The 45437-nt window shown below is 62.9% G+C and carries 18 protein-coding genes; 7 read left to right on the top strand and 11 right to left on the bottom strand.

Features of this window, described 5'->3' with window-relative positions:
* Both VHD36_10305 and VHD36_10300 read right to left on the bottom strand, forming a co-directional pair.
* Nucleotides 1-482, bottom strand: a 482-nt coding sequence (locus VHD36_10305) for a hypothetical protein (protein HVU87703.1), incomplete at its 3' end; no start/stop codon positions are given.
* Nucleotides 483-540: 58 nt separating this feature from the next.
* Nucleotides 541-1815 (bottom strand): aminotransferase class III-fold pyridoxal phosphate-dependent enzyme, encoded by a 1275-nt coding sequence (locus VHD36_10300; protein HVU87702.1) that lies wholly within the window; start codon nt 1813-1815, stop codon nt 541-543.
* Nucleotides 1816-2107: 292 nt separating this feature from the next.
* On the opposite strand from VHD36_10300, the gene VHD36_10295 reads away from it, so the two are divergent.
* Complete coding sequence (locus tag VHD36_10295) at nt 2108-3478, top strand: aspartate aminotransferase family protein (protein ID HVU87701.1); 1371 nt, start codon at nt 2108-2110, stop codon at nt 3476-3478.
* 79 nt (nt 3479-3557) lie between these two features.
* Here the strand turns inward: VHD36_10295 and VHD36_10290 are convergent, their stop codons facing one another.
* Nucleotides 3558-4235 (bottom strand): hypothetical protein, encoded by a 678-nt coding sequence (locus VHD36_10290; GenBank protein HVU87700.1) that lies wholly within the window; start codon nt 4233-4235, stop codon nt 3558-3560.
* A 39-nt stretch (nt 4236-4274) separates the two neighbouring features.
* On the bottom strand, nt 4275-5396 hold the full coding sequence (locus VHD36_10285; GenBank protein ID HVU87699.1) for a TPM domain-containing protein: 1122 nt from the start codon (nt 5394-5396) through the stop codon (nt 4275-4277).
* A 150-nt stretch (nt 5397-5546) separates the two neighbouring features.
* Between VHD36_10285 and VHD36_10280 the strand changes: the two genes are divergently transcribed.
* Nucleotides 5547-6188, top strand: coding sequence for a DUF4886 domain-containing protein (locus VHD36_10280; protein HVU87698.1), 642 nt, complete (start codon nt 5547-5549; stop codon nt 6186-6188).
* A gap of 72 nt (nt 6189-6260) precedes the next feature.
* Here VHD36_10280 and VHD36_10275 read toward each other — a convergent pair whose 3' ends face one another.
* Both VHD36_10275 and VHD36_10270 read right to left on the bottom strand, forming a co-directional pair.
* The gene (locus VHD36_10275; GenBank protein HVU87697.1) at nt 6261-6398 is read right to left on the bottom strand and encodes a hypothetical protein; all 138 of its coding nucleotides are present in this window, start codon (nt 6396-6398) and stop codon (nt 6261-6263) included.
* Between the two features lie 86 nt (nt 6399-6484).
* A complete protein-coding gene (locus tag VHD36_10270; GenBank protein ID HVU87696.1) occupies nt 6485-7816 on the bottom strand; it encodes a PQQ-binding-like beta-propeller repeat protein in 1332 nt (443 codons plus the stop codon).
* Nucleotides 7817-7921: 105 nt separating this feature from the next.
* On the opposite strand from VHD36_10270, the gene VHD36_10265 reads away from it, so the two are divergent.
* Nucleotides 7922-8509: a mismatch-specific DNA-glycosylase gene (locus tag VHD36_10265; GenBank protein ID HVU87695.1), complete on the top strand. Its 588-nt coding sequence runs from the start codon at nt 7922-7924 to the stop codon at nt 8507-8509.
* A gap of 51 nt (nt 8510-8560) precedes the next feature.
* Here VHD36_10265 and VHD36_10260 read toward each other — a convergent pair whose 3' ends face one another.
* The 5 genes from VHD36_10260 to VHD36_10240 all read right to left on the bottom strand — a co-directional run bounded on the left by VHD36_10260 (nt 8561) and on the right by VHD36_10240 (nt 15060).
* Nucleotides 8561-10357: a PQQ-binding-like beta-propeller repeat protein gene (locus VHD36_10260; protein ID HVU87694.1), complete on the bottom strand. Its 1797-nt coding sequence runs from the start codon at nt 10355-10357 to the stop codon at nt 8561-8563.
* A gap of 203 nt (nt 10358-10560) precedes the next feature.
* Nucleotides 10561-12192, bottom strand: coding sequence for an FAD-dependent oxidoreductase (locus VHD36_10255; protein ID HVU87693.1), 1632 nt, complete (start codon nt 12190-12192; stop codon nt 10561-10563).
* Between the two features lie 144 nt (nt 12193-12336).
* The gene (locus tag VHD36_10250) at nt 12337-12951 is read right to left on the bottom strand and encodes a carboxymuconolactone decarboxylase family protein (GenBank protein ID HVU87692.1); all 615 of its coding nucleotides are present in this window, start codon (nt 12949-12951) and stop codon (nt 12337-12339) included.
* A 273-nt stretch (nt 12952-13224) separates the two neighbouring features.
* A complete protein-coding gene (locus VHD36_10245; protein HVU87691.1) occupies nt 13225-13947 on the bottom strand; it encodes a YebC/PmpR family DNA-binding transcriptional regulator in 723 nt (240 codons plus the stop codon).
* 114 nt (nt 13948-14061) lie between these two features.
* Complete coding sequence (locus VHD36_10240) at nt 14062-15060, bottom strand: 6-bladed beta-propeller (protein ID HVU87690.1); 999 nt, start codon at nt 15058-15060, stop codon at nt 14062-14064.
* 391 nt (nt 15061-15451) lie between these two features.
* On the opposite strand from VHD36_10240, the gene VHD36_10235 reads away from it, so the two are divergent.
* The 4 genes from VHD36_10235 to VHD36_10220 all read left to right on the top strand — a co-directional run.
* Nucleotides 15452-16027 carry an ECF-type sigma factor gene (locus VHD36_10235; protein ID HVU87689.1) on the top strand — a complete coding sequence of 192 codons (576 nt, stop codon included), beginning with the start codon at nt 15452-15454 and terminating at the stop codon, nt 16025-16027.
* A 95-nt stretch (nt 16028-16122) separates the two neighbouring features.
* Complete coding sequence (locus VHD36_10230) at nt 16123-19326, top strand: protein kinase (protein HVU87688.1); 3204 nt, start codon at nt 16123-16125, stop codon at nt 19324-19326.
* 198 nt (nt 19327-19524) lie between these two features.
* Nucleotides 19525-20235, top strand: a complete 711-nt coding sequence (locus tag VHD36_10225) for a PEP-CTERM sorting domain-containing protein (protein HVU87687.1) — start codon at nt 19525-19527, stop codon at nt 20233-20235.
* Between the two features lie 187 nt (nt 20236-20422).
* Nucleotides 20423-45437, top strand: a 25015-nt coding sequence (locus tag VHD36_10220; protein HVU87686.1) for an FG-GAP-like repeat-containing protein, incomplete at its 3' end; no start/stop codon positions are given.

Raw genomic sequence — 45437 nt, 5'->3', positions numbered from 1 at the left:
ATTCCGGCACCGATGAACGCCGCGCCAAACGCCAGGCCGGCAAGCATCAGCAGGAAAGGTTGTCCGCCGAGCAGGAATCCGGCGACGCCGACGACCGTCGAAATTACCCACAGCACCGGCACGTAGCGCGGCAGCTTCGCGGCGCGCCACGTCCCAATGGCCAGGAACACCAGGCCCACCGAGATCATTAGCGCGCCTGCGACATATTCGGAAACGCCGCCCAAAGTGCCGTCGGGCCCGGTGATCATTGCAGTGCCGACAAGCGCAAGAACGAAGCCGATAAAACCGACACGTCCCGCCTCGGCACTCTGGTACGCGTAAATACCCAGCAGTCCAAACAGAATCGATAGATCGATGACGAGGTACAGCAGTTCCTGGGCGTCTGTCGGTTCGCCAAACGGCAAGAACGACGACCCGCCGCGCAGCAGGCCCGCGACGATGGCCGACAACCCGCCAAGTCGTATCAACCGCGACGTAGCCATCTCGTCGGACTCCCGAACATCGATTCGCTGGCCTGATGACCACAAGCCCACGTGATAGTCATCTCGTAGCAACCAGCGCCGCATCGAATCGTTCGCAGAAAAGGTCGCAAATCCGCTCGTCGTGCGCCAGCGACAGGTACAATTTGGTGCCCATCGGGTTAAGAAAGATTCCTTGGCGAAAAAGCTCGAGCATCACGGCCCGCCCGCGCGCCTTGTCCCCCTGTTGCGAAGTGCGGTAATCGACGACGGGCTCGCTCGAGAACACGACTTGTGCCAACGGCCCGTCGCCAATTATTTGAGCCTCGATGCCGTTCGATCGGAGGACCGCTTGCATCTGCTCGCGAAGGTATCGACCCAGCGCGTGCAGTCGCGGATAAACTCCCTCTTGCCGCAGCACGGATAGCGCCGCGCGCGCGGCGGCGGTGGAAATCGGATTTCCGCCCAGCGTCGATGCCATCCACACGTAGCCGTCGCGCCCCAGGCGATCCTCGCGCACGAGATCCATGATCTCCCGTCGCCCGCCGAACGCGCCGATCGGGTAACCGCCTCCAAGCGCCTTGCCGTACGCCACCAGGTCGGGCACGACGCCGTAATACTCCTGCGCACCGCCATAGGCCAGGCGAAAACCGGTAACGACTTCGTCGAAGATCAGCAGCATCCCATGCCGGTCGCACAGTTGCCGTAACCCTGCGAGAAATCCGGGCAAGGGCGGAACGCAGCGCTGCAGCGGCTCGACGATGATGGCCGCCAGACGATCCGCCGATTCAGTGACGATCTCCGCGGTTCGTTCCAGATCGTTAAAGGGCGCCACCAGCACGCTGTCGGCCACCAAGGGCGCAATGCCGGCGCTGCTCGGATCGGGATGCGGAAACTTGGGTGCTGCGCTCGGAAACAGGCTGGTCACGCCGACTTCGTTGGCGCCGTGGTACGCCCCTTCGAATTTGAGTATCGCCGCGCGGTTCGTAAAGGCCCGTGCCAGCCGCTGGCAATACATCGTCGCCTCGGTTCCCGAAGCGCAGAAGCGCACGGCGTCGCAAGCTGGACTCAGCCGCACCAGCTCTTCGGCCAAGAGCAACGATTCTTCGGTCACGTAGGCAAAGTTCGCGCCCAGCGGGGCGCGCTGCTTTACGGCTTCGACCACTTCGGGCCGGGCATGTCCCACCAGCGCCGACCCCCAACCCATGGAGAAATCATGGAAGTGGCGCTCCTGATCATCCCACAGCTCGCAGCCGGTTCCGCGGCGAATGACAATCGCAAGCTCCGCCGGCAAATTGAACTCGCCGTTCGAGCCGGCGGGAAAAACCGCTGCCGCGCGTGACGCCCCTCGAGACATAGCCGCGATACTCCGATTCCGGTCCGACCAACGATCCGGACCGTGGTTGAGCAAACAAAAGATTCTTGCCTTTTTACTCGTGCGCATATGACGCTCGCAACCAACCCGCCAAATTGCTGACTGCTGATAGCTGGTGTCAAAGCGTCATGCCTTTGCGCGAATCATCTTTATATTGTCGACCTTCTGGAACGGGCGTAAGATGCGCCGGGTTCCAGACGCGTTTTTTGCGCGCTTTGGTTGACAGGTCAAGGTTCAGGCTTGGTTCAGGCTCGGTTGGCAGAAAGGCCAAGTCATGGATCTGAAATCGTTGCTCGCGGCCGAGCGCGACGAACTGGTAAGCCTGGCGGAAGAACGAGTCAATCCGGCCCTCAGCAAGATATTGGGACTACTCGGTTATACGAAGCGCTATGCGCGTGGCACAGGCGCTTATCTCTTCGACGATGCCGGTAACCGGTATCTCGACTGCATATCGGGCTTTGGCACGTTTGCCTGCGGTCGCAACCATCCCACGATCCACGATTGTCTCCGGCAAGCGATGGACCTCGATCTGCCCAACCTCGTCGTCATGGGCGTCGCGGCCTTGTCGGGATTGCTGGCACGCGAATTGATCCGCGTCGCGCCTGGCGAGTTGGAGATGGTCTTCTTCACCAACAGCGGCACCGAGGGGGTCGAGACAGCCATCAAGTACGCCCGCGCCGCGACGGGCAGGCCGCGCATCGTGCATTGCGAAAGATCGTTTCACGGCCTGACGCTCGGCTCTCTATCCGTGAATGGCCATGAGGAATTCAAGCAGGGATTCGGTCCCTTTTTGGAGCCCGTGTCAAGCGTGCCCTTCGACGATCTCGAGTCGCTGGAACGCGAGCTGTCGCGCGAGGATGTCGCGGGCTTCCTCGTCGAGCCGATCCAGGGCGAAGGGGTCTACACGCCCAGCGATACCTATCTGGCCGACGCCGCGGCGCTCTGTCGCAAGCATCGCGCCTTGTTCATCGCCGATGAAGTCCAGACCGGTTTGGGCCGCACAGGCAAAATGTTCGCCTGCGAGCATTGGAATGTTTCGCCAGACATTCTGATCACGGCCAAAGCGCTCTCGGGAGGATACGTTCCCGTCGGCGCGGTCCTCTCCAAACGCTGGATCCACGAGAAAGTCTTCTCCAGCCTGGATCGCTGCTTCGTCCACTCCTCGACGTTCATGGAGAACGATCTGGCCATGGCGGCAGGACTGGCCACGCTCGAGGTTCTGCGCGAGGAGAAGCTCGTGGAGAATGCGGCGACCATGGGCGATTTATTGGCGCGCGGCCTTCGAGAGATCGGACAGCAGTACGAAATGTTCGAGGAGGTTCGCGGCCGGGGACTGATGATCGGCATCCAGTTTCGCCCTCCGGCCAGCCTCGTGCTGAAGATGGGATGGAACCTGTTGCACAAACTCGACGAAAGCCTCTTCTGCCAGGCGATGCTGATCCCGCTGTTCAGGGATCACCGTATTCTGGCCCAGGTGGCCGGCCATCACATGGACGTCATCAAGCTGCTGCCGACCCTGGTGATCAATCGCGAGGACGTCGAGCATCTGGTTCAGTCGTTGGGTCAGGTGATGGGCGCTTGCCACCGATTTCCCGGTCCGGTGTGGGAAGTCGGCAAACGGCTCGCCGGCGCGCCCTTGAGTTGACCGCAAATCCGAGGACAGTGAAGCTGCAAAATTCCTCTCGCGGGCGAACGCAAATTCCTCGACCACCCGCGGCTTCAGCTCAATCGAGCAAGACCAGCGCGTCGCTCAGCTCGTTCGTGCGGGGCGCGGTGGGCGGAAAAAGCGCAGCCAGGGTAGCGCCTGCCGCGGCTATGGTCGCCGAAAGCGCGGCGACGGGTTGATCTTGTTTGATCCGCTCGACGAGCTGTCGGCAAAGCTCGTCAAGTGCCGGCTGACCGACCCGCTGCAAAATGGCTTCGTCGGCAACGATCGCCGCGGTGCGCTCGAAGAGCGATACATAAATCAGTAATCCTGACCGTGTCGCGGTGCGGCCGATACGTCGATCGTGAAAAACCTGTACGGCCCGGGCCCAGGTCTCCTCGCGACGCTCAACGCGCGAGACAAACAAGCGCCGCAATCGGTCGACGCGCGTCGCCACGGCCGCGCCGGCGAAAAAACCAATCACCACCGCCGCGGCCAGGGCCAGCGTTTGCACGAAGCGCGACGGCTCGTCCCAGCCGTCGGGATCCGGGAACTCGACGTTCCATACCGTCGCCAGGCAAACAAGCGCGATGACCGCCGTCCACAAGCCTACGAGATCCTCGGCTCGATCGTACCGGCCACTGGCGGCGGCGATCACCGGCACGATCTCGGCTGATGTTTGCAACTCGGCGGCCGCTACGGCCTCGGCCACCTGGCGACGATCATTCGCACTGAATCGCTGACTGGGGCGCTGCATCGGCGGACTTTTCATTCAGAATTGCGAGCAGGTGCTGATCTACCAAGAACCGGTGGCGCCGCCGCCCCCCGACGATCCACCGCCGAAGCTGCTCGACGACGAGGAGGACGTGTCCATGGGCGGGCTCGACGAGAAGCCGCCGCCGTGCGACATCGCGCTATCCGAAAAATGCGACGTGGAATGGTGCGTGATGCTGTTATTTTGCTGCCAGTTCTGGCGCGACATCTCGTAAAGCGCCCAATTCTGCCAGCCGAACGGGCCACCCCACCAGGAATCGTTAGTGACGTGCCGCGCGCCGAAGCCCCGGCGGCGCGCGCCGGTCATCCCAGACGCGGCCGACACGGCTTTGCCAATCACCAGGAACACGACGACCCCAATGATGACCAGGACAGCGAGTGCGAATCCGTTCGAGGCGCGCGGCGGCTGCACCGCCGGGTGGGGCCACGCGCGCGGGAACTGCTGCGGGAGCTGTGGCATCGGTCGGTTGACGTGCGCCGCGGCACCCTGAGGAGCGGGCTGCTGGGGCGTGTTTGATGGCGGCACGAGCGCCGGAGGCGTGCCTCCGGGCAGCCCGCCGGGAGCGGCGGCGGCTCGCGGCTTTGTCTGGTCGCGCGCTAAAGCGTCGAGCGCCTTGACTCCGGCCAGGATCCCGCCCGAGTAGTCGTTCCGTTTGAAATGCGGAACGATCTTGTCCTGCATAATGCGTTGGCACTCGCGATCCTGATCGCGCCGCCAGCCGCCGCCGAGTTCGATGCGCGCCTTGCGATCCCCCTTGGAGACCAAAAGCAGGATGCCGCGATTCCACTCCTGCCCGTCGATTTCGGCGGCGCCGATCTGCCATTGATCGAACAACAGATTCGCAAACGTCTCGATCCGCAGATTGAAAGGGCTGTGGGCCTTCATCGATTCGATCGTCACGACCACGATCGGTATAGCCTTGTCGGCGACCAGGCGAGCAGTGATCTCTTGGATTTCTCGCTCGTCGGTCGCTTTGAGCAAGTGGGCCAGGTCTACGACGAGATCATGCTCGTCAGGCCGCGGGATATTAATCGCCGTGTCATCAGCCGACGGCGGCTCGTCGGCAATTACCGGACCGCTCGACAGAAGAGCGATGACCGCGAGCAGCGCCAGCGAGGTCCCCAAACGAAGTCGCAGAGCCATGCCCAGTGCTCCTTGAAACATATTGCAATGCTCGCGACCTGACGTTAGTTGTGATCACAAGAACGTCAGGAATCGCGACCGGCATTGTACCACGTTGCGCGGTGGATTGACGTATGGCGAAACGTGATTGCCAAGAGGTCGAAGCAACTCATGGCCAGGCCCAAGCAGCCATCGTCGATCGAAATGCTGTTCATTGGCAATAGCTTTACGCAGCGCAATAACTTGCCTGGGCTTCTCGCGGAAATGGCCGCAGCGCGAGGTTTGCACGTTGGATACGATCTGATCAGCGCAGGCGGAGCGTCCCTGAGGACGCATTGGAATGCCGGCCGAGCCGCGAAGGCGATCGAGACCGGTGGCTTTGATTACGTCGTCTTGCAGGAGCAAAGTACGCTGCCGGTCAAAAATGCCAAGAGAATGGCCGAGAACGTGCGTCTGTTCGACGATTGTGTCAAGCGGGCCAGCTCGAAGACGGTGCTTTACATGACCTGGGCGCGGCAAAACATGCCCGATGCCCAGCAAGCAATCACCGACGCTTACAACTCGGTCGGAAAGGAGCTGGGGGCCATCGTGGTGCCTGTCGGAGTTGCCTGGCAGCAGTATCGAGCCAGGCACGAAACGCCAAATCTTTATGACCGCGACCAGAGCCACCCAACACTCGCCGGCACCTACCTGGCCGCGTGCGTGTTTCTGGCTTCGCTGCTCAAGAAGAATCCGGTCGGGCTAAAGGCACCATCGATCGATTGTCCGCCGGCTGAGATCGCGAAGTTACAAGAGGTGGCTTCGAGCATGTGAAGTGCCCAAATAGTCCACGGCTCCAAACAAGGTGGCCAGGCCAGGTCCCCGAATGGTATTGTGATCGCGACTTCATTTTGCATTCGGCGTCAGCTCAAAGTCGAGCGTCGCTTCCCCCTCCTCGAGCTTCACCACCTGACGATCCGCCGCCGAAGCTGATACGGCCTTGCCAATCACCAGGAATACGACCACGGCAATGATGACCAGCACAGTGAGTGCGAATCCGTTCCATGTCGCGCGGCGGCTGCACCACTTCCTTCTCGTCGAGGGAAACCGCCACGCCCACGAACCCGCGCTCATTCGCCAATGCAATACAGGTGCGTCTTGCTGCGCAGAATGATCTCTTTACCAACCAGGGCCGCCGAGGCGTCGATCGGTGCGTCGAGCTTATTCGTGGCCAGGACTTTCATTTCCGGTCCGGCGGCCAGCACCAGGGTGGTGCCGTCACGGTCTGTGAAATAGATCCGGTCCCGCGCGGCCACGGGCGACGCGTACACGGCGCGGAGATCCGGCATGCGTTTCTTTTCGATCAGCGGCTTGCCTGTCTTCGCTTCAAGACACGTCAGGACGGTGCCATTCGACTTGTTGAAATAAAGATTCCCGTCAACCAGAACCGGTGATGGGCAATACGGTGTGTCGCTAGTTCGAGACCAGGCAATCTTGTCCGTGCCCGTGATGTCCCCTTTCGCATCCAGCGGCACGGCGAAGAGCGCGCTTTCCGGATAGCCGCTCATCAGGAACACTTTGCCGTCGTACGCGACAGGACAGGGGATGATCGCCCGCGTCTGCCCGCCGCACTCCCAGAGAACGTCGCCAGTTGCGAAATCGTAACCGCGCGCCTTCTTGTTCGAGTTAACGACGATCTGCTTGCGGCCGTCATAGTCGACCACCAGCGGCGTCGACCACGATGTACCCAGCTCGCGCGGCGCTTGCCAACGAGTCTTGCCGGTGTGGGCGTCGAGAGCATAGAGAAACGAATCGCCTTCATGGTCCCAGTTCACCAGCAGCGTGTCGCCCGAGAGCACCGGCGAAGTGGCTTCGCCAAAAAAACGGTACACTCTCAGGTCGCCGAGATCGCGCTCCCACTGCAGATTGCCGTCCATGTCAAAGCAGTAGAGGCCGCGCGAGCCGAACGAGGCGTAAACGAACTGGCCGTCGGTTGTCGGAGAAGGCGACGCGTAGCCGTGGTCCAGATGATGTCCTTCGTGAGGCACGGCCTCGACGACGATTTTTTGCCACAGCAGATTGCCGGCCCCACGGTCATAGCATTGCACCACGAACTGGTAATAGTGCGTGGGCCGCTCAATGCGAAAGGGATTGCCGCCGGGTGCTTCGGCCGTTTCGGCGGGCGGCTTCTCTTCTTCGCGATCGGTTTTAATCGCGGTGGTGAGAAAGATGCGGTTCTGCCACACGATGGGCGTCGATTCACCCTGGCCGGCAACGGCCGTCTTCCAGCGGACGTTCGAGTCGGGACCCCAGGTCGTGGGCGGGTCGGCGTCTGGCGCAAAACCATTCGCCAGGGGACCGCGCCACTGGTGCCAATTCTGAAGCTTCTCCTGCTCGAAGTCGGCGGCGATCGCGGCTCCCGAGAGACAACAAACAAGGGCGAGCAATAGTGTGGTGCGCATAATCTTATTTCACTCGGCGTTGAGGTGGATCGCTCAGCCCTTTCGGTGTGCGATTATTGTAATCATTTGCGAGAGCGTGCGCGCTGCGATAAGGTTGGCCGCCCGATGAATCGTCCATTGCCCACCCCTTGGAAACCTACCAAAAGCCAGATCCTCGCGGCCCGCGACAAGTTCGTCCCGGACCTCGTCGCGAAAGACCTCGTTGTCCTCTTCGTAGGCATCAACCCCGGCCTGTACACGGCAGCGATTGGTCACCATTTCGGCCGTCCCGGCAACCGTTTTTGGCCGGCCCTGTACGGCGGCGGCTTCACGCCGCGCCTCTTCTCCCCCTTCGAAGAGTCCTTGCTTCTGGAGCTCAAATATGGCATCACCAACGTCGTCGAACGCGCCACCGCCCGCGCCGATGAGCTTGCCGACGACGAACTACGTGCCGGCGGCAAGCGGCTCCAGGCCAAAGTCAAACGCTGGCGCCCCACCGTCGTCGCCTTCGTCGGCCTTGGTCCTTACCGCATCCTGTCGGGCAACAAGGAAGCCGGGGTGGGACTGCAAAAGGCTCCCTTCGGCGGCAGCCACGCCTGGGTCCTGCCCAACCCCAGCGGCCTCAACGCCCACTACCAGCCCGCGGCCCTCGCACGACTGTTCGGAGAGCTCCGTCGCTGGGCCGTGGCGCAGCACAGCCGCCAGCGAAAATAGGGCGCCGGCATTCCCAGATCGACGCGCAACAATCGCATCGATCATTCGCGCCTATGGGCTATCGATCGCTGTCGTGCTCGTCGCGGTCGCGAGCAGCGGCAGTTGCAGGCAAACCGCTTCTTCGCCGTTGCGGACGTACAGCCGATCGCCCACCAGCACGGGATGGTTCCAGGTTTTGTTGTCCAGCACCTTGGTCCGGGCGAGCTCTTGCGAGTTCTTGGAATCTGCGCTGAGCACGGCGACGTCGCCGCTTTCGCTGAGCACCAGCAGTTGATCGGCGTCCGGCAGCAGCAGAACTTGCCCGTTGCCGTAGCCGCGCTTTTTCCAGGTGCGTTTGCCCGTCTCCAGGTCAACGCACGAAAAGAAATTATGATCGAAGCCGTACAAGAAACCCTTATGGGCGACGTAGTCGTTGAAGTCGGGCTTCATTTCCAGCGATGTCCAGCGATCGCTGATCTCTGGGGTTCCAGAGGCCAGGCTTACGTCCACGCGCCGCGTGCCGGTGCCCATGCCCGTGCCGAGCAGGATGCCCGAGCCATCGACCACGAGTGGTTGCAAGGTTCGATAGCCTTCGTACTTCCACTCGTAGTCCCACGCTTTCTTACCGTCGACGGGATCGATGGCCGTGAGCCCGGTGTTGGTCAGCATCAGCACGACATCGCGCCCCGCGATGTTCGCGCGGTGGGGCGAACTGTAACTATGGTCGCCGGCCGGAACGCTCCATCGCGGCTCGCCCGAGGCGATGTCGTAGGCGAACACGCCCTTGTCGTCGGCTCCGCCTGCGTACACGACCACCACATCCCCAACGACCAGCGGCGAAGACGAGAATCCCCACGTCAACGGCTCGCGCGCTGCATCCTTCGTGAGATCGCGCTCCCAGATCACGGCGCCATTCGCGGGATTGAGACAATGAACTAATCCTGTCGCCCCGACGGCGAACAGTTTGCCATCCTTCAGCGTGGGCGTGGCCCGTGGCCCGGCCCCGGCGACAGATTCCCAGAAGCGGGCTGGCGACGTGTGAATCCACCGCTCGTTGCCCGTGTCGGCGTCATAGCAAACGACGGCTTCGGCATCGCCGCGCTGCTCCTGCGTAAAAATCGAGTGACCGGCCACGGCAAAGCTCGACCAGGACGGACCGACCTTGCGGCGCCAAAGCTCCTTGGGAGGATGGTTCTTCCAATCCGTGTCGATTGCCGCACCGTGTACGACGCTATCGCGCTGGGGGCCGCGGAACTCGGACCAGGTCGGAGTTGCCGCATCCTCACTCGAGACGGCTCCCTCCGCTGTTGGAGCTGCTGACGCGCCCTCCTTATCCAAGCTCGCCAAGAATAGCTCTTCGGCCGTCGGCTTCCAGCGCCATGCAAGCGTCGTTTTGAAATCACCCCAGATGCCTTCGCTGCGTACCAGGTCCCAGCCCATGAATCCGACGAGCGCCGCCGCCAGCGCACCCCACAGGCGAACATCCGACCGCAGCCGGCCGAGGCAGATCAGCGTCAGACTGAGTGCCGCCATTCCGGTCGGCACGATATAGAAGAAGAATCCCATCCCCTTGAGCGATGGATCCAGGAGGAAATAGCACAGAGCGCCGATCGCCACCACGGCCAGCGGACCGAACCAGCGTTCGCGCCCTGTCGCGCGGCTGCCGAACATCCACCACAAGAGAATTCCCAAACCGGCGACCAACGGAGTATTCACGGCGAACATAAACAGGCCGAACGACATCTCTTGGGCCAGATAGGGCGAGACTCTCGCCACCACCAGTAATACCAGCAGTAGCACCGCCGGCCATACACGCAGAGGGTTCGGGCGAGCGGCCGGATCAGCAGAAGCGATCGACTGAGTAGTCATAGGTGGAATTACTCCCAAACAAGAGCACGCGGCGATCTCGGAAGGAACTCCGAAATTCGGGCGCGCCGGCCTGGCGGCCACCCCGATGGGCAAATGTCGCAAATCATCCTACGCGGCGCGGTGGTTCGCGGGAATAGAGCCGCGCGATTGGCCGAGCGGGGTGGACGGCGAAAGCACGCGGACGAACGAGAACCCCACATCCTCTACCGATCGATCGACAACAACCGGTGCGCGCAGGTGACGGCCAGGGAACCGTCGCCGACGGCGAAGCCGACTCGTTTGACCGAGCCCGAGCGAACATCCCCCGCGGCCAAGATGCCCGGAACCGAGGTCTCCAACGGACAAGGATCCCGATCCGTACGCGGCCATTGGCCTGAGCGAAGGGCGTCGGTACCGGTCAGCAAAAAACCGTTCTCATCGCGGGCGATCTCCTGAGGAAGCCACCCGGTCGACGGTTCGGCGCCGATGAATACAAAAACGGCCGAGCAGGGAAGCCACGCTTTCGACTGCGTGGCCTTCGTCCTGACCAGGATCTTCTCGATGCGACGATCCCCCTCGATCGCCTCGATCTCGGTGTCCTCGTGAACCACGACGTTCTTCGCCGCCCGAATCCTGTGCGTCAGGTATTCAGACATCGAAGGCCCCAGCTTGCTCCGCACCACATGATGCACCGTGCGATCGGGACAACATTCGGCCAAAAACATCACGGCCTGACCGGCCGAATTGCCGGCGCCCACGACAGCGACGTCGCTTTTGTCGTACAGGTCCGCCTCGACGGTCGTGCAGGCATAATAGATGCCGGCCCCCAGGAATCGTTTGGCGCCCGATGCTTCCAGTTGTCGCCAGCGCACGCCCAAGGCGAGCAAAACCACCCGGCTTTTGATCTCGGCGCCGCAATCCAGTTGCAGGGTGTGCAGCCCATCGCGCGGCGCCGTCGATAGTTTCTGTACATTCACCGGCGCCACGATACGTGCGCCGAATTTGAGCATCTGCAAGACACCGCGCGTGGCCAGGTCTGCACCGCTCAGCCCCGCGGGAAAGCCGATGAAGTTTTCGATGCGCGAGGAGCCGCCCGCCTGCCCACCCGGCCCGAGCCGATCGAGCATCAAGGTCGACAATCCTTCCGACGAGCCGTAAACGGCCGCCGTGATGCCGGCCGGCCCTGCGCCGACAATCGCCAGGTCGACTTCCTGCGATGGACACGGCTGCCAAATCCCGGCGCCGTTTGCCAGCTCGTGCAGCGTTGGATTGACGAGGACATGCCCGCCGCCGCAATCGACGACGGGCATCCTTCCTGGCGAGCCCAACCTCGCCAGCTCGTTTTGTCCGGCAGCGGTCTCGCTATCGAACCAGGTGAACGGAACGAAATTCTTATAGAGAAACTCGCGCACCGTATTCGTGTCACGACAGTACCCCGGCCCGACGACGCGCAATCCAAACGCACTGAGCTGCGACAGCAACTCCCGCCGGCGGGTAAAGGCCACGATCAGCTTCTCGCCCAAACTGGGCACGCGATTCAGCAGGGCGCGTAATTCGCTGTTCGAAATCTTCCAGGCGCGCGTCGCGCCTCGCGCGATGCCGCTGACCATCACGGGCCGGCCGGTCAACAGATCGATATCGCCCGAGAACTGACCGGGGCCGTGCATCGTGACCATGCGATCCTGGTCGGCGGGATTCTGGATTTCGATCTGGCCGAGCTCCACGACGTACAAATCGATATTGGGCTGGCCGGCCCGAAAGACGGGCTGACCGTCTTCGAAATGACAAGGCTCGCCCAGCGATTGGACGTGGCTGAGCTCCGCCTGGCTGAGCGTTGGGAAAGCAGAGGTGTCCATCGAGAACCATCCACAAGAAGTGCCGTCAAAGCCTGGACCGCGTCGTCCCTGATTATATCGAGTCGAGAGGACGCGCGATCGTCGCGAAGGTCAAGCGCCGATGGAATCGCGTTGGCTAGCGACCCTTGTGCAGCCAAGAGGCCGTCAGCGAGCTCGGGACGGGACCGACTTCCTATTTCGGTTGATGTCGCACAGCATATCGGAATGGATATTCAGGCCGATGTTGGAAATATTGTAGTAGTGCTCGCTGGCCACGAGCCACACGATCTCGCAAATCTGGCGCTCCGAAAAGTGATCGGCCAGCCGGTCGAATGTCCCCGGATCGACGTGCTTGAATCTGGTCAATTCCGTCACGTAGTCTAGCGCCGCCCGTTCGGCTTCCGAGAACAACGGGCTGGTGCGATAGTCTTCCAGGGCGTCGAACTTCGCCTCGTTCATCGACTCCTTGATGACGAACGCTCGACCGATGTCGATGCAGAACAGGCACACGTTCAGCCTGGCGACGCGCTCGCGCACCAACATCACCGTTTCGCGCGGCAGAGAGAGCTTCCTGTCGAGCTTGCTGATCCTGGCCGAAAACAAGCCAAACGCCGTCGGCAGACGTGAAAGCAATACCTTTATCGGCGTCGGAACCTTACCGAATTGCCACCGCATCGCGGTATAGACGAGCTTCTTGATCAAGCCGGCCGGCCGCTCAATCGGCGTCAGAAATGGTTCGTCCTGCGCGTTCGATAATGACGTGGACATGGTCGTTGGCATTGCGGATCGCTCCCTTGCCCACTTTTCAATTCTTTCGCGGTTGCTCGATACGCTCGCATCCTGCTCGGACTGGATTCAGGCCCGATCGATCCCTGACTTCTCAGCCGTTACTTGCGACGGGTGTCAAGCCGGCGGTGCCCACCCGGGCACCAGCAGTAACAAGAGGCGGCAAATTCGGTGCCGCACCCCGTCGAGATTGCGAGGGGCAGCGAATCGGCGCACCATCGCCGCGACGGAAACGACTAAAGAGGACGTGCGCGATGCTGACCCGTGTCAACTGGAAAGCGCGACGTTGTGGTAAATGTCCTGCACGTCGTCACAGTCGTTCAGCATCTCGAGAAACTTCTCGAACAGCGGCCGTTCCTCGTCGCTGAGCGTTTTCGTGGTCTGCGGCAGGAAAGTGATTTCCTGGGTTTCCAGCTCGACGTTGGGGAAGGCATTGAGCAGGGCGGTCTTGGCTTTGAAGAACTCGGCCGGCGGCGCGAAGATCGTAATGTAGCCGTCTTTGCTCTCGACCTCGTCGATGGCGACATCCGCGGCGAACATGGCCTCGAGCACCTGGTCTTCGTTATCTCCCTTGAACGACAGAACGGCCAAATGGTCGAACGACATCACGACCGAGCCGTTGGCCGCCAGCTTGGAGCCGGTCTTCGTGAAACAACTCCGAACCTCGGAGATCGTCCGTTGATTGTTGTCGGTCAGACAATCGACGATCACCAGCGCGCCGCCGGGACCAAACCCTTCGTAGCGCGCTGGCGTGAAGTCCTCGCCCCCCGCGCCGGCCGCTTTCTGGATCGCCTTTTCGATCACATGGCTCGGGACCTGCTCGCGCTTGGCCTTTTCCACCATGCTCCGCAGGGCGGGATTCACATCCGGGTTGGGCACGCCGTTCTTGGCCGCCATGTACAGTTGCTTGCCGTACTTGGCGTACAGCTTCGATTTCTGAGCCGCCGTCTTGAAGATCGACTCTTTACGCTTCTCGAAAATTCTTCCCATACGATTTTGTGTCTCTCCGACTCTTGATTTGCTTAGCTGATGGGTCGGCGCTCGCGGACGTGTGCCGTTAGAAGCCCTGCCACTCAACCGCGGCCGTGAAGGCAGGAAACCACATCAAACAGCCAGCTTTTGTATCCGGGAGTTCCGCGCATCGGCAACGTATAAGTGATGCTCGTCGTCGAAGGCAAGTCCATGCGGCAATCGAAATTGGCCCGATTCCGACCCTTCGCCACCCACTCGGCACACAAAGCGCCCTTCCGGCGTGAACTGGTGGATGTAGTGATTTGTAGAGCTTACCCAAACCTGGTCCTTGTGGTCGACCGCGACGGCCAATGGCCCCGGCATGTACTTGTGGCCGCCGAAATGGCCAGGCCCCACTTCGTTGTCTCCCCAGGCCAGCAGAAACGTGCCGTCCGCCTTGAATTTTTGCACGCGACCGACCGAAGCCTCGGTCGTATACAGGTCATCCTGACTGTCGAAGGCCAGAAAGTGCGGTCCGCCGCCACGCCCTTTCGGCGATGAGTTGCCGCCAAACTCGCCGGTCGCCACGCCGTACTTGCCCCAGGCGCTGATCGGCTCGCCCTTCGGAGAAACTCGCTGCACGCGCCGGTTTACCTGGTCGGCAATGTACAGCGATCCATCTCGCGCGACGGCGATACCGCCCGGCTGGTCGAACTCTCCGGGGCCTGTTCCTTGCTTGCCGAATTCGCGGACAAGTTTGCCAGCCGGATCGTAGACGGCCACTTTGTGCTTCATCATGTGCGATACATAAAGCAGACCCTCTTCGTCCAGGGCCAGGCCGCCGGGCATGGGATCGGTTTCGAAGGCCCCTAAAAATCTCCCTTCACGATCGAAGCGTTGCACGCGCGACCTGGCCTCGGCGTTCGACTGCCGAAAGTCGGTGACCAGGATCTCCTGTTTCTGATTCACGGCGACCGCGATCGGTATGTCAAACTCACCCTCGCCGTGACCATTGGCCCCCCAGGTCAGCACGACCCGGGGAGCAGGTGCAGATTCATCCTGGCCAGGTGCTTGCGCCCCGAGAGGCCGCACCACGAGCGTTGCGACCCCACAGCCGGCCAAGCGCACAAAATCCCGGCGGCGCATCTTCATCGGGCTTCCTCGCTTTTCCATCAATGTACGTATTTCCTGTACGACGAAGCGGGAACTTTCTGCAATGCCCTGAACCAACGACAGCGCCAACCATCCTGTAACATAACCGCTTCCGTCACCGCTTTCCTTGGTGGCAGCAGGCAACGTCGCCCCCCCCTTCCCTCGGGTAGAGGGGGTAGAGGGCAGGGTGAGAGGTAGAATCGATCGGCACAGTTCGACGTGCCGGATAAAGAATGGCACGTGCGCTGCCGACAATCGAGACCCTCGCCTGGCCCTCTTGCCAGGGACGGGAAGTAGAAAATCGCACCTCCTGGCCGCGAACCCGGGGCATTTTGGGGCATTAATTGGCGTAGGTGGCACCGCGCTTTCAGCCCGCTATCATGGACCGACGATGGCCGACGTAACCGAGATTCTTTCCCGGATCGAGCGCGGTGACCCACAAGGGGCGGAAGAACTTTTGCCCCTGGTCTACGCCGAGCTGCGGCGGTTGGCAGCTCACAAGTTGGCGGCCGAAAAGCCCGGCCAGACGCTCGATCCCACGGCGCTTGTCCATGAAGCCTATCTACGGCTCGTTCCCCGCGGCTCCGAAGCCGAGGGGCAGGGGCAGTGGGATGGCCGGGGCCATTTCTATGCCGCCGCGGCGGAAGCTATGCGGCGAATTCTTGTCGAGAGCGCCCGCCGCAAAGGCCGCATTAAGCATGGAGGAGAATTCGCGCGAATCGCTTCCGACGATGTCGAGCCGGCCGTAACAGACCCCGACGACGATGTGTTGGCTGTCCATGAGTCGTTGGAACTGTTGGACCAGGTCGATCATCAGGCAGCCGAGGTTGTAAAACTCCATTTCTTCGCGGCTTTGACGTTGGACGAGGTGGCGACGCTTTTGGGCATCTCCAGCCGGACGGCGTACCGGGATTGGGCTTTCGCCCGCGCCTGGCTTGCCCGCAAGCTCGGCCGGTCCCGGGATTGAACCGTGCGATAAAAAATAATTGCCAAATTCTTGGCAGTCGGTGGTCGTTCTCGTCGCATGACTAGTTATCGGGCCTTTCCGGAGGGGCGCGCGCAATGAAGGCTCATGCTGCCGACGCAAAATCCATTTTCGGCCGGGCGATCGAGATCAGCGCGGCCACCGACCGAGAAGCCTTCCTGAACGAGGCTTGCGGCGGTAACGCCGCGCTGCGTGCGGAGGTCGAAGGGCTGGTGCGCGCCCTGGAAAACGCCGGCGATTTTCTCAACCACCCCGCCGTCGAGGTTACCGCCGCGGCCGTCGCCCCAGGGTCCGAAGGCCAGCGGACCATCATCGGTCCTTACAAGCTTTTGCAAGAGATCGGCGAAGGGGGCATGGGCGTCGTTTACATGGCGGACCAGCAATTCCCCGTCCGCAGACGCGTCGCCCTGAAGATCGTCAAGCCGGGCATGGATACTCGGCAGGTGATCGCCCGCTTCGAGGCCGAGCGACAGGCCTTGGCCCTTATGGACCATCCGAACATCGCCCGCGTCCTGGATGCCGGAGCGACCGAGGCGGGCCGCCCGTACTTTGTCATGGAACTCGTTCGCGGCGTTCCCATTACCGAGTATTGCAATCAAGCGCAGTTGTCCGTGCCCGATCGGCTCGAGCTGTTCATCAAGGTTTGTAGCGCTGTTCAGCACGCGCACCAAAAGGGGATCATTCATCGTGATCTGAAGCCTTCCAACGTGCTGGTGACCTCGCTTGACGGCCGGCCCGTGCCCAAGGTGATCGATTTTGGCGTCGCCAAGGCGACCAATCAGCAGCTCACCGACAAGACGCTCTTTACGAACTTTGCGCAGATGATCGGGACTCCGCTGTACATGAGCCCCGAACAGGCCGAGTTGTCGGCCATCGACGTCGATACGCGCAGCGACATTTATTCCCTGGGCGTGCTGCTGTACGAGCTGCTGACCGGCACGACGCCCTTCAGTCGCGAGCGGATTCGCGAGGCCTCTTACGACGAAGTGCGCCGCATCATTTGCGAAGAGGAAGCCACCAGACCGAGCGCCTTCGTCGACACGCTCGGACAAACCCGCACCATGGTCGCGGCGCAGCGCAAGGTCGAGCCCGGTCGCTTGGCGCAAGTCCTGCGTGGCGATCTCGACTGGATCGTGCTGAAGGCGCTGGAGAAGGACCGCACGAAGCGCTACGAGACCCCCAACAGCCTGGCCCGTGACATCCAGCGCTATCTGCGCGACGAGCCGGTGGATGCTCATTCGCCTTCAACGATCGACCGTTGTCGGAAGTTTGCGCGTCGCAATCGCGTGCCGCTCGTTACAGCGTCGTTCGTCGTCTTGGCACTGATCGGCGGAATCATCGTTAGCACATGGCAAGCGGTCCGCGCGACGCGCGCCGAGCGGCTGGCCGAGGCCGAGCGCAGCGAAGTCGAAAAACAGCGCGCCGTGGCCGAAGCGAATTTCGAGCAAGCTCGTGAAGCGGTAAACGATTACTTCACCTCCGTCAGCGAAAGCAAGTTGCTGAACGTGCCCGGACTGCAACCGCTGCGCAAAGAGCTGCTCGACTCGGCGCTTGCGTACTACAAGCGATTCATCGGCGAGCAGGCAGACGATCCGGCGCTGCAAGGCGAGCTCGCCGCCACGTACATCCGGGTTGGCAATATTACCGACGCGATCGGCGCACCGGGAGAAGCGGTGGCCTCGTTCGACAAGGCCATCGACCTGTACACGCGCCTGGTCGATCGCGAGCCGGCCAATGTCAACTATCAAAGCGGATTAGCGCTGGCTTATCACTGGCGCGGAAGAGTGCTGGCCGGGTCGCCCGATCTGGCCGGCGCCGAGGCAGCGTACCGTCAAGCGCTCTCGATTTACGAACGACTGGCCCGCGAGCAACCCGATGCGACCGAGTACGTGACCAAATCGGCCAACGTCTCGGCCAGCCTTGGGTCATTGCTGTCGTCACTCAATCGGACCACGGAATCCGAGGCCGCGCTGCGCCAGGCACTATCGATCTACGAACCACAGCTGCAAGCGTCGCCGGGCACTGCTCTCTATGAGGCGGGCGTGGCCCGAGTCTATTACTTCCTGGGCGAGCTGCTGCGGCGCGTCGGACGCTTGAAGGAATCCGAAGCGGCCGACCTGCGCAGCGTCGAACTCTATGAAAAACTGGCGCGCGACAACCCGACCATCAATGAGTACCGCGCGCAACTAGCCAACGCTTACAACGCCGTGTATGTCGTGCAAGTCGACCTGGATCGGCTGCCCGACGCCGAGGCCTCCTTCAAGCGGTCGGTGGATATTTACGAGGCGCTGGCACGCGAAAACCCAAGTGTCCCCGACTATCGCGCCGACCTGGGCCACAAGTACTTCAACCTCGCCTATCTGCAACGGCTGAATGGCCAACGCGCCGAGGCCGAAGCCTCCTATCGGCACTCGCTGGAAATCTACGAAGAACTCGATCGCGAGCATCCAGGCGTTGGGCTGTACCTGGTGGGCGTGGGCCGAGCGCACCTGCACCTGGGAAACCTCTTGGACGAAGCCGGCGACAAAGAGGAGGCGACGAGGAACTGGAAACTGGCCAGGGACTATTACGGCGCCGCGATCACGGCCGGATATACGACGGTCGAGGTCTTCTACGGCCTGGGCGATGCGCTGGCCATGCTCGGTCAGTGGCAGGAAGCGGTGAAGCCCTTTGCGCGGGCGCTCGAGGTCAGTGGCCCGACCTGGAAAACGCTTTACCAGCTCGCCATGGTGCAACTGGCTGCCGGCGATACCGTCGGCTACCAGACCACTTGCGCTGACTTCTTGAATCGCTTTGGCACCAGCGACGGCCTGCCCGAACGTGCCGCCATCGCCATGGCTTGCATGGCGGGCGAAAGAGCCTTGCCCGACTTGCAGGGCGCACTGGCCATCGCCCAGGGTCTGGCGGCGTCCGATCAGCGCAATCCGGTGTTCCAAACCCTGTACGGGTCATTGCAATATCGCGCGGGCCAGCCCGCCGAAGCAATCGCGACCTTATCCAAGGCGCTACCGATCCATGGCTTTGCCGAACTCGCCGCGCCGCGCCGGCTCGATCAGATTCGCATTAGCCGACTCACGGCCGAAACGATGCTCACGCTCGCCTACCGCGATGTTGGCGATCGGGATGCGCAAGCCAAACAGCTCGAATCGTTGACCAAGCTCGTGGCAAAGCTCGACACAACGACTCCGCAGCATAGCGAAGGAATCGCCAAGTGGGCCTTGCCCCTGGCCTTGCATCTGGCGCACCGCCAGCTGGCTCAGCTTGAAACGAAAACACAGTGAGTACTACGGACGTCGAGAACCGTACCCCTAAGCAGGGGCGCTCATGACAATGAACTACTGATCCGCTGGTCAAAGATCGATCACTCGATGTTTATGCAACCCGTGCCCTTCTCATATTTTTGCTGGCCGGCGACCGAAGCCGCGATTAGGCTACTGAAGCCTGAGGTTAAGTGGGCGTTGGCACCTGGAGATCGGCACTTGAGATTAACCGTTTTGCGCTGCGCTTGGGGCATGTCGATGGTCCTTGTCTTGGCGAGTTATGCCAAGGCCACGCTGGTCACTTCCGTCGGGACATTCGGTCCCTCGACCACGGTCGTCGACTTCAGTCAATTTTCTTCCCCCTTCTCGTTCGGTCCGGGCCCCGTGCAAGTCGGCGGACTCGTCGGCTTGGACATCCAATGGGCTTCGTCCAATTCCGCGGTGCAAGGGGGCGCCGTGATCGGCAACTCGGTCTACAACATCGTGCCCAACGGCAGTTGGAACACCGGGCGCGTGGGTTACGTCGGGCTCAACGCCCCGAGCGGAACGATGACGCTCACCCTCACTTCGCCCGTCAGCGAAGTCGGCGCGCTTGTGAATTACTCGGCGGGGCTAGGGCCGGACGTCACGATCGCGGCCCTGGCGTTTGATGGCTCGATCCTCGAATCGTACGACCTCAACACGTCGGCACCCATCTCGACTCCCGGAGGAGTCAACGTCGGCGGCTTTCGCGGCATCGAGCGCGGCAGCGCCGATATCTACGGCTTTCAAGTCGCCAATTCGGCGGTCGTTCTTGATGATTTCACGATCGGACACGCAACTCCTGAACCGAGTTCGATTGTTCTCATTGGTGCTGGGCTAATGGTAATTGCTGTCGCCCGTTGGCGCGGCGCGCGGCGGGGCAGCCGCGCTATTGCCATGGCTGACTGACGTTCTGTTGCGGAACAGCAGAGGCGTCGTGCGTAATCGTCGAGCGGCGCGTCGTGCAGCCATCGGAGGGCTCGCGCGTGCGCGGCGCCAGCCTCAATTCATTTCCGCATTCTCGTAAGCGTCCTCGCTTCGATTGGGCAGTTCCATGAGCGCATCTCGTCGCCGCCGTTCCGCATTGACAGGTCACATGAAGAAATCGCAACAGCGCAAGGCGAACTTGCGTGCTGCCCGAGCGAGATTTCTGGCCGCGGATTTCGAGCAGCTCGAAGAGCGTGTGCTCTTATCCGTAGCGCCGGGAGTCGACGATCGCTCGGCCGCACTCTTGCAAGCGCTCGGACAGCTCGATTTGGTGCCGGTCGATGCCACGGCCGCGACCTTGGCGGCGCCCCAGACCTTCTACCTCGATTTTCAGGGAGCGCACGATTTCCGCTACGACGGCCCCGTGACCATCGCCGGCATCAATATCCCTGCCTTTGCCGCGCCTGCCGCGCTGGCCGGCCAGGAATCGACGATCGAAACGAGCCTGGTCGCGTCGCTCAACGCCGAGTTCGCCGGAACCGGGGTCACGTTCACCGATCAAATGCCAGCCGCGGGCAACGAGTTTTCGACCATATATATAGGCGGCTCCGGCGCCGAATTCGCCAGCTTTGGCGATTTCCTCGGCGTGGCCGAGAAGATCGATACCGCCAACCAGGATCACCGCGACGCGGCGCTCGTCTTCAGTCAGAAGATCGGCGCCGGAGATACAAGCGCGCAAGCCTACACCAGCGATCTGTCGACCGTGGTCGCGCATGAAGCGGGACACTTGCTGGGCTTCGAGCATATCGCCGTCGACACAAGCGCAGATCAAGGCCCGCTCGATGACGTGGCCTTCAAGCCCTACACCCACGTCGAAACGGCCAAAGACATCCGCGACGATCTGATCGTCGACGGTCAGTTGACCATCAATGGGCACGACTACACGGTCGATCCCAAGCTGGTCGAAGCGATTACACGCTACCCGACGTACTACAACGCCGGCGCGGTCGGCCCGGACGGTTTTCCGGACTTCGTCATGGGGCAGAGCGTCGTCCATCCAGTCGATACCGGTGTCTGGATGCAGCGCATCCTCGACATGGCCTGGGCCGCGCAGAGCGATCCGACCTATACGCCTGACCAACAGTTGCAGATTCTGGCGTTCGCCTACGGCTATGCCACGCATGCCGCCGGCGACCATTTTGCGCATAACCTGGTCAACGAATTTGCCGAAGGGATTTATCCCTCGACCACGGATGTGCTTAACAACACGCAGGACCTGGCCAACGCCGTTCGTCACTTCATCGTCGAAGGTTACATCGGCAACGCCACGCCCGGCTACGACAACGACACGCTGCGCTCGCTGTTGCCGGATGGCGACCTGAGTAACAGCTCGACCGTGGCCAGCAGCTTCGACGTGCCCACGCGCTTCGTTTACGAGGCGCTGATCAAGCCGTTCCCGGGCGACCCGACGGCCGCTGCCGATACGGGCTATACCACGCTGGGCGTTAATAGCGCGACCAACCAGTTCACGCGCACAAGCGGCAGCTTCCTCGACGATCACTTTGCCGTCGGCCAGACCATTTATGCCTTCGGCTTCGGCAGCAATAACGGACAATTCACCGTCACGGCGGTATCGGCCAACACGCTCACCGTTGCCGAACCGCTCTCCGCGGGCGATGCAACCGGCAGCGGCGACGAAGCCCTCGTGACGATGGGCAGCCGCGGCCTGCTGCTCGATGAGTTCCTCAAGCTGCGGGATGCCGTGGCCGAACAGGCTAACATTGCCGCGACCGCCTATATCACGGCCTACGGCACCGCCCCGACCACGGATTTCAACGGCCTGCTCGATCATTTGATCGCGCTGGGCTCGACTCCCAGCGTGCAGCAAACGGCCGAGCTGTACGCTTCTTATCTCGCGTACTGGCGCGACAGCATCGACGCCGGCGTGCAAGACTGGGCCGAACTCGGGCTCGATGCCAGCGAGGCCGTCTTCAACTACCAGACCCTGCGCAACGTGCAAAACGCCCAAGGCGAAGGAGTCGGTAACGACGCCGACCCCGAGCGGGCGGCCGCCGAAGATCAGGTCGGCCTGATGAACACGATCCTGGCGCAGTTCAACGATCCGAACCAGGACGGCAATACGTCGGATTCGTTCTTCACGAATCACTTGCTGCCGATGCTCGGCGTGCCGCAGCGCGTCGCCGATCTGGGGAACTTCCTGCACGACTTCATCACGCCGCTGGAAGACAACATCATCGAGCCCTTGCGCCTGGCGCTGAATCCCCTTTCCAGCGGCGATAGCAGCAGCGGCGGAGGGATCTCGGCCATTCCCAAGCAGTTCGTCGAGCAGATGTTCCAACAGCGGTACGGGCTCGACGTGGAAACGATCGGCCAACTGATCAACCTGCCCAACGGCATGGATCTGGAAACAGCGACGATCGGTTCGAAGACGATCGACGTGTTCCAGCCCGGCGACCATGCCAAGCTCGACAGCTATCTCGGCATTCACAGCCAGGTGGCGACCGACCCGATCGTGTCCGACAACCCAAACTTCGTTTTCTTCGACCGTCCGCAGACGGTCCTTGGGTCGGATATCGAGTTCGACCCGAGTAAGTTCGCCGCGTTCGCCGATGCCGTCACGCTCGGCAAGCTGATTCTGCTGCAGGAGAAGCCGGTCGACGGCGACGTGGCCAGCGCCGGCCAGCTAAGCGCGCTCGTCAACAATACCCTTGCCGACCTGGGAACTCCGCTCGCGACGCCGTACGACTGGTCGCTCTTGAACATGAACGGCAACGACGGCGGCAACGTGCTCACCACCACGTTGCAAAAACCGGGGGTCATGGTCAACGCGACGCTCGCGGACGGCACAAGCGAGCAAGTTCTTTCCGACGCGCAGCCCTGGCTCTTGCAGATCGACGGAGATCACAACTGGCGGCAGGATAGCCTGATCGTCAGCGACCTGGCCTATCGCGTCGCGCCGCAAGCCACGGGCGCCGCCACGGCCAGTGCGTCGTGGACGATTCCCGTCGCGGCCGGACAGGCCTACCAACTGCAAGCTAGTTGGAAATCGAACGTCACCGAGCGAATCAACGGTCAGCCGATCAACCCGGCCACCAACGCTCACTACCAGGTCTTTGACGGCGCCAACCCGACGCCGATCGCCGAGTTCTTCGTCAATCAGCGCGACCTGTCGAATCAGGTTTCCGACGGCACTTTCTCGTACGACGTGCTGGGCAGCGTCACCTCGGCCTCGGGCACGCTGCGCGTCGTGCTCGATAACGTGGCCGACGGCGACGTATTGGCCGGACCGGTGCGCGTGCAACAGGTGAACGATCCTTTGGACGTTCGCCAGGTGCAACTTGTGCGCGATCCGCAAACGCTGGCTGTTCAGCCGAGTGGCTATGCCGAGCCGATTCCCGGTTGGCTCGATCTGAAATACGCCACGGGCACGGGGAATGACCCGTTGTGGGAAAGCGATATCTTGCGACCGGTCTTCCGGGCGCTATTTGTCGACTGGCAAGACGGCGGCCTCAACTTCCCGGACCTCGGCGACACACCTTCGCCGGATCCGAATGAAGTTGCCGGCGGCATCACTCCCTCGGCACACATTCCGGCGCTTGTCACGCCGACGACGCCGCTCGTCATACCGCCGAGCCTGGTGGGCATCGACCTTTCGGCCGACGGCGACAGCACGTTCACATTTCATGGAACGGTGATCGTTTCATCGGCCGAAGGGAACGGCGATAGCTCGCAAGACTCGTTGACGGTCGTGGCCGAATCGATCAGCAGCGGCCCGACGTCGCTCGGTGTTGATTCGTCGAATAACCGCTTCACACGCTCAAGCGGCAGCTTCGTCGCCGACGGTTTTCAGGTCGGCCAGCAGATTCACGCCACGGGCTTTCTCATCAATAACGGTGTCTACACGATCACCGACGTGACCGACGGCGCGATCACGGTCAACGCCAACCTTCTGCCGGGCGATTCCACAGGCAACGGCGACGAACTGCTGGTCGTGCCGGGCCAGATCATTATCGCCGGAACGGTCGGCGGCAGCGGATTGGCCAATGTTACGCTACAGGCAGATGATGTCGAGGTAACAACGACAGGAAGAATCTCCACACGCCAAGTAGCAGCCGCCGGAAACCCGTTTAGCGATCCCTCGGTGGCGAACTCCGGCAATATCGTCATCACGGCGCCACTGATCGGCATTGGCGCGGGCGCCCAACTGGTCGCCGACGCGACCGGCCTCTTCACGCCCGGCGATATCACCCTGACAGCGCACGACGCGCAGAACCTGACCTGGTCGCTATCGATCGGCAGTTCGCGATTCTTGAACCTGGCCGCGAGCAGTTCGATCGACATTGGCGCGGGAGCTGTGCTTTCCGGACGCGACGTTCGCCTCGATGCCCAGGCCACGACGCAGAAGTCGGCCATCGACACCGACGCAAATCCCACGGCTGACGCGGGGCTTGATGCGCCGATCGATCAGGACGATGTATTCCATGTCTCGGGGCACGCCGCGGCCGTGATTGCGACGGCCGACGCGATCGTCAACATCGAGCAAGGAGCGGTTTTGCGCGCGGCCCGCGACGTGCTTTTGCACGCCGACGCCGCATCGAGCGCGCAAATCACGACCCGCAGCAAATACTTCGGCATCACTTACGGCAGTTCCTCGCCAACGGCCGACGTCACGATCGACGTGGGAGCCGTGATCACTGCTGCCCAGACGGTCAACGCGACCGCCACGGCCGAGAATACCCTGGCTGTGACGACCCTCGTGCCCGAGACGGGCGATGTGGCGAATATTTCGCTCTCCTACGGCAAGACACGGACGCATTCCAACGTCGTCGTGAAGTCGGGCGCCACGATCGACGCCCAAAGCGCGACGTTTGACTCTGAGAATACCAACTCGGTTTCGAACATGGTCGTCGCGGCCGGTTTTCCCGGCAGCGGCAGCTTTATCGGCATCGGCGCGGCGCTGGCCATCGGCTCCTACCAGTCGGACGCCAGCACCGACATCAGCGGCCTGCTCGACATCGCGGGCGACTTATCGATCCAGTCGCACTCGATCAATCTGCAGGACATGACTCGTTCGCTCGGGCAAGTCGCGCAGGCGCCTGACGCCGCGAATACCCTGGTGCAGGAGTTGACCGACTTCCTGGCTACACTCGATCTCAGCACCGATATCGACGATCGCACGATCAGCCCGACGGGGGTCGGGACGGACGTTTCGCTGGCCGCCTCGGTGGCGCTTGTGCGTTCTGAGAACAAAGCCGCGGCTCTGATCGACGACGGCTCGGCGATCACCGTCGGAGGCAACCTCGACATTAATGCCACCGCCGACGAGCCATTCCAGATTAGCGCGACGGGAAACGCTGCCGATGCAACGGTCGTCGGGCTGGGCGGCGCCGTGGCGTGGTCGCGCGTCGCCAATCAGGCCACGGCCTATGTCGGTTTTAACGCCACGGTCGACGTGGCGCACGCACTGTCGGTCACCTCGGCCGCGACGATCACCAGCCCACGCCGCGCGGGCGATCCGAACTCGACGTTCGAGCCGACTTTCAATCTCAGTCTGCCCGGCACCGCAACAGGCACCGACAAGATCGCCGAACAATACAGCGACGCCAACGCCGTGGCGGGCGCGGTGACGACAGCACTCGATCCACTGGCCGCGTTCCTGGCACCCTTGCTTGCCGACCCCAGCTTGATGGGCACGAGCTTCGTGCAATCCAACGCAAGCGCGCCCGGCGGCGTGGTCGTCCTCGGCGGCGGCGTCAACTATCAGAAGATTTACAACCAGGCGGCGTCGGGAATCGCCGCCGGAGCGCACGTCAATCAGCGCCCGGCGGTGATCGCTCCCGCGGTGGACCAGGATATCACGATCGACTCGGCCGCCACGGTTCACGTGACGAACATGGCCGGCATGGATTCGTCGGCCCTGAATTTCACGGGCGGAGACCTGGCGGTTGGTGGCTACTTCAATGGTCTGTTTGTCGACAACTACGCCAAGTCATCGATCGACGATCGCACGCTCGTCAATGCGGCGCGCGATATATCGATTCATTCAGCCACGACCAATGACATCGTGCAAGTCACGCAGCCGGGCACCGCGGCGGGCGGTGTGGGCGTGCAAGGAGCTTTCGGACTGGTGGTGCTGGGGCACGAATCGCTCGCGTACATTGAAGATCGCGCCCAGGTTCACGCCGGACACGACATTCTTCTCAATGCCGAAAACGGGGGCGCGGTCGTTAACGTTGCCGGTAGCATTGCCACGGGGGACGATGGGGGCGTCGGCGCCGCAGCCGCCTTCACCGTCGAAACCGCGCCCAGCACGATCGACAAGATCACGGACGAAGAGCGCAGCGGTCACAGCGAAACGCACGCCTTCATCGGCGATTCGGCCGGCCCCATCGGCCCGATCGGAACCGGTGGCGTGCAAGGCCTGGTCTCCGCAGGGCACGACGTTCGCCTCGACGCCAATTCCACGCAACAGGTGTGGACCACCAGCACGGCGGGCGCCGCATCAGGCGGTTCGCTCGGCGATCTCGGCGGCGGGCTCGAGCAATATCACGGGCTCGATTTCGGATTCGGCTTTTCCGGCGATGTCGCCTACAACTCGCTGACCGACAGCGTTCAGACGTTCATCCGTGACACTTCCAAGGTTACGGCTGGCGACGAAATTCATCTCGAAACCCATGCGGCGCCGCTCGTCGAAGCGTCGGCCGGCGCCGTGGCCTTCGGTAATCACTTTGGCATCGGCGGCGCGTTCGCGCACAACGGCTTGAACGAGATCGCACGCGCGTACACCCAAGACGTCACGCTGTCGGCCACGAACGTCGTCCTGTTGGCGACCACCGGCGGCGCGGTGCTGGCCTTCTCGGACGGGGGCGCAGGGACGAAGGCCGACGTCGCCGTGGCCGGTTCCGTCAACGAAAACGAGCTCGACACCCTGGCCGAGGCGGCCTTCGGCGCTCGCACCAGCGCCAACGTGCCCGGCGAATTGCACATCGATGGGCTCGGCAACATCACGGTCGTTTCGAATGCCGGCGCGTCCAGTTCCTCGACCGATGGATTCGCCGCCCTCGGCGCGGCACTCGATATCGGCTCGATCAGCAACGGAGCCCACGCCTTCGTCGGCGACGGGGCCAATGTCGTGACGCCGAACGATCTGCACATCAACGCCAACAGCAACGAACAAGTTTTGTCCGTCTCGGCTGCGCTAGCCGACGGCGGCGCAGGTACGCAGAACCGTCTGTACATCAATAACGGCACCGCCGATCCGATGAGCGGTGTTGCCGGGCAGGACGTGGGCGGGCGTGACACGCTCACCTCCTCGGTCGCCCTTGGAGACCTTAACGGCGACGGCAAGCTCGATCTCGTGACCGGCAACTTCGCGCAATTCAATCGGCGCTACCTGAATGACGGCTCGGGCAACTTCGACTCCGGCAAAGACATGGGGAGCGTCCTCAGCTCGCTCGATGATCTGGACGTGCCCACGGTCGAGAAGAACTCCCTGATTCCTGATCTCACGTTGGCCGTGGCGCTGGGCGATTTCGATAAGGACGGCGACCTGGACGTCATCGCCGGCAATCTGGGGCAGGCGAATCGACTTTACTTGAACGATGGAAAGGGGAACTTCTCGCCCGGGATCGATATCGGCGTCGGATCGCTCGGCGTGTCGATCGATCCAGCGGTCACGCGCAACAACGTCACGGTTCAGGACCTGGTCAATGACTTGCAGGGACAGATCGACGCGCAGCTGGCCCCCGCCGGATTTTTCCCCGGCACGGTCGAAGTGGGAATCGATCCGGCGACGGGCAACATTATCCTCACCTCCAGCTCGCGCGTGCTGGATGCGAACGCTGCTCAAGCCGCGATCAATGCTGCCCGGCGTGACGGCTTGATCGTCACCAACGCGGCGAATGATCCGCTGCACCTCTCGGTGACGTTCGATGGTCACGAGGTTGATTTCGCGATCGCTCCGGACGACGCCAACACGCTGGACAATGTCACGGCCGACGATCTGCGCCAAGAGTTGCAACAGATCGTCGACCAGACGCTCATTCTCTCGGGCGCCGGTGCGGCGGGCGATATCCAAGTGCAGCTCGACGCCACCGGCCGGATGATCTTCACGACCACGGGTCACACGCTCATTTCCAGCCAGGCCGAGGAATTGTTGGCGCAAGCCCGCCGGGCGGGTGTACTCGCCACGCCGGGCGGGGTACCACTCGCTCTGACGCTCAATTTCTCGGACGCCGATCAAACCACGTCGATTGCTGTCGTTGATATCGATCACGACGGCGACCTGGACCTGGTTGTCGGAAACCTCGACGGGCGGCCGCGACTCTATATCAATGAGGGACCCGGCGACCATGCCGAGGCATTCCAGGCGCAAGGCGGAACGCGCACCTTCTCCGTCGCCCACGATATCTCGACGGACGTCAACTTCACGACCTCGATCGCCGCCCAGGATCTGGACGGGGACGGCAACGTCGATATCGTCACCGGCAATCTGGGCTTCGACCTGGCCGGGTTGATCGATCGCGAACTGGTCAAAGTCGGCGATTTTATCGATGGCACGATCGTCGACGCCGTTGACCTGGTTCACAGCGGATTGACGTCGCTTGTAAATCTGGTCGAAAAGGGGTTGCTCGACCGCTTCGGCTTCGATCCGCTCGCGCCGATCACGGTGAACGACATCCTCTCGGCTGGAATTGCCTCGCTGCGCGATCTGGCGCTCGACGGCGTGCTGACGCTGCAGAACTTCACCGACAAGCAGCTCGACCCGACCGATCTGACCGCCTCTGGCCTCGTGACCGACACGCAGCTTGCCGCGCACGGCCTGATCAATGCGGTGGGCAAGGTGTCACTCGATGACCTGGTGAACTCGGGCCTCACGGCACTTGATCAACTGATCGGCAAGAACCTCGTCGACGTCAGCGATCTCTCGATTCCCGATATCAAACTGGGCGACCTGTTGAGTTCACCGCTCACGGATATCGGCACGCTGGTCGACAAGGGGGTCGTCGACGTCAACGATCTGCTCGATATCAAACTCGATCTGCGCAAGCTCATCGACTCGGGTCTAACCACGCTCTCGGACCTGGCGAAGAAGGAATTGATCGGCCTGGCCAACCTCGATCCGGTGAAAGTGGATTTGGACCGGCTCACTTCGCAGTATGCCTTTGGCGCTACTACGCGCATCTATTACGGCCGCAGCGACGGTACGTTTGATCCCGGTGTGGATCTCAGCCCCGACAAATTCATCACGCGCTCGATCGCCATTGGTGACGTCGACGGAGACGGCCACCCGGACATCGTCGTCGGGAACGTAGCCACGGGCGTTCGTCTGTACAAAAACCTGAGCACCACGCCGGGCACGCGCGGCTTCGACACGGGCACGACCGTCACGGAACCCGGTCCCTTGACGCAAGCCGTGGTGCTGGCCGATATGGACGGCGATAACGATCTCGACCTGGTCGTCGGTAACCTGCTCACGCCCAATCGTATCTATCTCAACGACGGGCACGGCACGTTCGGCAGCGGAACCGACATCAGCACCGACGCCAACGCCACGGTAGGCCTCGCGGTCGGCGATGTGACCGGCGACAACCATCCCGACGTGATCACGGCAAACTCGAAGCCGGCAATCGGCGCCGCGGGCGCCGGCAGCGCCTTCGACGTCGGCGGAGAAGATCAGGCCTACGTCGCGCCGGGTGCGACCGTGATCACGGATCGCAGCCTGTTCGTCACGGCCCAAGACACCCCACATGTTTCGGTGATTTCCCGGGCCGGCGCCACGAGCGCCTTCGGCAGCGCCAGCCTGGCGGCGGCCAGCCCGAATATCGATTCCAGCGCCGTGGCCCACGTCGACGGCAACGTGCAAGCCGCGCTGGCAACCGGCCTGACGGGTCCCGCCGGGGTCTATGTCACGGCGACCAGCAATGACAATTTGCTCGGGCATGCTTCCGGGAACGCCACCGCGGACGAAGTCGCCCTTGACGCTTCGGCCGTGCTCTTCCGCATGAACACCAAAATCGATGCGTACGTCGGGCCCAAGGCAGTCGTCGACGTCGAGAATCCAACCGCCACGGGGCCGCTCAATGTCGAAGTCTCGGCGCAGCACAACACGACGGGGCTGGGAGTCGCGGGCTCCTTCGGCGGATCGCAATTCGTCACGGCAGGCGCGGCGCTTGTCGCCACGCTCGCGAACAAGGACGTCTCCGCGCGGCTGCAAGGCGCGAATGTCCACGCACAAAACGACGTGCTCGTTAACGCGGCATCGAGCGACGATGTCGATTCCGTTTCGGCCGGGGTCGGCGCGGGGCTCGCGCTAGCGGTCGCCGGCTCGGTGGGACTTGCTCAATACGACAAACAGACCACAGCAACGATCGACGGCGGCACCACGCTGGCCGGCGACAACGTGGTCCTCACGGCCGACAGTCACTCGACGTTCGATCCGATCTCCGGCGCGGCAGGTTTGGGCCTGGCCGCCGGTATCGGCGCCTCGGTCAACGTGTTCATGAAGAACGACGAGACCAAGGCCGCGATCCTGAACAACGCCCGCGTCGATGCTTTGGCACTCGGCGCGGCGGCGGAAGTCTTTTCCGGAGATACCGTCGGCGGTATTCCACAGACCGAGCTGTTGCACGGTGTTATCCTGCGCGCCACGTCGCAAGAGGATTTGAATCCGATCGCCGTGGCCGGGGCGCTGGCCCTCGGCTTCGCTGGCGCGGCTTCGGTCAATGCCGTGCTCTTGGACAATCACACGGCGGCGTTCATCAGCGGCGGATCGGTCGTCAACGAAGGTCCCGGCGCCTCGACCAGCCAGGTCGTTTCCTTGCTCGCCTGGAACACTTCGAATGTCGGCGGTCTATCGGGCGCGCTGTCGGATTCCGACGTTGTCTCGGCCGGTGGATCCGCCAACGGCGGCCGGCTGACCAAGAATACCGAGGCGTATATCGACGGCTCCTCGACCGTCCTGGCGAACGACGATGTCGAGGTTCTTGCCCTCTCGCACGAGCGAATTGATCCCGTCACCGCCACGCTCGGAGTGTCGGACGTGGCAACGGTCGCTGGCGCGGCTGATATCTTTACCGTGCCCGCCACGACGTCCGCCTACATCACCGGCGAGGCGAAGGTCATCGCCCAGGGCAGCGTGGTCGTCAACGCCGACGATCAGGCCGAAGCAAATTACATCGTCGGCCAAAGTACGCTTAGTGGCGCGGCGAGCGCCGGCGCCTCGGCCGGACTTGTCGTGCTGCAAAAGCAGACGCAGGCGTTCGTCGATAGCGGTGCCCACGTCACGGCCTTAGGCCAACGTGCTGATGCGTCAACCCGCAGCGGTGGTTTCGACATCAGTTACACGCCCGACAGTATTCCTGGCCTGCTCGGCTCGCTGATCGTGGATGTGCTGGGAGTCATTTTCAACAATCCGATTCGCGCGTTGAGCAATGCACTGTCGTTTGGCGGTGACTTGTCGCCGTTGAATATCACGCCGGTCAGCGCGCCGACGGAGGATCCCGATCTGTCAGGCTCGCGCTCGGCCAGGCCGACGATCGTTCCCGTGCGCGGATTGGCCGTGGCGGCCACCTCGCGCGACGCGGTGAAAACGCTGGCCATCGGTTTCGGCGCGCCGGGCAACCTGGTGGCGCAATTCTCGGCCGGGGCCATCGTCTCGGCGAATCATACTCTCGCTCACATCGGCGAAGGCGCCGTGATCAACGAATCGACAAGCGGAGCAGCCGACCAGCAGACCGTGCTAGTCACGGCTGGCTCGGATCTGTATTTCGCCGGGTTGGCCGGCGGCGCCGCCATGTCGTCACCGAGCGTCGTATCGGGCTCGGCCGGTGGGGCGTTCAACCTCGCCATGACCAATGACACGACCGAGGCCGGCATTGGCGGGGCCACGGTCAATTCCAAGGGGGACGTGCTGGTCACGGCCAAGGCCGATCACGATATCATGGTCTTCGCCGCGGGCCTGGTCTCGGCCGTAGGCGGTTCGCACGTGTTGGCCGACGGCTCGGTCGATTTTATTTCCATCAAGCAGGCGACCCATGCCTTCATCGGTGATGGCGCGAAAGTCAACGCCGACGGCAACGTCCTCGTCTCCTCGGATAGCGATACCGACGTCGACACGATGGCCGGCGCTGCGGCCCTGGGGCGCAGCATCGCGGGGGCCGGGCTGTCGTTCGCCACGGTTGTCATCGGCAAAGATACCGAAGCCTTCATCGGCAAAGACACGATCGTCAATGCCAAGGGTAACTCGCCCGGTGCGCTGCAAGTGTTCGATGGCACGATCGTTCCTTCGCTGGGCCAAACAACGATTCATGGCGTCGCCGTGCAGGCGCTTGCCACCGAGGATGTGTTCAACGTCGCGGGGGCGGGGACCGCTTCGTCGATTATCGGGCTCTCCGGTTCGGTGACCGCGGCGCTTGTCGATTCGGACACGTCGGCCTTCGTCGACACCGGCGCGCAGCTCAATACCGACCAGAGCGGTGCCAACGCCGCGCAAACCGTCAACGTGTCGGCCGCCAATCAAACGACCTTGTGGGGACTGCCGGTCAACTTTGCCTTCGGCTTCCTCTCGACGGGCGTGGGGGTCGATATCGGCGTCGTCCGCAACGACACGACGGCGCGCATCAACCAGGGAGCTAAGGTCAATGCGTTGCAGGATATCGACGTCTTTGCCCTGAGCCGGATCACCGGCGATAGCCTGGTCGCCAACATCGGTCAGCCCACGAAGCTGGGCTTGAACCTGATTCATTCGATGTATTCGCTGCGCGGCGATTTGGAATCGCCGATCATCTTGCCACTGGTCGGCATACCGCTCGTGCCGGCGTCATTGCTGAATACAACCAGCACCGATTCGATTCAATCGGATCTCGACCTGATCATTCAAAAGCTGACCAGCTCGGGAGGCGAGGGAATCCGCGACACGCTCGACCAGTATCGCGGCGCGTTACCCAGCGCGGGCGAGGCCGCCATCGCCCTGACCGATGCCACTCCGCAAGACGTTGTAACCAGCGCCGTTGAAGGAAACATCGAAGGTCTGGGGACGAACGTCGTTGTCGATGGCGCGACCTTGAATGCCGGCCGCGATATCGCGATCACCGCGCGTGAGAGCAGCGATTTCGCCACCGACACGTCCACGGCCGTCGATCTGATGTACGCGATCGCGCCGCCTGCGGATTCGGCGATCGCGGTCTACAGCGACCGATCGTTCGTAAACACGCACGATATCGCCGTGGCTTCGCTCGTCGGCGGTGCATCGGCCACGGCCGGGCGCGACGTGCTGGTGCAAGGCGATGTCGACGGGAAGAGCACGCTGACGGCCACGACCGGCACCAATACCGTGCAGAACCTCGTTGGCGCGTACGTCGACGATGCCACGGTCACGGCCGGCCGCAACAGCAACGTGTACGCGCAAGAGACCGTCGACGCCGTGAACCGCTCGCTGCTGCCGCGCTACGACGGATTGCAGATCAAGCAAGGAACGAACGACGTCACCAACACGGTCGAAGCCAAGGTCAGCGATAGTTCCGCGATCACCGCCGGGACCGACGCGAATGTAAATGCCGTCGATGATACGACCGCCGCGGTGCTGGTCGATGCGGTCACGATGGACAAGAAGGGACCGATCAAGGGCCTCATCCCGGCCGGCGGCATTGCGGCGGCCACGAACACCGTGACCAATACCGTCCGCGCCGCGGTCGAGCAATCGCAAGTAACGGCTACCGCCGGCGACGCGAACGTACATGCCGAATCGGATCCCACGGTCGTCTCGGTTGCTCTCGGTGTCGTGCAGGCCAGCCAGTGGGACGTGATCGGCGGCTCGAACGCCAGCAACACGATTGCGGGAACCATCGACGCGCATATCTCCGCCGGAGCCGTGGTCACCGCGGCCGGTGTCGTATCGGTGCAGGCCAGCGACGGCGGAACGATTGTCGCCGTCGGTGGCGACGCGGCGGTTGCCAACGGCGCCTCGGCCATCGGCGCCGCGGTCTCGATCAATTCGATCACGACGACTGTCACCGCTTCGATATCCGGCGCAGCGACCAAGGTCACGGCTCCCACCGTCCTCGTCGATGCCTACGACAACGCGGATATTGTCTCGATCGCCGTCGGAGGCAGCGACGCGCATCACTTCACCTTGGGAGGTTCGTTCAGCGAGAACGATATCGCGGGCTCGCTCGATGCGCACGTTTCCGACGGCGCGCTCGTGACCATGTCCAGCGGGATCACGATCCAGGCACACGACGATACGCAGATCACGGCCATCGCCGGCGCCGTGGCGGTCACCTCGGGTTCAGGCGGTGCCGTCGGGGCCGGCGTCTCGAAGAATTCGATCACGCGCAACGCCACGGCCTTCGTCGATAACGCCACGCTCGCCACCGTCGGCGGTTCCCCGACATCCCCCACGATCAACGTGCTGGCGTCGAGCGATGCGGCGATCAACTCGGTCGCGGCCGGCGGCGCGTTCGCCAACAATTTCGCCGCCGGCGGCTCGCTGGCCGACAATGCCATCGGCGGGACGCTCGATGCGCATATCTCCGGCGGCGCGCAAGTGCTGCCCGTCACTCGGGTCACGGTCAAGGCCGACGATCGCACGCGCATCACGGCGGTCGCCGGGCAGGTGGCATTCACCACAAGCGGCGGCGCCTCGGTCGGCGCGGCGCTTGCCACCAATGAAATCACGCGCACGACGACGGCTAGCATCACGGACGCCGGAACCACGGTGACGGCCGACGCCCTCCAAGTACTGGCCGCCAGCGATGCCCAAATCGAAGGCATCGCGGCCGGAGGGACAGGCGCACAGAGCTTCGCCGCGGGCGGATCGCTGGCCACGAACACGATCGCCGGCACTCTCGATGCGCACGTCGACGCGGGCGCAACGGCCCAGGGTTCGAAGCTGCTCGTCGTCAACGCGACCGATCATACTTTGATCTTCGGCGGCGCCGGGCAGGCGGCTTTCGTCGTCGGCGCCGGTGTGGCCGTCGGCACGGCCATCACTACTAACAACACCACCCGGCACGTCATCGCCTTCGTCGGCGGTGCCGGCAGTTCGGCCACGGCCAGCAGCGTGCAGATTTCGGCCGACACACTGGCCACGATCGAGGCCCTGGCAGCCGTCGGCACGGGGGCAGGCACGATCGCGGCGGACTATTCGCTCGTCGTCAACGAAATCCGCAACACCACAGATGCCGGCGCGCTCGATGGCGCGCTTGTGTCGGCCGACAACGTTTTCATCCGCGGCAGCGATGACTCGACCATCGAATCGTTCTCAGGCGCGGGCGCCGGCGCAGCAGGCACGCTGGCGGCCGCGGCGGCCCAGGGCAAGAACGTGATCGCGAACAATGTCTTCGCCCACATCGACAATGCCACGGTCCAAGGCGGCACGATCGACGTATTGGCCAGCTCGGACGATGACAACAACGATGGATTGCCCGACACCGACACCAAGAGCGGCGACTTCGACAATCTCTTTACCGACGATATCACGTCGATCGTGATTGGCGGAGCGGGAGCGGGCACGCTGGGGCTGAGCGGCTCGATTTCGCTCAATGACATTAGCAGCAACATCGACGCGCATATCGGCAGCGCCGCAACCGTGAGCGCGACCACTAGCGTTCACGTGCGCGGACTGTCGGACTCGGGACTTCGCTCCGTCGCGGCAAACGGCGAAGGGGCCGGGGCGATCGCCGCCGGCGCCGCCTCGAGCACCAATAACAGCCATTCGCAGGTCATCGCCGGCATCGACGCTGCCAATGTCGCGGCCCCGGACGTCGAAGTTCATACGACGACCACCGGCAACATTAAATCCGCGGCCGCCGTCGGCGCCGGAGCCGGCACCGGTGCGTTCGACGTCGCGACGAGCCACAACACGATCGCCAACGTGTCCGAAGCGCGCGTCACCAACTCAGCGCACGTCACGGCCGGACAAACGCTCACCGTTTCGGCCGATGATGATTCCGACATCCTGGCCATAACAGGCGCCGGTGCCGGTGCCGGAGCCGTCGCCATCGCGCCGGGCGTCTCGACCAACGACATCGGGAACACCGTGATCGCCACGGTCGACAATGGCGCCGTGGTCCACGCCGATAGCGCCGCGGTGACCGCCGCCGACAACGATCGCATCAATTCCGTCAGTGCGGGGCTCGCTGGTGCAACGTTCCTGACGATCACGGGCGGCGTCGGCAACAACAATATTGCCAACACCGTCGACGCCCACCTGTCGGGCGGCGCTACGGTTACGACGACGAATGACCTCACGATCCTCGCCACCGATGCCTCGGTCAACGGTTCGTTCACCGGTCAAGCCGGTGGCGCGCTCGTCGGGCTGGGCGCCGCGGCTTCTTATAGCGAGATCGGCGGCCATATCATGGCCTACATCGATCACGCAACAGCGACCAGCACCGCCGGCAGCGTCAACGTGAACGCCGTCGCCGCCGAACGGGTGAAGTCATTCACCGGCGGCGCCAATGGTGGCCTGGTGGGCATCGCCGGCAACGTCAGTATCGTCTTCATGGAAACCCGGACCGAGGCGTACATCACCAATTCCACAGTCGCTGCGTTTTCGAACGTGCTAGTAACGGCCGAAGCGACCGATACTTGGGATGTGATCGTGGGCGCGCTGGCCGGAGGCCTAGTCGGCGCCAGCGGTTCAGTCGTCGTCAACAACAGCCAGAACGTAACGCGCGCCTTCGTGGACAATGCCAATGTTTCGGCACACGGCAAAGGCAATACCTCCAGCGTCGAACACTGGGACCCGGACACCGGCCTGGAAACGACCGAACAAGTCCACGGACTCGCGGTGGTCGCCAGCTTCGTCGGTCAGCCTGGCTCGACCGGCGCACTGTCGATCAACGCCGGCGGCGGATTGGTCGGCATTGGCGGCCTGGTCACGACCACCAAATGGCACAATCAGACCGACGCCTTCATCGCCGCCTCGAACATCAATTCGTCGACCGATTACGGCGGACGCGTTATCGTTCGCGCCCATAGCGACGAGCATATCCAGGCGCTCAGCGGCGGCACCGCCGGAGGACTTGTCGGTGTCGCCGGGACGATCGATCGCAGCAACATGGAAAGCGTGACGCGGGCTTTCATCTCCACCTCGGACGAAAGCGGTTCGGATCCTCACCCGGGAATCGCGATCGTCTACGGCGCCGGCGTCGAAGTCGGCACCGTCACGCGCGAGACGCTTGACCTGATCGAAGTGGGCATCGCCGGTGGTGTTGTGGGCGTCGCAGGCGCCGTTTCGGTGACCGACGTCGCCGATCACAGCCAGGCGTTCATTCGCGATTCAGACGTCTTCTCTCACGGCGATCTGGCGGTGCTGGCCGACGATACGGTGCATGTCAACCCAACAATCGGTTCGCTGGGGGGCGGCGCCGTCGGGCTGGGAACGTCGATCAGCGACAACACGATCGAGAACGTCGTGCAGGCGCAAGTTTTCGGTGGACATCTGAACTCGCAATTCGCCATCCGCATTGCCGCCGACAGTGACGAGACGCTCGATCCGCTGGTGATGACCGGCGGTGTCGGCGCCGTCGGCGTGGCCGGCACCGTGGCGATCAACAATATTCAGACCACGACCGAGGCCACGGTCACCGACGGATCGCGGCCGTCGCTGTTGAATCAGGATCCGGCCTACAAGACTGGCGTCAACTTCCCGCGCAACGCTGTGCAAACGGTTACCGTCAGCGCCGACGACACCGCGCAGATCGATGGCGATACCGGCACCGCGGCGGCGGGATTGTTCGCGGGTGTGGGCGCGTCGGTCGATGTCAGCGCCGTGCGCAACCGCGTCGCGGCCTCGATCGCCGGCCAATCGGTGGTCGGAGCGCTCAATGATGTATCGGTCCTCTCGAACGAATCGCGCTCGGTCGACTCGTTTGTCGTCTCCTTTGCCGCGGGGCTCGGAGGGCTTTCGGCGGCCGTGTCGGTGCAAAGCCTGGGGGCTTCGACCGATTCGATGGCGGCCACCGAGTTCGACCGCTCGGTCAACGGTGCGACATTGCGCAATCAAATCAATGCAGCGCTCGTCACGCCCGATGTCGAAGCGGCGATCAACTATCACGGCTTCGGCACTACGCCGCTGATCGTACACGCGGCCGGTCTGGTGAATGATCTCGGCGATCCGAACGTCAACGGCGCGATTTCCGCGCCCTCCTCCAACGCGCGCGGCGCCTTCGCGTTTATCGATAACGCGGGCCCCGGGGCAGGCGCGCAGATTCAAGCCGGACGCGATATCACGATCCGCGCCACCGACCTGTTCCATCTCGATCAAACCGTCGGTAACGCGGCGCTCGGCGCCGTGAGTATCGGCGCCGCGATCGGCGTCGGCTCGGTGCAAAACAATACCCAGGCCTTCCTGGGCTCGAGCGATTCGCTGCAGGCCGGGCGGAATATCACGATCCAGGCACAGGATCACGAACTCACCTCGGGCAGTACGCTCACCGCCATCGGCGGCGGCGCCGGCTTCATCGCCGCCCAGGCCAATGTCGGCACGCTCAACCTCTCGGGCACGACGGCCGCGCGGTTGAACGCCAACTCGACGATCATCGGCGCGCAAAACGTGCACGTCGAGGCCAGCCAGCAATCCAACGTCGGGAGCGAGGGGGACGGATTCGCAGCCGGCATCGCGGCCGCGGGAGCCGTGGTGGCCACGGCGCGCGTCGATACGAACGTCGACGCCGACGTCGGAACCGGAGCGGTCGTTGGCGGCGGAGCCGGAACGGTCGGCAATCTCACGGTCGACACCGTGAGCGACAATTCGACCAATGCCAACGCATTGGTTGGCGACGTCGGTGTTTTGGCTGGCAACGACGGCACCTCGCGCTCGACGGTCGATGCGAATCATTTTGCCCATATCGGCGGGGCCAACATCACCGTCACTGGAATCGTGGCCGTCAATGCGACCGCCTCGGGCAACGCTCATGCCAATGTTGCCGAATTGGCCGTCGGGCTCGCCTCAGGTGGTTTCTCGGACCCCGATTCACTTGTGGAAGGAACGGTGCAAGCCAAGATCGCCGACGGCGCCACGATCCACGCACCGGCACTTACGGTCAGTGCGACATCGACGGACCGCGCCAAGAGCGACGCCGATGCCATCGGTGTCGGCCTCGTTTCCGGGAGCGCCACGGGAAGTGACGCGAACACCAACGTTTCCGTGCTCGCGCATATTGATGACGCCAATATCACGGTGCCCGGCATCGTGCTGATTACCAGTCATGATGACGAGATGGCCACCACGGCCAGCGGCGTGGTGAACGTGGCTCTCGGCGCCGGCGGCGCTTCGATCGCCAATTCAACAACCGCTGGCATCAGCCAGGCCTACTTGGGCAGCGGCGGCAATATTACCGCCGGCACGATTTCGATCGGCGCCGGGTCGCAAAGCAGCACGCAAGTCAACGCCGATGCCTTCGGCGGTGGCATACTCGCCGGGAATGGCGCCGTCGCCACGGCCAAGACACTCGGCTCGACCGAGGCCTATATCGGCAGCACCAACGTGCAAACCACCGGTGATATCACGGTTGCCGCTTCGTCCTCGCGGCTTTCCAATGCCAATACCGGTTCGACCGCCGTGGGCGTGGCGGCAGGCGGTGCCTCGGTTTCGAATGCTACGACCGGCGGCACGACGCTCGCGCACGCCGAAGGGACGGTCCACGCCGGTGGCAACTTGAATATCGAGGCCACGGATCTCGATAGCCTGGCCAATGCCCTGGCCGACGCCTTCAAGGCGGGCATCCTGACCGGAAGTGGTTCGGTCACTAACGCCACGCGCAATTCGGCGATTCGCGCCTACACCACCAGCGGCGCGAACCTGACGGTCGCCGGTAATCTGCTCGTGCAATCGCAATCGCTCGGAGCCGTGGTCAACGCCGACGCCGAAGGAGAAAACATCTCGGCGTTCCAGGCCGGCAGTTCCACGGCAAACGCCACCGATTCGCCGACGGTCGAAGCGTCAATCCGCAGCGGTTCGATCATCGACGACGCGGGCAGCATCACGATCGACACCGAAAACAATCCTCTCGTGGCCCAGGCACTGGCCGATACCTCGGGCGGATCGTTGATCGGCACGACCGGCGCCACCGCCACGGCGCTCGGCGGGGCCAGCGTGCTCAGCTACGTCGGCGCCGCGAACGTTCACGCTGCTCAATCCTTGATCGTGCGCTCGACGTCGAACAACAAATCGCGCGCCACCGGCGACGGCACTGCCATCGGGCTGCTGCTGGGCGTCGGCGATGTTCACGCCAAGTCGCTAGCCGGAAATCAGACGCAGGCCTATCTCGACTCGGGCGCGCAGGTGAACGCCGGCACGCTCGATATCGAATCCGGCGGCAACGACACCGCCACGAGCAACGTCACGGGCAGCGGCGGTGGCTTCATCAGCGACAACGCCACCGAGGCAGACTCGACCGTCAATCCGACCATCACCGCGTTCATTAGCAACGGCGCGACCGCCAATGTCACCAATTCGATCACGATTGCCGCCAAGTCAAGTCCCGAAGGAGACAGCGATTCGAAGGCCAACGCCTTTGGCGCCGTGGCCGTCGGAGAATCGCACGCGAATACGAATCTGCTCCCGGACGTCGAGGCGCGCGTCGGCGGCTTGGCGCATGTCACCGCCGGCGGAAGCGTCAGCATCACGTCGGACTCGGGCGATTTCTCGCCGCCACCGAACGACACGTTCAACCCCGGCGACGTCAATCTGACACAAGACACGATCACGCTCGCCGGCCACGGACTCACCGACGGCAGCCAGGTGATGTATCAGAGCGCGCCCTTTACCCCCATTGGTGGGCTGCAGAACGGACGCGTTTACACGGTTCTAGTCCCGGATCAAAACACGTTGCAGTTCGGCACGCGCTTCGACGGCGCGTCGGTCGATGCGGCCCGCGACACGATCAAGACCACCGGCACGCACAATTTCGTCACCGGCGACCGCGTCATCTATCACAGCGGGGGTCAGCCGAACGTCCAGGGGCTGGTCGATGGGCAGACCTACTTCGTGCGCGTTATCGATGCCACGACGATCAAGCTGGCCACGACGCTCGCCGGTGCACTGGCCGCGCCCAAGAGCTTCGCCGCCAGCGCCGTCAACAGTGGCACGAACATCATCACCCTGCCGTCGCACGGCTTCGCAGACAAACAGGCCGTGACCTACCACGCGCCGAACACGGCCGAGACGTTCAGCACAACGCTCGTCGATGTCTCGGTCGACGGCTCCGGAAACCTGGTTCGCGATACCAACGGCAAGCCGGTCGACAGCCCGGATCAGGACGACATCTTCATACCCAATCACGGGTTCACGACCGGTCAGGCCGTCGTTTACAACTCGAGCGATCCGAGCCGAGTGGTCGGCAACCTCGTGCCGGGAACCGTGTATTACGTGATCAAGGTTACGAACGACGTGATTCGTCTGGCCGCGACGCCGGCCGATGCCACGGCAGGAACGAACATCGCACTTTCGCCCGACAAGAGCCAGGCCGGCAAGGCGGTGACGCATTCGTTGCTGCCCGCGGGAGATCGCCCCGTCGGACCGCTGGTCGATGGCGATACCTATTATGTCGTGCGGATCGACGCCAACCATATCGGGCTTTCGGCGACGCCCGGCGGCGCACTACTTGATTTAGATGCTACAGGTCTAACCGGCACGAGCACGCTGGGAACCGAAGGAGTGGACCTGGCCCCCAGTAGCGGCAAACAATCGCTGGTCATCGATTTCACGTCCGCGTCGACGGGCGCGAACAAGCTGCTTGGCCCCGGCGGGCAATCATTGTCGACGTCCAGCGGGCTTTCGGGCGACGGTCAGTCGTCGGCCAATGCGACCGGCTCTGGCGGCGGAGTGTTCTTCGGCGGGCAGGCCGCGAATGCGACCACCACCGCCACGCCCATCGTCAAGGCTTACGTCGATGCAGGGAATGGACAGACGGCCATTTCCGCCGCGGCCATCACGATCACCTCGCATTCGATCGTCAACGTCGGCGGACATTCGTCGAACGAATCGGGCGGCCTGGTCGGCAGCGGCGAATCCGACGCCACGGCCAACGTCACCAACGACAACCAAGCGTTCGTCGGTGACAACGCGAGTATCGTGGCCCAAAAAGACATCACGATCCAGGCCACGTCGAATCACATAACGGACGCGGGCGCTCGATCCGAAGGGGGCGGCTTCGTCGATGAGGCCGAAGCCAACGCTTACTCCGACATCAATCACGACACACTCGCTCGGACGGGAACGAATGCCCGACTCACCGCCGGTGGCACGATTTCGATCCAGGGTCTGTCGAGCACGCAGGGTTTCACCGATTCGGTAGCCGACTCCAGCGGCGCCGGTGCCGATGCCAGTGCCAACGACACCAGCCGCGACGATACCGCCCCGGGCGGCGTGCGCATCGGACTCTCGGGAGATGCGCTGACGCAGGTCGAAATCGGTGGTGGCTCGCAATTGACCGCTCCAAACGTGCAACTCACCGCCACCGTCGAAGGCACCGGCGGATCGGCCAATGCCGAGGGAGATGCCTCGGCGGCGGGCGCCGACAACGACGCCACGGCACGCGTCAATGATTGGGAACACGCCGACGTCGCGCTCCGCCCGAACGCCAGGGTGACGGGAACGTCGAACGTGTCGATCCTTTCGCAGATCACGAATACGAATATCAGCGCCGTATCGAGCGTCAATACGGACGCCGCGGTGGCAGACTCGGATTCGACCGCCATCTCTTACGTCCGCAACGAGTCGACCGTGACGGCCGATGCCGGCGCCTTGGTCACCACGCACCATCTCGACGTACAGGCCCTTTTCGGCAGTTCCGCCATCGACGTCGATCCCAAGCAAGACGGCGCGTTCTACGACAGCGGAGACGTGACGCCGAAGAATACGTTTAATCCGGTGCGCAATATCGATTGGGAAAGCGATGTTTTCCTCACCGCTGGTCCGGCGCCACGACTGGTGATCGATGCGGCAGGTCATGTCCTGGAAGCAACGAACGTTGCTTTCACCCAGACGCCCACCGAATTCCTCGTCAATTCGATCACGTTCAACGACCAGGGGACGGCGCACTTCTTCACCAACGATGTCGCCAGCGGCGCGCCGGCCGGTCGCATCGTGGGCGACCAGTCGACGTTCAGCTTCCAACAGAACTTCAACGTCACGATCCTGAACGCTTCGGCCAAGGACGTCGAGGTCGAGAGCATCGATCCGAACAACCGTCTCACCACGCCCGAGGTTACGATCGACGTGCCGAACGACGGAGGATTCTCGTTCGACGTCGGGCAGTCGTATACGTCGGCGCTTGTGGACATCGAGAGCACCGGCGCGACAGGGGCCAGCGTGCTGGTGGCCGGCGTCATCAACAACCCCATCGGCGTCACGAAGCTCGTCAGCGCAAGCGGCGATGTTCTGCAAAGCAACGAGAAGGGCCTGGTGATCACGAACAGCTTCCAGGCCCAGGCGCCGCAGGGCTCGCTGGGCGATTCAGGCGGATTCCGCTTCCCGGTCGACCTGGTCGAAAGCGGTGGCCGCCCGACGCACATGACGATCGCCGTCGGCAACGATGTGTATCTCAGCCTCGCGGGACGTCAGCGCACGTTGGGCGCGACGAGCTTCACGATCAATGTCGATTCGATCACTGCCGGCGGCGAAGTCAGCATCATTCCACAGACCGCCGTGCGCGAAACGACATTGCCGCCCAATTGGTACGCCGTGGAAGTCGACGAGCCGCGGATTCCGCTCTTGTCGGAAGTCATCAATCATTTCCGGCCAGGTCCCGGTGATCTGCCGCCGACGGTCGAAACGGGCGTCTTCGCCTTCGACCCGCAAGCCATCGAGGCCACTTACAACTTCGGCCTGGTGCAAGGGACGAACCTCGACCTGATCAGTGCGGCGTCGACACCGCTGATTCACCTGTCGGGGAACACCAACGTGCTCACCGGCGGGCGGCTGGTGGCCGGCAGCAACGGGAACGTCAGTTTCCACGAGATCATGGGCGATCTGCCGGTTGGCGCGGTGCTCTCGACGCGCGGCGACGCCACGCTGAGCGCGCAGGGTTCGATGTTCGACTTCAACAACACGGCCGATCCGGATGTCATCGCCGCGAACATCACGTTGACCTCGTCCACCGGCGCGATCGGGTCGCTTGATAACCCGCTCGACATCAATACCTCGTTCGAAGCATCCGGCGTGCTGACGGCCGATGCCGTGAAGGACATCGTGATCAACGAAACGTCCGGCGCGCTGCACGTGGCCCACGCGCGGACACAGAACGGCGTCATTCAATTGACAACGATCGACACCGCGGCGACCGGCCAGGATCTATTTCTGAACGCCGGCGGTGTGATTTCCAATCTGACGGGAGCGATTTCGCTTCGCGGTGGCGACGATGTGCGCCTGCTGCCCGAGAGCGTCGTGCAGACCGGGCTGGAAGGGGGCGGACCGATCACGATTCTGGGTGACTTCGGCAATGCCGATCGACGCATCGGTACTAACATCATCGCGCAGGGATCGATCATTGGTCCTTCAGTTACTCTCCAGGGAGACATCGACAGCGATCTCATTTCTCTCGCCGGCGCAATCGTCACGGGGACCACGCCGCAAGTCATCGGGCTGGCCGGGGCCGATCACCTGATCGCCGGCATCAACGGCGCCGCTCTTTTCGGCGGACCGGGAAATGATGAAATCGAAGGGGGTCCAGGCGACGACACGATCGACGGCGGCGATGACAACGACAACATCCTGGCCGGTGACGGCAACGATACCGTCAACGCCGGCGCCGGCGACGATTTCATGGATGGTGGCAACGGAATCGACTTCGGCGATGGCGGCCCGGGGACCGACAATTGCGTGAATTTCGAGACCGAAATCAATTGCGAGGATCCGGTCATTCTCCTGCTCTCGGCTTCGACCGCGGCGCCGGCGGGGCGCGCCGTCACACAGCTGACCGAGGATCAAATCGCCCCCTTGGCGAACGAAGCGCTGCGCCGCTGGATGAACACGGTTCAGCTCTCGAGCACTCAACAGGCCCTGTTGCAGAATCTGACGTTTCTCGTCGCCGATTTGCCGGGCGAGACGATGTCGGAATCGATCCGCTCGACGGTGATTATCGATCCCACGGCGGCCGGGTGGGGTTGGTTTGTCGACAGTTCACCGATCGCCGACGACGAGTTCCAGCCGCAGG

Source organism: Pirellulales bacterium (genome assembly GCA_035546535.1).
GTDB lineage: Bacteria > Planctomycetota > Planctomycetia > Pirellulales > JACPPG01 > JACPPG01.
The sequence above is the reverse complement of the archived record's forward strand: the minus strand, read 5'-3'. Positions and strand labels throughout refer to the sequence as shown.

What these genes read in the sequence shown, in the direction of transcription:
- VHD36_10235 (HVU87689.1), top strand. Translation starts at nt 15,452, where the DNA reads ATGGCCGACGTAACCGAGATTCTTTCCCGGATCGAGCGCGGTGACCCA.
- VHD36_10260 (HVU87694.1), bottom strand. Translation starts at nt 10,357, where the DNA reads ATGACTACTCAGTCGATCGCTTCTGCTGATCCGGCCGCTCGCCCGAAC.
- VHD36_10290 (HVU87700.1), bottom strand. Translation starts at nt 4,235, where the DNA reads ATGCAGCGCCCCAGTCAGCGATTCAGTGCGAATGATCGTCGCCAGGTG.
- VHD36_10280 (HVU87698.1), top strand. Translation starts at nt 5,547, where the DNA reads ATGGCCAGGCCCAAGCAGCCATCGTCGATCGAAATGCTGTTCATTGGC.
- VHD36_10295 (HVU87701.1), top strand. Translation starts at nt 2,108, where the DNA reads ATGGATCTGAAATCGTTGCTCGCGGCCGAGCGCGACGAACTGGTAAGC.
- VHD36_10245 (HVU87691.1), bottom strand. Translation starts at nt 13,947, where the DNA reads ATGGGAAGAATTTTCGAGAAGCGTAAAGAGTCGATCTTCAAGACGGCG.
- VHD36_10250 (HVU87692.1), bottom strand. Translation starts at nt 12,951, where the DNA reads ATGCCAACGACCATGTCCACGTCATTATCGAACGCGCAGGACGAACCA.
- VHD36_10265 (HVU87695.1), top strand. Translation starts at nt 7,922, where the DNA reads ATGAATCGTCCATTGCCCACCCCTTGGAAACCTACCAAAAGCCAGATC.
- VHD36_10285 (HVU87699.1), bottom strand. Translation starts at nt 5,396, where the DNA reads ATGGCTCTGCGACTTCGTTTGGGGACCTCGCTGGCGCTGCTCGCGGTC.
- VHD36_10230 (HVU87688.1), top strand. Translation starts at nt 16,123, where the DNA reads ATGAAGGCTCATGCTGCCGACGCAAAATCCATTTTCGGCCGGGCGATC.
- VHD36_10255 (HVU87693.1), bottom strand. Translation starts at nt 12,192, where the DNA reads ATGGACACCTCTGCTTTCCCAACGCTCAGCCAGGCGGAGCTCAGCCAC.
- VHD36_10300 (HVU87702.1), bottom strand. Translation starts at nt 1,815, where the DNA reads ATGTCTCGAGGGGCGTCACGCGCGGCAGCGGTTTTTCCCGCCGGCTCG.
- VHD36_10270 (HVU87696.1), bottom strand. Translation starts at nt 7,816, where the DNA reads ATGCGCACCACACTATTGCTCGCCCTTGTTTGTTGTCTCTCGGGAGCC.
- VHD36_10240 (HVU87690.1), bottom strand. Translation starts at nt 15,060, where the DNA reads ATGAAGATGCGCCGCCGGGATTTTGTGCGCTTGGCCGGCTGTGGGGTC.